Raw genomic sequence first — 46,543 nt, forward strand, 5'->3', positions numbered from 1 at the left:
TTCGATATTGACAATACCGTAGCCCCCTTCGATCAGGCCGAGGCGGACGACGACATTCTTAAATTTTTGGAAAAACTTAAAAAAGACGGGTTCAGGCTGTGTTTCCTTTCAAACAACAGCAAAAAAAGGGTTGAAAAGTTCAACGAAAAAATAGGCGCTTCAGCCGTTTATAAAGCGGGAAAGCCCGGCGTTAAAAAGCTTAAAGGCGCTGTGTTCGATATGGGCGTTACCCTTAAAGAAACAGCCCTTGTAGGGGATCAGGTATTCACCGACGTATACTGCGCGCATAACGCGGGCGTACTGGCCGTGCTCACAAAGCCGATGTGCCCGCGCGACCAGTTTGTAACGAAAGTTAAACGCGGGGCCGAACGCATGGTATTAAAAATATACGAAAGAAGGATAAAAAATGGTAAACTCAAGCGTTAACGGCAAAAGCTATGTTTACGGCATTATAGGCAACCCCATAAGCCACAGTTTTTCTCCGACGCTTCAAAACACAGTTGCCGGCATTTTGGGTATAAATTCAATTTACGTGCCGTTTAAGGTTGAAAGCGGCATGGTAAGCCAAGCCGTCAACGGGGCGTTTGCCCTCGGCATAAAAGGCATGAATGTAACCGTGCCGCACAAAAAGGAAGTTATGCAATGCTTATCCGATTTAGACGGCCTTGCCGAAAAAATAGGCGCGGTAAATACATTAAAGCTGACTGAAAACGGATATAAGGGCTATAATACAGACATACTCGGCCTTTTTAAATGTTTTGAAACAGCCGGCGTAAGCATACGCGGGAAAACGGCCGCCGTTATAGGCGCGGGAGGCGCGGCAAACGCCGCCGTTACCCTTGCGGCCGAAAAAGGGGCAAAAAAAATATATATTGCAAACCGCACTGTCGAAAATGCCGAAAAACTTAAAGACACAGTCCGGAAATATTACGGCGCCGATATTGAAGCCATACCCCTCGGCCATATTGAAAAAGCAGGAAGGCCCGACATTATAATACAGGCCACGTCAGTGGGCATGGGCGATGGAAGGCCGGTTTCGCCTGTTGAAAACGACATAATATTTGAAAACGCGGAATTTGCCGTCGATATAATATACACCCCATGGGAAACGAAATTCCTGCTCGACGCAAGAAAAAAAGGAGTTAAGTGCGTCAACGGGTTCGATATGCTTGTATATCAAGGTTTAGCATCGTTTGAAATATGGAACGAAATTTCGATCCCCGTTGAAAAAGCCTTGGAAATACGCCGCATACTCGTTTCGCATTATATAGAAAAAGGTGGACGGCCATGAATACAAACATCGTTTTAATCGGTTTTATGGGCTGCGGGAAATCGACAATAGGCAAAAAACTCTGCCGCCGCCTCGGCCTTGAATTTACGGACACCGACATATATATTGAAAAAACCGAAGGAATTCCCATAAGCCGAATATTCGCTTTAAAAGGAGAAAGCCATTTCAGGACGCTTGAGGAAAACGCATGCAGATCCCTTTGCAAAAGCGGAGGCAAAGTTATAGCCACAGGCGGCGGCATAATCAAAAACCCCAAAAATACGGAAACTTTAAAAAACGGCGGCGTTATAGTATATTTAAAAGCCCGTCCCAAGCATATTTACAGGAATTTGGCAAAAGATAATACAAGGCCGCTTTTATCCGGAGGAGGCAAATACAAAAAAATAAAAATACTGTTGGAATCAAGGCGGCAAATGTATGAAGAGGCGGCCGATATAACAGTTAACGTGTCTTTCAAAACAGTAAACGATATTGTCGGCACAATTATAAGGGAGGTTGAAAAATTTGAAAAAGGTCATTGTAATACACGGCCCCAACCTTAATTTTACAGGCATAAGGGAGCCGGATATATACGGCGGCAGAACCCTTGACGACATCAATAAAAATATACTGTCGGAAGCGGAAACTCTCGGCATATGCGCCGAAGTTTTCCAAAGCAATTATGAAGGGGCGATAATAGACAAGCTTCAGGAATGTCACATGCTGGGTTTCGACGGCGTCATAATAAATCCCGGGGCCTTTACGCATTACAGCTATGCGCTTCACGACGCAATAGCCGGCGTTAACATGCCAGCAGTGGAAGTCCATCTTTCAAATATACATAAGCGCGATGAATTCCGCCGCAAGTCAGTTACGGCCCCAGCATGCATAGGGCAGATATGCGGGTTTGGCGAATACGGTTATATAATGGCCCTTAACGCCCTTAATACGCGCTTTGAAAACGAAAAAAATTAAAAATAAGGCACTTTTTTAACAAAAACTATTGTAATAAAAGGATTTTTAATTTAAACTATTACGAGATATTTGTTTTTTGAGGAGGATTTATAAATGATTTCAGCAGGCGAATTTAGAAACGGCGTTACCATTGAATATGAAGGCGATATCTTTGTTATACTTGAATTCCAGCATGTAAAACCGGGCAAGGGAGCCGCTTTCGTGCGTACAAAAATTAAAAACCTTAAAACGGGCAGCGTTGTTGAAAGGACATTCAGGCCGACGGAAAAAATGCCAAGGGCGCACATCGACAGGCAGGACATGCAGTACCTCTACAACGACGGTTCTTTATACCATTTCATGAACACCGAAAACTACGAACAGATTGCCGTTAACGAAAGCGATATTGGCGATACCCTTAAATTCGTTAAAGAAAACGATATGGTTAAAATACTTTCATATGAAGGACAGGTTTTCGGCATTGAGCCTCCGCTTTTTGTTGAACTTGTAATAACCGAAACAGAGCCTGGATTTGCCGGAAATACGGCTCAGGGCGCAACAAAACCAGCCGTTGTTGAAACGGGCGCAACTGTTTATGTTCCGCTTTTCATCAACCAGGGCGAAAAAATCAAAATAGACACAAGGACAGGCGAATATTTGGGAAGGGCTTAATCCGCCGTAATCCGATTTGATATTTGCTTTTCATATCCGCTTTTCGGCAGACGGAAAACCGTCCGTCCAAAGGCGGATTTTTTCTGCGGCAAATAACGTCTTTCATTTTAAAATTATCGTAGCTTGCTTGCCAACTCCTGTAAATCCGCAATAATACAACGATATTCACTCTCTTTCGGGCTTTTCCATACGCATGCAATAATTGTACTCGCGGACTTATAAATTGAGCTATTTTAATCACTCCCTTTATGTCGGCAATAGTCGTCAGGTTGTATGTCAACAATATTCAGGCTCTTTCAGGCTTTTTCCAACTCCTGCGGTAATTGTACGGATAAAACCATAAATTGTATGAGTTATTTCAACTACGCTTTGCATACCGTAAATAAATTTCGGATTATACGTCAATGGTATTTCAGGCTCTTTCAGGCTTTTTCCGCATCATTGCAGTAACCGTCTGCCCTTACGCCTAATTTGTCCCGTTTTTCAGACGGCTAAATGCTCTTACCGTTAATTTTGAAGGCAAAATGCCGTTAAATCTCTTTCCTGTAAGGCGCAAAATGCATACCGTAAATTCCATACATACAAAAAACGCCGTTATTAAAAGCTTACTGCTTTTGATAACGGCGTTTCCCGCTTTTTCCAAAATTCATAACGTCTTGCTTTAACTCGGCATAATCCCATATTAAAGAGCCTGTAAGCATTAGGGCAATCCGTTGTTACTCCGTTTCCGCGCCTTCTTCCACAAGCTTAAACACATCGTCTTTACTAAGCTCTTTAAGCTTCCTGCGTTTAAACCACTTCTCATTTTCGTCAAATCCGCAAACGCTTTTATAAATGCAGTAAACACATGGAGTTGTCTGTTTATTTTTATATGGCGACGGCATTATTATGCCTTTTTTAATACCGGCGCCTATTTGTGCCGCTGTTTTTATTGTATAGCCGCAGAGCTTTTCAAACGTACGGCGGCTCGCAACCATCGACGCGGCTGTGTAGTTCCCGTCTGTTTTCCTGTATCCCACCGGTATTATGCTTGACGTTCCGTCAATATTTCTGTCCATGGCGGCGATAACCTTATCGTCGTCAAGAACAAGTCCGCTCATCGAAAGCTTTTTCAATATCTGTTCTTCTATCTGTTCTGCCGTAAGCTTTGAGTCGGCCGAGAGCATCGGATCGTCTATTTTAAAATAAAAGGCCCCTCCCGGTATTATTTCGCCGCCGAAAATTTCTTTTCCGTTTTTTAGGAATTCATCCATATAAATTAAAAGCTGTAGCTGTATGCCGTAATAAAGCTCCTGAAGGCTGAAAGACTTTTTGCCGGATTTATAATCTATTACTTTAACGTATGTAGTCCCGTCCGAACTTAATATGTCTACCCTGTCTATTTTCCCTGTTAATATAAGCTTCTTGCCGTCCTCAAGATCTATTATGACAGGCGGCAGTTTTTTGCCGTCGCCAAAGCTTACCTCATAACCGTAAGGCTCAAAATCCCCGCTTTTTATATGTTCCGCTATAGTCGATACAGCCCTGACGGATATACGCTTTAGGCGCTTTATAAGATATCTGAGGCCGTTATTTGAAAAGAGTATTTCATTGCCTATATTCGGCGCCTGCCTGTCTACGGCTGTATTAGTTAATTCCGTTATATCGTCGAACGATATGGTTTTCCACGTTTCCCCTTTTTCCTGCATAAGATATGAAAAATCCTCCAGAACGCCATGGAAAAGCAGTCCGAGATCCGGAGTATTAAGCCTGAAAACATGTCTTTCCTTTGCCTTAACAGTATATGCCATAAAATAAGCGTACGGGCATGCCGCAAACCTTTCAAGCCTTGAAACGCTGGAATATATATCCCCTCCGAAAAGCGCCGTGCAGCTTTCATGGCTTAGCGAAGGCTCGGGCCCTTTTTCGGAAAGCCCCTTTTTTATAAGTGCGGCGCGTTTTTCCCATTCCGCATTTTTTTCAAAGTAGGAAAACGCCTCCTGCCATCTCCCGCATTTAAGCTTTGTGCCGATACGCCTGAAAACTGCCGGAGGCGAAATAAATATATCCGTTTTTTCAGGATCGTAACACTCCATTGCCATGCCCGGAAACATTTTCAGCATTCCGCTTACAACAGGCGACATAGCAAGCGTTTTGCCGTCAAGGCTTCCCGTAGGGAACGAAATGAAAAGTTTTTCCGACGGTTTTGTTAAAGCCTTATATATGAGGAACTGTTCTTCAAAAGCCGTCCTTACGCCGTCAGGGGCAAGAGTTACGCCGTTTTTTTCAAGCAGGTTCCTTTCGTCGTCTTTAAGTATTCCCTCCGGCGCTCCCGCCGACGGTATAACGCCGTCGTTGGCTCCGACGACAAAAAGGGCTTTGACGTCCGGAAGCCTCGTTCTCTCAAGAGTGCCGACAGTTATATTGTCTATAGTCGGCGGTATAAGTCCCAGGCGGCTGACGGAAATTCCGCTGTCCAAAAGCGAATAATATTCCCTGAACGTAATTTCCGTATCCCCGAGCATATTTGAAACGGAATCAAATATTTCCATTATAATATCCCATATACGGCGATTTTCAGCCGCCCCCGTATATATGCCTATGCCGGTTTGGTATTCGGCAAAAAAATCAAGACGATCCGTTATTCCCATATTTTCAATGGTTTTAAAAACTGCTGACGTTATGCTTTTGGCGCTGTATGGCTTTTTCATATTTTTAAAAACCCTCAGCGGCACAAAATATGACATAAACGTATTTTTGACTGAATTAATTTTTATGTATTCGTCAATGTGTTCTTCGCCTTCAAGCCCAAAACTCCAGCTTTCCATGTCCCATTTATAACCTTTTATGCCATGGGCAAGGCAGTAATTTTCGAGAGTTTCTATGTCGCAGCGGTTTATCTGTGTAAGTCCCGTTTTAAGCAGGCCGAATACGCTTTCAAACGAAAAATTATAAATAAAAACCTCCATTATGCCCTTAACAAGAAGCACAAGCGGATGCGCTGAAATATCCCGTTTTACATCGATAAAATACGGTATTCCGTTTTCAGCCAAAACCTTTTTTATAACTCCTTCATAGCTTTCCGCCGATCCCGCCATTAACGCTATATCCCTGAAACGGTAGTTTTCATCCCGCACAAGATGCAGTATTTTTACGGCGGCGGCTTCTATTTCGTCATAAATATTAGCGGAGTAATATACGGCTATCCCTTCATGCCCCATGCCGCTTTTAAAAAACGTGCGCCCGTAATTTTTTTCAAAGTTCGCTATCCCCGCGGATTTGTACCTTACCGCCGTATCCATGAACACGGGAGCCTTTATTTCCACGCCGGCGTCGGAAGCTATACGGCACAGCTTTAAATACGTTTCTTTGGGGCCGAAAAACAGGTCCGACGGCACGAGCCTGTCTGAAGCCGCGGCCTGCCTGTCCATTGTAAGCACAACCGTCACATTCCCGGAAATTTTTAAAAGCTTTCCTATTATCTTATACTCCTGCGGAGTAAAACCGTCAAAACCGTCAATCCATATCTCGGCTCCCTCCAGAGCCCTATACCCGTCTATTGCGCCGTAAAGTATATCAAGCGTTTCCTCACTGCTGAGATACCCTTCGTTTATAAAATTTATATACTCGCCGTATATAAGAGCAAGGTCTTTTATTTTAAGGCCAAGCGCCTCGCCCCCGCCTTCGCATGCGTCAAGCAGCTTTTGCGGCGGAACGGTATATCTGAAAAATTCTGTTATAATACTTGAAAGCTGTTCGGAAAATCCCTTCTTATCGGCCGATTTTTTATAATACAGAAGCTTTTCCGCATTATCAATCATTATTTTCCTTAGCGCCACGGCCTTTGAAACATCAGTTAAAGGAATTGTTTTTCCGCATCCCGTTTTAGAAAAAACCGTATGCGCAAGGCGCGTGAAACTTAAAACTTTCGCCCGCATTATAACTTTGTTTCCCATGGCGGCAATCAGATCCTTTTCGGCTTGGAAAGAAAACTGATCCGGAACTATAAGTATACTTAGGCCGTTATAGTTTTCTTTGTGCTTTTTTGCTATGGATTTAAGGCAGTATTCGGTTTTGCCGCTTCCCGAACGCCCAGCTACAAAGTTCAGCGCCATTTAAATTCCTCCTGTCGTATATAACTGCGGCATACGCCGGTATTTTTATTTCCGTATGTCCTTTTATTCCCCGGCATGGCGTTTCCAATCCGAAAATATACCCCAAAAAACTAAAGGCAAATTAATTAAGGCATAATTGACCTCCTTCAAAAATAAAATATAACAGATTATCTTTTAGGGGGATTATTATGCCGGGCAATAAATTTATGGTTATTAAATTTAAAGAGCTTTTGAAAACATCAGTATTTGCCGTTTTGGGGGTAATAATTATACTTGCCGTTATCTATTTCGCCATTGGCAGGGCGGCGGGAAGCGAATCGGCTTATGTGCCGGGTATCTACACCACTGACATAGCCCTTGAAAACGGAAGCGTAACGGTTGCCGTTGAAGTGAGCAAATCAAAAATCAAATCCGTGGAGCTTATACATAACAGCGAAACCGTACCCGTTTTTTACCCGCATATCGACGAAACAGCCGAACTTGTAAGCGAAAGGATTGTTAAAAACCAAAGCACCGAGCAGGCTGAAGGCGACAGCGTAAGCAGTTCCGTAATACTTTCGGCGGTTGACGACTGTCTTGAAAAAGCCAAGGCCATTTAACGTATTCAGAAATTCCCCGCATAAGAACCTCCGCGGAAAGTGCAGGGAATTTCTTATACGGCGCATGAGCGCAGTCCGTATAAAAATCTTTATGCCTTAATATAAAATAAAAAAGCCTTATTCCCAAAAAGGCCGGCGCCCCGGGAACACGGCTTTTTCCTTTTTTGCACGCCGCTTAAACCATGCCGACGCCGCTGAATATTTTTAGGCTCCGCCGCGGCCCGTACCGCGCTTATGAAATAACTACGAAAGTTCAAGCGGCACGGCGTACTCCATAAAATATCCGTTTTAATCAACATCATCCATTATGACGCTTAAATTATTTCGCATATTTATGCGGACAAAATTCTCCAATACATATTGAAGTCCGTCAACGGCTTGCCCTGCTGAATTTTTTCAGCAGTTCGGCATATTCCCCGTTTATTTTTTCGTATGCGTCTATAACGGGTTTGCTGTATTTTCCGGCTTCATCGGTTATATAATCGAAATTATTAAGGGCAATTTCGACTATATCCTTATCCAATAGCCCTTTGCCGCACATTTCGCTTAGGACTTCAAAAACCTTCTCTTTCGGGAAAGCCGCCTTATAGCTTCTTACTCCGCAAAGCGCGCTTATTACGTCGCTTACAGCCGCAATCCTTTCGCACTTTGAAAGCTCCCCGGCGCAAAGGCCTTTATGATACCCGTTCCCGCCAAGCTTTTCATGGTGCCTTGAAGCAATATTAACAATTTCCTGCCCGGCGCATCCGTCAAGTATTTCCTCGGTCATTGCAACATGGGTTTTCATTATTTCCATTTCTTCATCAGTCAAACGCCCCGGCTTTTCAAGTATGTCGGCCGGTATGCCTATTTTCCCTATATCATGAAGCATAGTTCCATAGTATACGTTTTCAGCCTCATTTTCGTCCATGCCGTAAAGCTCCGCAATAAGGCGGCTTATATGCATCGCGGCAACCGTATGTATAACTGTGTGACGGCTTCTGAAATCTATGGAATAAATAAGCGTTTCCAGATATTTTATACTTTGATTGTCTAGATATCCGCTTTTTTTAAACACGTCGCCGACTTCTATGCCGGCTTTTATCCTTTCGATAACCGAGCCGGCTTTTTCGGCTTTTAAAAAGGCTTCTACCGCTTCCGGCGAAAAATTTGCGCCGCGGCGGGATTTAAAATAATTTTCAAGCTCCGTACTATTCCATCTTTCGGAATATGTAACCAGTATATCCGCCCTGTCGGCTACATGCAGAAACTGAGCGCACTTTTCAACATCGCCGCGCTTATCCCCAAAATCTTTATAATCCATATGATGGTAAAGCACAATACGCGCCAAATCGCCAGCCGGCGACAGTTCCCTTAAAAAAAGGTACCCATATATGGAATGTTCCCAGACATTATCGGTTTCAAAGCCGACCAGGCGGTCTATCTCATCCGTACGGTATGCCCCTATATCATGAAGCATTGATATAAGCAGAACGCTGTCTTTATCAAACCCCATTCCCATCGGCATTTCCCTAAGCATGGCGTCCATAATAAAGGCAACTTTAAGGCCATGATCTAAAAGCCTTTTATCCACCTTGTTGAGCGAACGCTGTATCATCAAGGCCATGCCGCCGTAACTTATATTAATCACTTTTCACCGCGTATAAAAGCCGCAAGCTTTTTATCCTCACGTTTGATATGGTTTGTAAGCCATCCGGCAAGCGTAAGATTAATCTCGCTTACCATTGCCACGGTCGCCCCCTGCTGATCGAGTTTTTTCATTATATCCAAAATCGACTTTTTAAACGCTTCATGATAGCGTTTATGATTTGGGTAGTCCGGATATTTATACTGGAGCTGAAGCCTCTCTTCATCAGCAAAGTGTTTCGACGTGTAATCGTAAACAAATTTTGCCGTTTGGGCAACCTGCGCCCTCCCCTGCCCTTTGGAGCATGCTTCAAGAAGATCGTTTATAGCTTTTATAAGCTGTTTATGCTCGCTGTCTATTAAAGCGTTTTTTGTTTCCAAGTCCGGTGTAAATACATATGCCATGTGAAATCATCCCTTCTGTTAAAAATGCTGATATTTGTTACTGATTTAATTCACAGTATACTCACCTATTCCTAATTCGTCAACCAAATTAGTTATTCCGATAACTTCTCTTTTATTATTTCATCAAGGCTATTGCAAATAAACTCCAGCACCTGAGAACATTCGCTCCTGCCGCGCATAATACATCCGCAGTTTACGGAACAAAAGCGCGACTTAAAACTGTCCATAAGCAAAAAGCGTTTCATGTTCGCTTCTTCGCCGTCATATAAAATGCCTATCACCATTATCCCGGCTATAAGGGCGCTGCAAAAACCCCCTATTCCGAAACCTCTTGTAATGGCCCCGGCGCTTTTTATAACGTCGTCAGACACAATTCCGTACACATCCCTCGCCGCCAGCAATATGCTCCTTGAGCATCCCTCTCCCGAATCGTAATATTCCAACGCTTTTTCATACATAAAAAACACCTCCGATTTATAATAATCCTCAGAGGTGTAAAGCGTGTACAAATTATAAAAAAAGTTGCCGGGAAATCCGGCTTTTGCAGAAAAACCACGCGGCGCTTTTTACAGCCTTTTCCTTAAAAACCACATTTTCTTTGGAGCGGGATTCCAACCTGTAAAATAAGCGCGCCTGTACATAGGCCCGCCTGTACTTTCCAAGCGGCCCTCTTGATGCGTTTCAAAAATCAGTTTACATTGTATCAGGCTCAGGCGTCGTTATCCTTGTAGCTACCGGACGTATTTTTTTTGCTTCCCACCTTTTTTCCTGGCTCCTGATCCAACCGTAGGCCAAAACCGTTAAAAGTACGCCCAACAGAAAGCTTCCAATTTCCTTGTCCATATTTGGCAGTAACGTTGGAAAAACCGCAAAATATCCAAGAAATATACCGCATAAAAATGCCGCAAGCGGTATGCCGTACATAATGCCCACGGCAAAGAAAAATCCGCTTTCCGAAACCTCAAGCTCCACCCAGTCGCCCACTTCGGCGCCGCAGTTGTTTTCGGCTTCCATTATCATTTCCTTTTCAGTCATCCCCGCTATGCACGCCCTGCATTTTGCGCACGCTTCCGTCCTTTTCATTTTTATAACGGCTAAATTGCCTTTAATCTCCGTAACATATCCTTTTTCCGCCATCTATATTCCCTCCAATATATTCCTTATTACTTCTCCCGCAATCAAAAGCCCCGCGGCGGGAGGGACAAATGAAACGCTTCCGGGCGTTACGCGTTTATTTGATTTTTCCCCGTATTCCGAAAGTTCTCCCGTGCTTAAAGCCGGCTTAACCGGCTTTTCCTTTGAATATACCACTTTAAGTCTTTTTACGCCGCGGGCTTTAAGTTCCCGCCGCATTACCTTTGCAAGAGGGCATACCGACGTTTTATATATATCGCTTATTTCAAGCATCTGCGGGAAAAGCTTATTGCCCGTGCCCATAGAACTTATAACCGGCACTCCCAACGCCTGTGCGTCGAGCACAATTTGGATTTTGCCGCTTACGGTATCTATGGCGTCCACTACATAATCGGCATCTCCCGTTACTATCCCCTCTTCGCCCGGAAGGTAAAATACATTATGTATTTCAACGCGGCATTCCGGATTTATTGATTTTATGCGTTTTCCCATAGCCTCGGTTTTCAGCATGCCCACAGTTTCTTCAGTGGCTATTATCTGCCTGTTCAAATTTGAAAGGCTTATGACGTCGTTATCTACAAGCACAATGTTTCCAACGCCGCCCCTTGCAAGCGCCTCGCATACATATCCCCCGACGCCGCCGATTCCGAAAACTATAACGCGGCTTTCCGCAAGCTTTTTCATGCCGTTTCCGCCGACAAGCATCTGCGTTCTTATAAATCTGTTATCCATTTTCCACCTTAAATAGTTATACTTTAAAATTTTTATGCGGCGGAGCTTAAACGGCCGAAACAGGCCGCTGTCCCGCCAAATGTCCTGCATTAATATTTTACAACATATACGTCCGCTTTTCTACCCTTTTCAGCTTTTTACTGCTTTTCCGCTATTTTCCTCTTTTCATAGCACCTGTCGACATTTATTTTAATAAGCGAGGCTACGGGCACGGCCACAACCATTCCCCATATGCCGAAAATCCCGCCGAAAACGCTTAAGGACAGTATAACAAGCACTGGGTGAAGCTGTACGCTTTTGCCAACCACTTTAGGCACGATTATCATACTGTCTACCTGTTGGAGCACAATCACGATTACGGCGGCGTATACGGCCTTTGCGGGCGTGCCGCTTAAAAGCCCCACCGCCACGGAAAGAATGAAGGCGACGATAGCCCCCACATACGGTATAAGGTTTGAAAAGCCCGATATAAGCCCGATTATAACGGCATATTTGATGCCGGCGGCCTTGAATGAAATTATTATCAAAAAAGCCATAATAAGCGCGTCCGTAACCTGCCCGGCAACATAGCCTTTAAAAACCCTGTTGACGTCCGAAAAGAAATTTCCGACCGGTTCCCGTATCTTTTCGGGCATAAAAACCATTGCCGTATCCTTCACTCTGTAAAGCATCCAATCCTTTTCCATAAGAAAATAAAACGCTATGACAAGGCCTATGACAAGGTTTACGGTTATTCCTCCTATTGAAGAAACAGACGACGCAAAGCCTATAACCATAACCTTTGCCCCGCGGGTCACGTTAACAATCAGCGTATTTATAAAATTATTTATACTGCCCAATACGCCCATTTCGCTCAAATGGTCCTGTATCGAAAAAAGAGTTTGGCTTATTTCTTCTATATAGCCGTTAAGGGCGGTGCTGAATTCCCCTATATCCGTTGCGCCAAGGCTTTTAACAGACATAGTTATTACGGCGCCAAGTATGCCGAAAACCGTTATATAGGCAAGTATCGTGCCTATTTTGCGCGTTTTAAATTCCTTGTTCGGCTGTTTTTTGCCGAAACGCTTTTGGTAAAATATAACCAAAGGGTCGAACAAAAACGCCGTTACAACCGCTATTATAAGCGGCGAAAATATATCGGCAATATACCCCAGCGCGTTTGCTACCGCGCCTGTTATCGTGCGCAGACGCAGCATAAGCATTACTGCCGCAAATACGGCTATAACCGTTATTACAACATGAAAAGATATTTTAAGATAATTCCTGTCCCAGGGAAGTTTCATTTAACACCTCTCTATTTCAAGTTCTCCAGCACTTTTTTAATATACCGCCATGTCCTTTCCACAGATTCAATCGAAAGCTTTTCGTTGGGCGTATGCACGTTTTCCATATCGGGGCCTATTGAAACCATGTCTATTCCCTCGATTTTTTGTCCCAGAAGGCCGCACTCAAGGCCGGCGTGTATAGCGTCTATTTTTGCGTCTTTGCCAAACATTTCCTTATATACGGAAACCATAACGTCCCTTAAATCGCTTTTTGGATTATATTCCCATGCCGGATATTCGCCGTGAGTTTCAAATTTTCCGCCTGTAAGCGCCGCTATTTCTTCCAGTTCCCCGCAAATAAGGGACTTCCTCGTTCCGACGGAACTCCTTACGGCGCATGTAAGCTTAAATCCGTCGTCGCAAGTGCGCACAATGCCCAGATTGTTTGAGCTTTCCACAAGGCCCGGTATATCCGTACTCATCGTCTTAACCCCATAAGGCGTAAGCATTAAAGCCGCCTCGGCTTTTTGAGCGGTAACATAAGAGAAAACATTTTTGGGCATATCGGCCTCAAGCATAAGTTCAACAGATATATTTTTTTCCGTATTCCTGTATTCGTTTATACACATTTTTTCAAAAGCTTCGCACAGGCCTTTCAAAATTCCCGTATCGGTTTCGTTTACAACCGCCGTCGCCCAACTTTCGCGCGGAATCGCGTTGTCCATATTCCCTCCTTCGATCTCCGCAAACCATATTTCCATGTTCTGCCTGAGAAATTTTACAAGCCTTCCCATAAGCTTATTGGCATTTGCCCTCTGGAGATGTATATCGGCCCCGGAATGGCCGCCCGCTAAGCCTTTTATGGATATTTTGGCCGCTTTTTGGCCGCTTTTCGGCCTTTCCCATGATACGGGTATTGTAATCGACGCCCTGAGGCCTCCCGCGCAGCATGTAAGTATATGCCCTTCCTCTTCGCTGTCAAGATTTATAAGCCGCCTTCCTTCCAAAACCGAACAGTCCAACGCCCGGGCCCCGTTCATCCCCGCCTCTTCGTCGGATGTAAACACCATTTCCAACGGCGGATGATTAAGAGTTTTATCTTTAAGAAGTGCAAGCATATAGGCAACCGCTATTCCGTTATCCGCGCCGAGAGTCGTTCCTTCCGCTTTTACATAGCCGCCTTCGGCATAGGCCATAATAGGATCTTTTAAAAAATCATGTTCGGTCCCTTTATTTTTTTCGCATACCATATCCATATGCCCTTGAAGGATAACGGCCGGGGAATCTTCATAACCTTCCGACGCCGGCTTTTTAATAACCACATTAAAGGCCTCGTCCTGATATACGTTGTAACCCATGCATTTTCCTGCATTTGCCAAAAAATTGCTGACCGCTTCTTCATTTCCGCTGCCGCGCGGTATTCGGCTTATTTCCTCAAATATTTCAAAAACCTCCGCCGGTTGTATGTTTGCAAGCATTTTCATATTGGACCTCCTTTATTTATTAATATATTATCCGCCGTATTCCCAAATATTCTAAAATGCCGCAGGGAAATACCCTGCGGCGAAACAAAATTTCCAAAACAAAAGCACAGGGCGTTTCCCGATTCTGTTCTGAAACAGTTTACAATTAATTTTTAAAACTGTGTATAGGCGCCGGAACTCTTCCGCCCCTGTTTATAAAATCGGCGCAGCTGAACTTATTAACCGGCATTATAGGCGCATATCCGAGAAGGCCGCCGAATTCTACCGTTTCGCCCACGCCTTTGCCTATAACGGGTATTATCCTTACAGCCGTCGTTTTGTTGTTTACCATGCCGATTGCGGCTTCATCGGCAATTATGCCGGAGATTGTAGTGGCAGGCGTATCCCCCGGTATGGCAATCATGTCAAGCCCTACGGAGCAGACGCATGTCATGGCTTCAAGCTTCTCAAGAGTAAGCGCCCCCAGCCTTGCCGCCTCAATCATGCCGTTGTCCTCGCTTACCGGTATAAACGCGCCGCTGAGCCCGCCTACATAACTGCTTGCCATAACGCCGCCTTTTTTTACATTGTCGTTAAGGAGCGCAAGCGCCGCCGTCGTTCCTGGTGCGCCGGCCTCCTGAAGCCCCATCTGCTGGAATATCTCGGCGATACTGTCGCCTATTGCAGGCGTAGGGGCAAGGGATAAATCTATAATTCCGAAAGGGACTTTGAGCCTTTTGGAAGCTTCCTGGGCTACAAGCTGGCCTACCCTCGTAATTTTAAAGGCCGTTTTCTTAATTGTTTCGCAAAGGGTTTCAAAATCGGCGCCTTTACATTCCTCAAGCGCTTTCTTTACAACCCCCGGGCCGCTTACGCCTACGTTGATAACGCAGTCTTTTTCGCCCACGCCGTGGAAAGCCCCGGCCATAAACGGGTTGTCTTCAACGGCGTTGCAGAAAACAACAAGCTTGGCGCATCCAAGACAGTTGTTGTCCTTTGAAAGCTCGGCGGTTTCGACAATAATTTCACCCATGCGTTTAACGGCGTCCATATCAAGGCCGTTGCGGGACGTTCCGATGTTTACGGAAGAACACACCACGTCCGTTTCCGCAAGCGCCTGCGGTATGGAATTTATAAGTATTTCGTCGCTTTTTGTGCATCCTTTATGCACAAGGGCCGAAAATCCGCCTATAAAATTCACGCCTACGTCCTTTGCCGCCCTGTCGAGGGTTTTCGCAACGGAAACATAGCTTTCCGCATTGCATCCCGCGGCCGCAATAGCAATCGGCGTTATGGAAATGCGTTTGTTTACAATAGGTATGCCGAATTCCTTTTCCAATTCTTCCCCGGTCTTTACAAGATCCTTTGCTTTTGAGGTTATTTTATCGTATATTTTTTGGTTAAATTTATCCAAATCGCTGTCGGCGCAGTCGAGAAGGCTTATGCCCATTGTTATTGTGCGCACGTCAAGCTTGGCTTCCTGTATCATTTTATTAGTTTCAATAATTTCGCGCTTAGAAATCATGTTTTATCCTCCCGAAAATACAAGCCGGTTTTAAACGGCAGCAAAACTTATGCATTTTTTACGGTTTCCTCATAGGCTGACTATGGGACGCATATATTTTAACAACCGTATTTTATATCCTGTGCATGCTGTCAAAAATATCTTCGCGCTGGAGCTTAATCTCTACGCCGATATTTTTGCCTAAATCTTCAAGCCCCTTATATACGTTCTCAAAGGAATCCGTCGAGTTATTCATGTCGACAATCATCATCATATTAAAAAACCCCTGTACTATTGTCTGGGAAATATCAAGTATATTTATTCCTTTATCCGAAAGATAGACGCATACTTTAGCGATAATTCCGACTTTATCTTTGCCTAACACAGTTATAATGCCTTTCATAGAAGAACCTCCCGCTTTGGTTAATATATACAAAGTTACCTATTTTGTATTATACATAATGTTTAATGTCTAATCAATAACAAAATGCCACAAAAAACGGGGCGCACGCCCCATTATGCGCATGCGCCCTTAATATCCGTATAATTTACAGCCCCAAAAGCCCGGCGGCGTTATTATAAAAAACGTCTTTAAGGCCTTTTTCTTCAAGCCCGCATGTCAAAACTTTCTGTATTTCGACAGAGGGGTGGTGAAAAGGGGCGTCCGTGCCGAACATTATTCTGTCCCGGCCGACGGTTTCATACGCCTCCTTTATTTTACTGCCCATAGGCATGCCGCTCATTTCAAGATATATATTTTTATACCGCCTTGCCATTTTCAGCGCCGCGTCGATATACACCCCATGGCCGTGCCCCATATGTATCATAACCGTTTTAACCGACGGATGTCGTTCCGCAAGGAGGGCTATGCTCCACGGCAGAGAATAAGGCGGATGCCCGCTGTGTATAAAAACAGGCGCGCCGTACTTTTCCGCAAGACGCATAACAGGATCGCATGCTTCGCTGTCCGCAACGTACGCGCATGAAAGCGGGTTGAGCTTTATGCCCTTAAATCCATAACCGCCCAGGTATTTTTCCCCTTCTTCAATACATTTCTCTCCCTCGTTCGGGTTAAGGTATACCAAAGGCAAAAATTTTTCTCCGTATTTTTTAACGGCCTCAAGAACATCCTCGTTCTTTGAGGGCCCGGACGCGCAGAGAACCGCTTTTTCAATCTCGAATTCCTCCATCTGCCCAACCAGCCTTTCAGCGTCTATACCGACGTTTGCCCAGCCGCCGAAATTTCCGATATGGGCGTGTGCGTCAATCTTTTTCATATAAAATCCCCCTTATTGTTTTCTCCGCGCCGTACTGCAAGCGAACTTATTGAAAAATCCGCTTGATTTAAGCGCCCCTACAAACACGGCCGTTATGATTATGCTTGCGGAAGTCTGTACAAGAAGGCCTGGAGTCATAACCATTGCCTGTGCAAAGCCGTAATAAAGTATTTTTACGGCCGTATATGCAAATATCTGGAAAATCCCGCCGCAAACGGCTCCGACAAGCCAGTTTAATTTTGCCTTCGGCATAATCTTTGATATAAACGCCCCCATTATAAGAGCAAGCATAAATTTTATAAAAAACGTGGGTACGGCCCACTGCATATACCCCCCTATTATATCCGCAAAGGAAGCCCCCACTGCCGAGGCAAAGGCTCCCTTCCTTCCGCCCAGCATCAGCACACTTATAAGTATCATGCTGTCGCCGAGATGCGAATAGCCGTTTATTGAAGGTATTTTTATAAAGTAAGTTGCTATAAAAATAAGCGCGGCCATAATTGAAATTTTTGTTATGTCGTTCACCGTAAAATTTTTCATCCTATCATTCCTTCCCGCTTTTATTTGGGAAAATAATACCACCTCAAACATCGGTATTCCACTGCTTCGGAATATTAAATTAAAATTGTATTGATACAATTTGCGCTATAAGTCTTTATTGTGGTAAAATATCCGTAAATACCCGGGGAGGTATGCATATGGAAATATACAGGTTTGACGGCAGGAGGGAAATATTTTTGGAGCTTCTTCTGTCCGCCGACGAACAGGAAAGCATGTTAAGAAAATATATGGAAAAAGGCGATATGTTCATCCTTGACGACGACGGGATAAAAGGCGAATGTATTGTAACATGTGAAGGCGACGGCGTATACGAGATAAAAAATATCGCCGTATACCCACAGTTCCAAAGACAGGGATATGCCGAAAAAATTATAAATTATATACCCACGTATTACAGGGATTGCCGCGAACTGTATGTTGGCACGGGCGACAGCCCGCTTACAATACCCTTTTATGAAAAGTGCGGATTTAAAAGGAGCCATATTGTCAAAGATTTTTTCACCCAAAACTATGACCGCCCTATTTTTGAAAACGGGGTGCAACTTAAAGACATGGTTTATTTGAAAAAAGAAATATGCTCTGCCAACAGTTAGCCACCCAAAGGGCATGCTCTGAGTACATAAAGGCAATTATTATAATTTTCACCAAACGCCATGTCCATCCTATTTTTGAAAACTGGGTGCGGCTTAGAGACATGGTTTATTTGAAAAAAGAAATACGCATTGCAGACAGTCAGCCGTTCTAAAGGCATACTCCGAATACATAAAGGCAATTTATAAAAAACAGATTTTCAGACGCCGCCGCGGAATTTTGTCCATATCAGCGCGCTTAAAAACACTTCGTCTGCGGGCATTACCGTCATGTGTTCTCCGGTTCCGTCAACAATATCTGCGAAATACCGTTACAGTTAAAAACGCGGCCGCTTAAACATACGGCCGCGTTTTTATATTCTTAATTAATTACTGGACAAACGAGCTGCTGAGTATATAAAATTCTTCCTGGCTAGGCTGAAATTTCTTTTCCATTTTCTTAAGGCCATCGTCAAAACGCTCCGCCTCTTTTTCGTCTATATCCATTGCCGGACTGCCTATATAGTTCCATTTCCTGCCGTCAAAAACATTGTCCGCAAGTTCCTTAACAAGCATTGCCGCCGGATACTTCCCTCCGTCGACGCCTACATTATATTTTTTGCAGCTCTTAAAACCGAGGCCTACATAGTTGCTTGGGCTTCCGAATATTACGACGGCGTCATATCCCATTTCCCTTGCTTTTTCAAACGAATGGGCTATAAGCGTTTTGCCGTATCCCTTTCTCTGGTATTTCGGCAGTATACATACCGGGCCGAATGTCAAAACAGTTTTTTCATTCCTGTCATCGTCGACAAGTTTTGACTTCGTATACATAATATTTCCTATAATTTCTCCGTCAAGTTAGATTACAAAATCAAGTTCCGCCAAAAAATCGTCATGTCCGCGCATAACATGGGCAAGATAATGCTCGTAGCATCCCGGAACATATAAATTATAAAAAGCTTCCCTTATAATTTCTTCTACTTTTCCGTAATCTTTCCCTTCTTCATTTCTTATTCTTATCACTTATTGTCCTTTCCGTTTTCCGTCTTTCAACGTGTTTTTATTTCCTTCAGAAAACCGTTCAAACAGTTTTCCATAACCGCCTTAATTTAGACAAAACGGCTTCGGCTTATCCTTTATCCCATATGCCGCCTAAGCCATGCATTATGGCAGTATACGCCTCAACGGCGCGCCGCCCAAAAACGCGGCATGCAAAAATTCCGCCTGCAGAAGCGTTATTATTCTTCCCCAAACTTAAATTTAACATCCGCGCCGCATAAAAAATAATATGCGGGAAAATTAAGCATAAAGCCCGTTTTTAATTATCTCTTGCGCATCCGATAATTTTATTACTGCTGCTGTATTGCAGATATAACGCTCGGTATAAGCTGTTTCTTCCTTGAAACCATGCCCTCGACAAATATACTGCCGTCGTCGTCCGCTTCGCCGAACGCCGTTTCTATAAACTCTTTCGCTTTAGCGCCTTTAAACAGAAGTATGGACGATTCGTCGATTATATTCGTAAGCATAAATATTAGCATATCCACTCCGCCGTTTTCAATAAGGCCGTCCATATATACGGAAAGGCGGCTTTTAAGGCTTGCGAGATCCCCGCTGTTCATGCTCGTTATCTGTCCTACGCCGAATGAAATCCCTGAAGCGTTAAACTCCTTATAGTCCTGATGGAATATTTCATCCTCCGTCCTTGAATCAAAATCGCTTCCTGCCGAAAACATGCTTTCGGCAAACTCCTGTATATCTATGCCGGCAATAGGAGCTAAGGCTTCAGCCGCGGCCCTGTCGGCGGGAGTGCATGTAGGCGATCTGAACATAAGCGTATCGGAAAGTATTGCGCCGCAAAGCGCGCCCGCTATTTCTTTCGGTATTTCCACATTATTTTCGCCGTACATAAGGTACACTATAGTTGCCGTACAGCCTAACGGTTGGTTCCTGAAATACACGGGGTTCATAGTTTCGAGGCTGCCGAGACGGTGATGATCTATTATCTCCTGTATTTCCGCAAACTCTATGCCGTCAACAGCCTGATTTTTCTCGTTATGATCCACAAGTATAACCTTCTTTTTGTCCATATCGAGAAAGCTTCTTTTAGAAATCTGGCCTATGTATTTCCCCTGTTCGTCTATTACAGGGAAATATCTGTGGCGGTTTTTTGCCATAACGTCCTTAACGTCGTTTGTATAATCGTCTATGTTAAAAACAAGCAGATTGTCAGAAGTCATAAAATATTTAATCGGCATGCTTTTATTTAAAAGCCTTGCAACCGTATATGTGTCGTAAGGCGACGAGATTATTACAGTGCCCTTTTCCTTTGCAAGCTTTAAAACAGATTCCTTTACCGTATTGTCAGTGCAGAGGACTATGCAGCTTACCCCAAGCTCAATTGCTACGAACTGGCTTTCAAACCTGTTGCCTATTATAACAAGATCGTGTTCGCCTATAAATTCTCCCATCATTTCAGGCGTGTTTGCCGCTATCGAGACCCTGCCGCGGCTGAAATACCCGTTAATATCGCCGCAAAGTATACGCCCGTCCAGCGTTTCAACAATATTTTTATACGAAGTGTTTGCCTTTGACACAATCCTGTTGTCATACACGTCCATATCGCTTGCGGCAATATCGCCTATAGTTATAAGGCCGTCGATCCCGCCGTCGGCATTTGTCACGGCAAGGGTCACGGCGTTTTGCTTTTTCATTATGTTATAAGCCTCTTTAAGCGAAATATCGCCGCTTACGCCGTCTACTTTTTTTATTTCAATGTCGCTTACCTGGCTTCTTACGTCGGCTATATACCGCGGTTCCGCAAGGCCGAAAGTTTTAAGCACAAAAGAGGTTTCCTTGCTTATTTCTCCGCACCTTGCCGCCGTGTATATATTTTCCGGCGAAATCTTATTTTTAAGCGCCGCGTAAGCGATAGCCGAACATATAGAGTCGGTGTCCGGGTTCTTATGCCCGATAACGGTTATTTTGTTCCTTTTTTCCATAAATATCTCCCATTCTGCAAAATTCTGGCAACTTCATATTTTAAAACCATAAGGCGGTTTTGTCTATATCAAATTTTCAGGATTTAAGCAAAGGAGTTCTTCCGCAACAAACCTTCCGTCTTTCCTTATGAGGACGTCGTCAAAGTATATCTCCCCTCCTCCGTATTCCGGAGTTTGAATAAGCACCAAATCCCAGTGTATTGCGCTTTTGTTCCCGTTTTCCGCATCTTCATAGCAGTTGCCCGGCGTAAAGTGTATGCTTCCCATTATTTTTTCGTCAAAAAGGATATTGTTCATTGCTTTTGTTATATATGGGTTTACTCCGATTGCAAACTCTCCAACATACCTTGCCCCTTCGTCGGTGTCGAATATTTTATTGAGCCTTTCGCTGTCGTTAGCCGTGGCTTCGACAATTTTCCCGTCTTTAAACGTAAGGCTTACGTTTTCAAAAGTAAAAGAATTATATTCGCTCGGCGTATTGTACGTTATCTTTCCGTTAACGGAATTTTTTACAGGAGCCGTATAAACTTCGCCGTCCGGGATATTGCACTCGCCGGCGCATTTAATAGCCGGTATATCTTTAATTGAAAACGAAATATCAGTATCCTTTCCCACAATACGCACTTTATCAGTCTTTTCCATAAGCTTCACAAGGCTGTCCATAGCTTTCGACATCCTGCCGTAATCAAGGTTGCACACTTTATAATAAAAATCCTCAAACGCTTCGAGGCTTGTGTTCGCAGACTGCGCCATTGAAGGCGTAGGGTAACGGAGCACTACCCATTTCGTATCGGGCACGCGTATATCGTTTACGGGACGCGTATAAAGGACCGAATACTTTTTAAGCTGGTTATCGTCCACATCGCTCAGCTCCCTTAAATTGTCCTCTCCCCTGACTCCGATAAAAGCGTCCATATGGCGCATTTTTTCACATTCCCACTGCGCCATAAGCTTCAGCTGCTCATCGCCCGCGCCCATAAGGAATTCCCTGTCGATTCCGGCAGTGCTCATTTCCACAAACGGGAAGGCCCCTTTTTTGTAAACTTCTTTTATAATCTGCTTAACAAGCGGGATTGGCCCCGTTCCGTTGCAGCTAATCAAAACCCGTTCCCCTTCCTGAACGCGGCATGAATATTCGACAAGGTTTTTAGCCAATACTTTATCTCTTTCGTCCATAATTCCGTATCTCCTTTTATGATGTTAATTTATTATATATTTTAGTTATTGTCAGTTTCGGGCTTTTTAATTCAGCGTTTCCAAAAGCCCGCGGCAGAAAATCCAAATCATACGCAAAATCATACTTTATGGGCAAAACCGAAGCTGTAAGAAGCTATAATATGCGTAAAATAATTTTACTACTATTTTAAAAAAAGTCAATTATATTGCGGCGCAACCGGCGTTTACATTTCCAAAACTAAAAATACGAACGCCTATGGATTTTTTGCCTTTAGTTTGGTATAATTATTATTATAATATAAAAATATAGGTGAAAAGAGGTCTTTTTTATGATTATTGCCGTAACTTACGAAAACGGGGAAATTTTCCAGCACTTCGGAAAAACAAAGGAGTTTATGCTTTACGACGTAGACGCAAACACAGTTAAATCGTCAAAGAAAATCGACACCTCCGATACGGGCCACGGCGCTTTGGCCAAAAGGCTTAAGGATAACGGCGTAAACCTGCTTATATGCGGCGGCATAGGTTCCGGCGCAATGGACGCCCTCAGCGAAAACGATATTGAAGTTATATTCGGCGCGTCGGGAGATGTTGAAACCGCAGTTAAAAAATATTTAAGCGGCGAAAATATAGGCGATCCAAACGCAAAATGCAATCATCACGGCGAAGATCATACATGCAGCCATTAACTGTGGTTTGATATTTTAAAGGTACGGGCATAATTACAGAAAAACTTTACTGCAAATCGGCAGATGAAAAGCCGCGGTTTTCATTTTTGGCGTAAACGCCTTGAAAATCCGGCTTTTTTATACATAAAACGAAAAATACGCAATAAAACATGAAAAACAATAATTTCGACAGGTATGCCGTATGTATTTTAGCCATAAAGCCGTAATTCGCTGAATTTTTTAATACAGTCTGCCGCGCAAAACAAATATTTAAATATACTGAACATATCGTTTTCGGAGGGGATACAAATGGATAAAACCATAACAAGGTCCGAGGCATGGGAACTGCTTGGGGAATATACAAAAACTCCCGCGCTTTTAAAACATGCGCTGGCCGTTGAAGCGGTTATGAAACATTTCGCAAGGTTAAACGGCGAGGATGAAGAAATTTGGGGGATCGTCGGACTCCTTCATGATCTGGATTATGAAAAATATCCAGACGAACACTGCGTTAAAGCCAAAGAAATAATGGAAGGGCGCGGAATAAGCAGTTTCTATATACGCGCCGTGTGCAGCCACGGCTACGGCATCTGCTCCGATATTAAGCCTGAAAGCGCCCTTGAAAAAACGCTTTTTACAATAGACGAACTGACCGGCCTTATAAACGCCGTATGCCTTATGCGTCCCTCAAAAAGCGTGCTTGACTTAGAGGTAAAATCGGTTAAGAAAAAATTCAAGGACAAATCCTTTGCCGCGGGCGTAGACCGCGAAGTTATACTCAAAGGCTGTGAAATGCTCGGCATACCACTTGAAAACGTAATAGCGGAAACTATCGGCGGCATGCGGGAAAACGCCGAGGCTATCGGCCTTAAAGGAAACCTTTAATAAGCATAATCCCGCCCTTAAATCATAAATACATAAATTGCCATTAAAACAGGCGTCAGGCACAATAAGCCGTAAGCCTGTTTTTTATGTGTTTTTTATTTGCGGCATACAATTTCTACGTTCCTTTTGCAGGGATACTCTTTACCGTTCCCAAAACCCTTTTCGGCATGTTTTTGCATTTTTCGCGCTTGCCGAACGTTTCAAGCCCGTCTCGCTTCAATCCGTAAACGCCCGTTTAAAACATAGGTTATTCAAAGCGGCACGGACGCCTATTTTTGATTGAATTAAATTGACGAAACCGGGCAATTATAGTAATATGAAATGAATACCCCGGTTTGCAAAAACATATATGGTTACGGTATGCGGCGGCGTTAAAAACGTTTGTATTTGAATCATACAAAACTTCTTAGTTTCTTACTTTCGTTCTTACGCCTTTCGTCATGGATATATTCGGCCACGCAAGCTAACCCTTTCTGCCGCAAGGCGCATATGCCCATGCAGACCGAAGATATAAAATGTGAAAAACTGAAATTCTTTAGGAGGCTTTTTCCATATGTCTGAAGATATTAAAAACGAAAATAACAGCGACCTCAGCGCCACGGGAAATTTCATACATACTTACATACAAAACGACCTCGGCGAAAACCTTTCAAAAATCAAAACCCGTTTTCCGCCAGAGCCCAACGGGTATCTGCATATAGGCCATGCAAAATCCATATGCCTTAATTTTGGCCTCGCTAACCTTTACGGCGGCAAATGCAACCTGCGTTTTGACGATACGAACCCGTCGAAAGAGGATACGGAATATATAGAAAGCATTAAAGAGGACGTTAAATGGCTCGGTTTCGACTGGGAGGACAGGCTTTATTTTGCATCAAGCTATTTCGATACGTTTTACGATATAGCCGTTAAGCTTATAAAAGAAGGCAAAGCGTTCGTATGCGACCTTAATGCGGAAGAAATGCGCGCCTACCGCGGAACTTTAAGCGGGCCGGGAAAAAACAGCCCTTACCGCGACAGGAGCGTTGAAGAAAACTTAGATCTGTTTGAACGCATGAAAAACGGCGAATTCCCCGACGGCAGCCGTACGTTAAGGGCCAAGATTGACATGTCGTCGCCCAATATAAATATGCGGGATCCCGTTTTGTACAGAATTGCCCACGCAAGCCACCATACCACCGGAAACAAATGGTGCATATATCCTATGTATGACTTTGCGCACCCGCTTGAGGACGCCATTGAAGGAATAACCCATTCTATCTGCACAATGGAATTTGAGGACCACCGCCCTCTTTACGATTGGGTTGTAGACAACAGCGGCCTGCCGGCAAAACCTCGCCAAATAGAATTTGCGCGCCTTGGACTTACAAACACGGTTATGAGCAAACGCAAACTCCGCGCCCTGGTGGAAGACGGCCTTGTGGACGGATGGGACGATCCGAGGATGCCGACGATATGCGGGCTTCGCCGCTTGGGCGTAACCCCTGAAGCCATAAGGGATTTCTGCGAAAAAATCGGCGTGAGCAAAGCCAACAGCAAAGTTGACCGTTCTCTTTTGGATCACTGTATCAGGGACGATTTAAAAGCGAAAGCAAAAGTCGTTATGGCCGTATTGGATCCTGTTAAAGTGATAATAGATAATTACCCGGAAGGCCAGCTTGAGTTTCTCACCATAGAAAACAACCCGGAAAACGAAGCGATGGGCACGCGTCAAGTACCTTTTTCAAAGGAGCTTTACATTGAAAGGGACGACTTCATGGAAGTTCCAGAAAAGAAATTTTTCCGCCTTGCTCCCGGCAAGGAAGTACGCCTTAAAGGCGCATATTACATTACATGCACGGATTTTACAAAAGATGAAAACGGCGTTATAACAGAGATCCATGCGACATATGATCCGGAAACCAAGAGCGGTTCGGGATTTGAAGGGCGTAAAGTTAAGGGCACCCTGCACTGGGTTAACGCCGACACGGCTGTTGAAGCCGAAGCCCGCCTTTACGATGCAATGATGCTCGATAACCCTCAGGACCCTAACGGCGATATGATTATGAACCCGGATAGCCTTAAAGTCGTTAAATGCGTTGCCGAACCTTCAGTGAAGGATGCTTCTCCCGGCGACAGGTTCCAGTTTATGAGAAACGGGTATTTTGCAGTCGATACAAAATGCACGTCGTCCGAAAAGCTTGTTTTCAACAGGATAGTCGCGCTGAAAAGTTCTTTTAAGCCTAAAAAACAATAACAGTAAAAAAGCGGCCTTAAGGCCGCTTTTATTTTATATTCCTATTCCTTTTCTCTAATCTTTGTAGTAGAATATTATAATCGGAATATATTTTTAATTATCTGAGGTGCATTATGGATTACAGGCAAAAACTTAAAGACCACAAACGCATTGTTATAAAAATAGGCACGTCAACCGTTACATACCCAAACGGGAGAATAAACCTCAAACGCATGGAACAGCTTGCATGGGTGCTTGCGGACCTTAACAACCAAGGAAAGGACGTTGTGCTTGTTTCTTCAGGCGCAATGGGCGTTGGTTCCGCCGATCTCGGCTTAACGGAACGCCCGACGGAAATCAGGCTGAAACAGGCGGCGGCTTCAGTCGGACAAGCTTCATTAATACAAATTTATAAAAACTTTTTTAACGAATATAATCAAAAAGTTGCACAGATACTTCTTACAAAAGAAGATATTAAAAACGAAGAACGCCGTACAACCGCCTCTACTACATTTGAAACGCTTTTCCGCATGCAGGTTGTGCCAATCGTAAACAACAACGACGCCGTTGCAACGGTTAATTTTGAATTTTCCGACAACGACACTCTTTCAGCCGTGGTGGCCAACCTTATAGGGGCCGATCTTCTTGTGCTTTTAACGGACATTGACGCGCTCTATGACGCAAACCCGCGTAAAAACCCCGGCGCAAAACGTATCTCCGTTGTGGAAGAAGTTACGGACAACATATTATCCATGGCGGGCGAAAAAGGCAGTATTTTCTCTGTAGGCGGCATGGAAACAAAGCTTCTGGCGGCAAAACGCTGCCGCGAAAGCCGCACAGACATGGTTATCGCCCTCGGCGAAGATCCCCGCATACTTAACAAAATCATTGAAGGCGAGGATATAGGCACATTATTTATAAACAAGGAGTTTCAAAAATGAAAGAATGCCCTTTCTGCGGAACAAAAATAAGAAACGAAAACGCCCACTGCCCGGGCTGCGGATACGGTCAGGGAATTTCCGGGCAACGCTCGCCTTTCGGCGAAAATCCATGGCGCCGGAATCAAAATGCATCTCCCTCCCCATTTTTGCCTAACGGAAACAATAATCAGGCTCCCGCCCAAAAACGTTTTAACATCGCGCTTGAAATTATACTTATAATTCTTGCGGTTTTAGTCCCGCTTGTCGGCATAATAGTTGGAATTGTGTTCTTATGCCAAAACGATAGGGAACTTAAACGCGTAGGCAAAGTTATCTCCTTGGTTGGAGGATGCGTATTTCTCTTAGGCATCGTTATGGCGGCAGTCATTATGAAATCATCACTTTTAGGCGCAACAATATTAACATACTGAACAAAGGGGACGAACATATGAAAAACGAAATGAGGCGCGAGTTCCTTGCCAAAAGGAATTCAATGCCCAAAGAAGAACAGGAAGAAAAAAGCCGCGCAATAATAAAAAAGCTTTTAAACAGCGCCGAATATAAAAACGCCCGGACAATTTTTGTTTATATAAATATGGGTTCGGAAGTGCGGACAACCGAATTTATTGAAAAAGCATGGGCCGACGGGAAAAAAGTGGCCGTTCCCATAGCAAAAAAAGACCGCCTTATGTATTTTGTCGAAATAACTTCCTTTGAAAACATGTCGCGTACAAAGCTCGGCGTAACGGAGCCCGATATACCCATGGAAAAACAGGTTTTTCCCGACAGCAAATCCATGTTCATAGTTCCCGGCAGTATGTTCGACATTAAAAAAAACCGCTGCGGATACGGCGGCGGGTACTATGATACTTACACGTCGGAGCATAACGTTAAAAATACAATAGGCGTCTGCTACGACTTCCAGCTTGCCGAAAAAATACCGACGGACAGATATGACAGAAAACTTGACAAAATAATCACGGAACTGCGTACAATAGAATAAAGGGGGAACTATATGAAAACTTTAACCCAAATGGGCATGCTTGCAAAAGAAGCGTCCTTTGAAACGGCCAAACTCCTTTCGCCCGCTAAAAACGCCGCGCTTTTAAACGCCGCCGAAGCTCTTTTGGATAATTCCGAGAAAATTATCAAAGCAAACAAAGAGGATGTTGACAACGCCGTTAAAAACGGCATGAAAGCCGCCTTTATAGACAGGCTTACCTTAAACGAAAAAAGGATCGCCGCCATGGCCGACGGTTTAAGGCAGGTTGCGTCCCTTCCCGATCCAATAGGCGAAACAATTTCAATGAAAACTCTGCCAAACGGCCTTGTTGTCGGCAAAAGACGCGTACCTATGGGCGTTATCGGCATTATATTCGAATCCAGGCCAAATGTTACGGCCGACGCTTTCGGCCTGTGCCTTAAAGCAGGAAGCGCCGTAATACTCCGCGGCGGAAAAGAGGCTTTAAAAACGAATTCGGCGATTGTCGACGTATTCCGCTCATCCCTTAAAGAAAACGGCCTGCCGGAAGATATAGTACAGATACTTGACGATCCCAGCCGCGAAAAAGCCGCCGAAATGATGCGTCTTAACGGATTTATAGACGTTCTTATACCGCGAGGAGGCGCCGGGCTTATCAGAAGCGTAGTTGAAAACAGCACGGTCCCCGTTATAGAAACGGGCACGGGCAACTGCCATGTTTTTGTTGACGAAACCGCAAATCTTGACGACGCCCTAAAAATTGTTATAAACGCAAAAACCCAGAGACCCGGCGTGTGCAACGCCTGCGAAAGCCTTCTTGTACACAAAAATATTGCGGACATATTTATCCCGACGGTTACAAAAGCTCTTTTCGAAAAAAAAGTCGAAGTCCGCGGCGACGAAAACTTTCTCAAAGTCGACGGCGTAATCCCCGCCTCGGAAGACGACTGGGGAACCGAATATGAAGATTATATTATATCCGCCCGCGTCGTAGACGGAATCGACGAGGCGATTAACCTCATACGCCGCTACTCCACCCACCACAGCGAATGTATAGTTACGGAGAATTATACAAACGCTCAAAGGTTCCTGAATGAAGTCGATTCGGCATGCGTATATGTCAACGCTTCAACAAGGTTTACAGACGGCGAGCAATTCGGTTTCGGCGCGGAAATAGGAATCTCCACCCAAAAACTGCATGCCCGCGGGCCGATGGGGCTTAACGAGCTTACTACTACAAAATATGTTATCTACGGAAACGGCCAGATTAGGGAATAGCCTTTATCCCGCTTTATGGAGTTCATATTTTCAAACAAGGCGCATTTTCCCAAATAAAAATTTGCAACAGTCTTAAAAAATTAAAAAATCCGCTTTGCATAATGCGCCGTTCTTTGAAATATGCAGTCTGAAAACCTGCGAAAATATTTTTAATCCATTTCATATTCAGCTTCGGTTTATAAGGGCACACATTCCCACAAGGAAAATTTTCCGCATTTCAGCGACGTATACGCTTACCGCGGAATCCGCGCGCCTGTGCTTATGCGCCTTGAACGGCAAAAAATTTCCGCCTTATGAGAGCGTAGTGTTTTAACTGCCGTCAGCGGCGTAATGGCAAAGCAAAAGCGCATATGCAACGCTGAACCTACGTCAGGCGGATTTAACCACAGCTCTTGCTCGGCCAATGCCCGTTAAAACCGTACGTACTTTGTAAAACCGAAGATAAAAATTATTAAAACAAAAAGGCGCATATTATATTATGCGCCTTTTTTACTCTCAATCCAGTAAAACACGACTGATTTTAAACATATATAATTAATTTATTTGAGAAAATCATACTTAACTCCAAGGCCTTTTTTTACCGCCATATTGTATAGAGAAACAGCCGTAACATTATCCTGTATCGCCATGCCGACCGTATCGAATATTGTTATTTCATCGTCGTTTTCCCTTCCCGGCTTTTTGCCGAGTATTATATCGCCTATTTCGGCATATATTTCCTCAACTTTTATTACGCCTTCATCTACTGCATGATGCGTTTCTCCGTTTTTAACGCAAAGCTTTATTGAATCGTTAACTACTTTCGCTCCCTTAAAAACGTCTGTGCATAGTTCCTGCTTGTCGGGCATGTCGGCGCCTATTGCGGCTATATGCGTTCCGGGTTTAAGCCATTCCCTTTTTACGATAGGGGCCCTCCTGCCTATTGTTGCAGTAACAACTATATCGGCTTTTCTTATGCCTTCCTCGGCGGAAGAGCACGGGTGGAATTTAATTCCGTGCAATTCAGGCGACATATCGGCTATATATGATGTTATTTCATCCTCGCTGTAGCCCCATACATAAACGTCCGTTATATTCCTAACTCTGGCCATAGCCCTCAGCTGGCGGCGTCCCTGATTGCCCGCGCCTATTATGCATATACTGCTCGAGTCTTTCCTAGAAAGGTATTTTACGGAAATAGCCCCGGCGGCGGCCGTCCTGCATCCCGTGATCCATGTGCCGTCCATGATGCATTTCAATGCGCTTGTATCCGCTTCATAAAGGAAAACCGTATTCATGCCTGTCGGAAGCCCTATTTTGGGATTATCGGGATAACCTCCCGACGACGACTTTATGGTTATGTAACCGCCGCCCAAATCAAGGCCGCCTTTAAAATCAAATCCCGTATGGGTTCCCGGCTTCACTATAGTCATAAAGTCGGGCTGCACCACAAGACCACTGCTGAAAGAACGATACCCGTTTTCTACAGACTCCAATATATCGTCAAGGTCTATAAGGCTGCCCACTTCGCTTTTATTTAATAATAAAGTTTCCATATAAAATCTCCCTCCCGCCGTATAACATGCCTCATCTCTCCTACAGACATTCCAGCCCGCACTGATAATACTGTACGGGAATACTTCCCGCTGAACGCTTAATTTATATTTCGTTTGAGAATATACTAAGGCTTTCGGACTTTATCACAGTCTGCCGTCAACATGCTCGTTATTAAGTATCTTTCCAATCGCGTCTATATCCCAATTACCGGAAGTAAGTATAAACGCGGCGTTTTCGTGCTGTTCTACCTTTACTTCGCCGCCGAGCACAGCCGCTATGCCTACGCATGACGACGGCTCCGCAATAAGTTTCGCTTCTGCCGCCACTAATTTTGCGGCTTCTTTTATGTCCTCCTCCGTAACGGAAACAAACTCGTCAACATACTTTTCGCATATAGGATAAGGATTTTCTCCCGGCGCACGGCATCCAAGCCCGTCGGCAAGGCTCGGAAAACACTCTACTTCCACCCGGCGCCCCGCTTTCCTGCTCTGCACATATCCGTCGCTTGCCTTCGCCTGCACTCCGATTATACGTACTTTGGGGTTTATTTCTTTAATTGCCGTCGCAACCCCCGCTATAAGCCCGCCGCCGCCTACCGGGACAAAAACAGTATCTACATACGGCAAATCTTCAAGTATCTCAAGGCCGATTGTCCCCTGTCCCGCCATAACCGTATAATCCTCGTAGCCGTGGGCCATTGTATATCCGTTTTTTTCCTGAAGCTCCCTTACCATTTTCCATCTTTCTTTATAAATCCTCGGCCCAAGCACAACTTCGGCTCCGAGTTCCCTTGCCTTATCTATTTTTACATGGGGAGCGTCCTCCGGAAGGACTACGACGACATGCGTGCCTGTTATATTCCCGGCAAGAGCACATGCTTGGCCATGATTTCCCGACGAACTGCAAATTATTCCCCTGTCCCTCTCTTCCTGGCTCAAAGACAGTATCTTATTCATAGCCCCTCTCATCTTAAAAGCGCCCGTAACTTGGAGCATTTCGGGTTTTAAATACACCTTACAGCCGAGAACTTTATCCATCGTCCTCCCGCGCATAAGCGGCGTGCGTATTACATAAGGCTTTATGCGCCGTGCAGCTTCGCATACGTCGTTTAAAGTAACCGTCGTTTTTTCCATATTAAACGCCTCCTGTCGTTTTCCATATTTTAATATAACCTTTCGTTATGTTCTAACGTCTTGAGTACATTATATTATCTTAAAATAAAAACAACAATTATCTTTATATATACATAAAGCCATAACATATTGTTATGGCGAAATACAATCTTGTATGTAAGTTATAAGCTCGTTTGCATAAAGCGTAAGCGTATGGCCTTCTTTAGCGACATATCCCATGGTGAGAAACGAATCTTCCCCTTCTATAGGCAGGTTTTTAATTTTATATTGCCCGCGCTTCGGATAATCAAAATTTATCCCTATATCGACTAAATCAGTCATAAGCAGAAAATTTGTCGAAAGATGCTCGCTGTTAGTGCATACGGCGGAATGAAGGACCTCCGGATTTACAGGTCCAAGGCTTACATGCTCAAGGCCGTCCTCTATAGAAAAAAATTCTTTCAGCCCTCTCACATACTTAAACCGAGGCAGATCTTCGAACTTTACAGTTCTTTCATTATAAACGGGGCTGTTCGGACCGGCATAAAGGCAGGCTTTAAGTTTTCCCAAAACAGTGAATTCAAGGCCTTTTCTCGAAATTATATTTAAAAATGCGTTTGTACTTTTTTGCGATATATAAAGTATGCCTATTTCAGATATGCCGTGTTCAACTTGGGTTATTATTTCCTCCACAGTTCCCTGTCTGTGTTCTATATTAACATCTTTATTATTCTTATAAAGGTTTACCAGAAGCCTCGATATACTGTTGCTTTGATAAGTCGATATATACAGGGTGTTTTTCTTTTTAGCCCGCGCAGTTTCCAAAATAAGTTTGGAATTTTTTACGGCGCTTAAAGCGTAATCGTATATTTCTTTGCCGTAAGGCGTAAGTCTCAGCCCCCTTCCTGTTCTTTCAAAAACCTGATTTCCCAGCTCGTCCTCAAGCATACGGATCACTTTGCTGACATTCGGCTGGGAAGTATACAGTTTTCCAGCCGCTTTCCCAAAACTTCCGTATTCAACGCACATAAGAAAAAATTCCAACTGTTTCAGTTCCATTATGCAACTCCTGTAATAATTAAGTTAATTCCTTCGATTTACAAAAATATATACGCTCTTTATGTAAAACTTTTCTTCTATATATGTCGAAAATACATGCCTTGTCCGCATACTTCCGCTTCAAATAAAAGAAATTTTTTTTACGGAGCCTAATAGCCGATATATCCGTCAGCGGCCGGAAGTTATGCAGGCACAGCAAAGACAGAATCTTTTCGACGCTCCCGTTAAGTCTTTAAAGTCTTTCTCAACCGTTCAAATCCCCGCAGGCTTTTGCCGCAATACAACAAAAATATTTTAGCACAATGCCGCCGAGATTTACAAGCGTCCGCATTATCAAAACCGCTTTCGGTTTTTAACTGCCGCTTATATATCGCCGCCTTAAAACCGGCGCCCCATGCAAATACAGCGCATTAAAGGCCTTTATTTTAAAGTATTGGATATTCTTCCTTTCGCTTAGCATCGGTTTGCAAGAGCACACACGGTTTTAACAAACGCTGTCGGCATAAGCGCAAAGCAAAGACGCTGGCACAGCGGATTCTACGATAAACGCTTTAGCACCGCTATTTCTCCCCTAATTCTCGGCAAACCTTCATAGCTCACAAGAAAAAAATTTTTGCAGTTCAGTCTCAGCAGAGCCTACGGCAAGCATAATCAACACTGAAATGCGGAAAATTTTTCTTGCAGGGCGCGTGGGCCTTTGTAAAATGAAACTAAAAAAAGAACATAAAAAAGCGCGGGAAAAATCCCGCGCAAAAGTTAATTTCAATCCAATAGAAATCGAAGGTTAAAATTAATTTTATTGTTTAAAATAACTATAAATTAATTTATGTTATTTTAATTACATTGTTGTTTTGCCTGCCATTGACCTTTCCTGGGCTTCAATCATTTTTTTAACCATATATCCGCCTACATAACCGTTTTGAGCGGATGTAAGGTCGCCGTTGTAGCCCTGTTTAAGAGGTACGCCGATTTCGTTTGCCACTTCATATTTAAATTTGTTTAAAGCTTCGCGCGCTTCCGGCACTGTAGCCCTGTTGCTTGATGATGAACTATTTGACATAATAAGTTCCTCCTTAAAATCTTGTAGTTATTTTTGTTACAAGAGTATTATTACACGGGCAAAAACTAATATTCAGGTACTTTTTACCGTTAAATCGGTAATTTTTGAAAGCTTTTTTAATATATCCGTGTATTATGTATAAAAGTAATGGGCGTATTAAGGAATATGCAAACGAAATATAAATAAAAACGCAAACGGAATTTTAAAGTCCCCGCCTTAAGCAATTTGCGGGCTAACTCATAACACAAAACATATATGCCTTGTATGCAATAAAAATTCCTTCAAAATATACGGCTGTTTTGATGATTCAACTATTTTCCGATTTTTAAATTCATCGCTTAATACAGAGCCGATAAATCTGTTCATGCCGCTGTTTGTGAAGTTTCGGCATAAACGGCTCCGGCATTTAAACTTTAAATTATATATCCGGTTTTAAGGCAAATATAAAGAGGCAATAAAAAAAGCGGCAAAGCCGCATTACAATACTTATCCGATATTTAGAATTAAATTCAGCGTTATGGCCGAAAATTAAATACGTTATAACATTTTCACAGCCAATACTCAAAAGGCATAATTTTGTGTAATTTAGCGCCGCAATATCGTTAAAAAGCGAAAATTTTCCATGTTCAAACGCCGTTTTATCTTTTCTTGTTTTTTTAACGAAATCCAAAACAACATCCTTTATGCCCGAATATATTTCCTTCTTTCGGCTCTATAAGACATAACTGTCAAACCTTTTGCAAATAATGCCCGCACATGTATTTTGTAATACTCTTATCCAAAATTAAGGTTTTACTGCCGTTTAGCGTTCGGCATACCAAAGCTTATTTTTTAATAAGCGCAAAATATATAACTATACATACGGCCGCAACTAATATAACGGCCAAAACAGCGCCGTAATTTGATTTTTCCGCACGTCCGCTTGAAGGCGGTATATATTCGTCGTCGTCATACCTGCCGCGGCTTACATGCCCTTGCTTGTCGTGCTCCGCTTTATTTGTGTTCATGGGTTTCACCGTATTTTGTCCTTTAACCATTTTATCTAATTCCATGGCAAGTTTAAGATCCTCATCTAAAACATTACCGCAGAAAGGACAGAATTTCCTGTCGTCGTCCACAGTTTTCGAACATTTTTTACATACGCGGCCCATTTATATCCCCTCTTTCTAAAGGTACAACGATAAATATATTATATAGGCTAAATTGCAGTTCAGTCAAGAGGTTTCGGATCATAGGCGTCCCATTTTAAAAACTAAACGGCGCTTTTTACTCAGTCTGCATAAAAAACATATCCCGTTCAAGCAATTTTGCCAACTATCCCAGCCATAAAAATTACGGTAAATAAACGTGCTTATATAAAAAGAGCTGATTTTAATATCTGTCAGCCAGCTGTTATAAGTATAGACAAGCATATGTTGTCCCAACAAACATAATAATGTTAAAAAGCCGGCATAACGCCGGCCTTATGTTGTTTCATGTTGCACTTTATGTTGCTCATTTATTATTTAATACTGATTAAAATAAGAAAATGTTGCCTTTATCATTAAAATTGTCGCCTTATTGTTGCTTTATATGCCCAAAACACCGTTCTAATGTTTTGAATATTTATTTTTCAATTACTGCAATAACTGAAGAACGCCCTGTGGAACTGTGTTAGCCTGTGCAAGCATTGCCTGTGCAGCCTGTACAAGGATGTTGTTCTTCGTATATGCCATCATTTCTTCCGCCATGTCTGTATCGCGGATGCGGCTTTCAGCGGCCGTCATGTTTTCTGTCTGAACTCCTAAGTTGTTGATTGTGTGGTCAAGCCTGTTCTGGATTGCTCCCAGATCGCCCCTCTGTGACGATACTGTGTTGATAGCCGTTTTAATCTTCGCTATTGCGTCCGACGCGCCTGTCTGTGTGGAAATGTCGATTCCGTCTATGCCTAATGATTTCGCGCTCATGCTGTTTACAGTTACGCGTACTTTCTGATAGCTGTCGTTTGTATCGCCTACCTGGAGCGTAAGCCCGCCGCCTTTAAATTCAATCTTAGGAGTTTTATTTCCTGTAGTATCTGCCTCAGCGGCATTTTCTGTAAATGTTACAGTCGAACCGTCAACAGCCGTATCATATGCCTCGCCGTCTGCATTTGTAACGCCAGTTACGGCAGCCGCAACTGCCGCCGCAATCGCTTTAGCATCGGCGTCTTCCGCAATTTCAATAGCCGTAGCACCGTCTATAGTCGCTCTTTCGCCTGCCTTTACAAATTCATAAACTTTCGCGTTATCGCCTTCGCCTACCGTAAGCGTTCCACCGATTACGTCCGTTCCGACCCTTCCGTCAAAGTCCATGGATATTTTGCCCTTAACGCCGTCTTTCGCATCGACTTTACCTACAGTTCCCTTTGTAGTAGTTCCTGTAATCTTGTTAAGTTCAGTATCAAGAGTTGTCGTACCGTCATCTTCAGCTTCAAAGGTTAAAGTTCCATTGTTATCGTCTGTTTTAACAGTAAACTTCTTACCTCCGATTGTGACATCGCCTAATTTTGCCTTAACCGCCTTGGCAACTTCGTCAGCCGACATATTTTTTGTTATGTCAATCTCAACAGTCTTGTCGCCGATAGTGTATTTAGCTTTAGCGCCTTCTTCTCCATCTTGAAAACCTGTTACATCTGCAAATTTAACGGTAAAGGAACCCTTCGTACCACCGTTATTTCCATCTGCCACTTTATTTGTAGTAACGCCGCCGCCCGTTGCGCCGCCGGGAGTTCCCGGGTTTGCCTGCACCGCCGCCACGCTGTCTGTCGTCGTAACTTTCGCGCCGCCGAGAGAACCGTCTAAAAGTTTAATGCCGTTGAAGTTTGCGCCTTCCGCAATCCTGTCGATTTCGTCAAGAAGGGAGTCTACTTCCTTCTGAAGGTTAGCACGGTCTACGCTGTCGTCGTATGTGCCGTTTGCAGACTGTGTCGCAAGCTCTACCATACGGTTAAGCATCGAGTGTACTTCCGTAAGGTTTCCTTCCGCCGTCTGAACGAGGGAAATACCGTCGTTCGCATTTTTCTGGGCCGTTTCGAGGCCTTTGATCTGCGCCCTCATTTTTTCTGAAATCGCAAGGCCCGCCGCGTCGTCCCCGGCCCTGTTGATCCTGTAGCCCGATGAAAGCTTCTCGAGGTTTTTGGATAACGCGTTGTTGTTCCCGCTTAACTGCCTGTAAGAGTTTAATGCCGCAATGTTGTGTTGAATTCTCATAATTAATTTACCTCCTTGAATTACAACGGGGCAATCCTTCTCCCCGCCTGAAAAATAAGTTTATATTTTAATCGGCCCCGCCCGGATCCAAGGCTTCGCCGGTTAAAAGCGTTATATTTTATGTTCTGAAATAAACCCTTTAAAAATGATCAAATTTTATTTTCTAAAATATATATCGGTTTTTAAACAAAAATAATAATACAAATACAATTATTTTTTAATCTTTATTTTTACTTCGGAACGGCCAACACCCCGACATAATATAATTTTTATATCTTTATTTGCCGAAATAAAAAAGGCCGGCGTTACGCCGGCCTTTCATTGCTTTATACTTTATTTTGTGCTGCCCGTTTATTATTTAAATCGATACGAATATATATATGTTGCCTGTTACTTTAATATAACCGCATCGATAATAAATATAAGTATTTTCCTTTATAACTTACATTTGCCGCTTTAATTCAATTTAACGCGCCCGAAATGTCTGAGCATATCCGTTATATTACTGCAATAACTGGAGAACTCCCTGCGGAACTGTGTTAGCCTGTGCAAGCATTGCCTGTGCGGCCTGTACAAGGATATTGTTCTTCGTATATGCCATCATTTCTTCCGCCATGTCTGTATCGCGGATACGGCTTTCAGCGGCAGTCATGTTTTCTGTCTGAACTCCTAAGTTATTGATTGTATGGTCAAGCCTGTTCTGGATTGCTCCCAGATCGCCCCTCTGCGACGATACTGTGTTGATAGCCGTTTTAATCTTCGCTATTGCGTCAGACGCGCCTGTCTGTGTTGAAATATCGATTCCGTCTATGCCTAATGATTTCGCGCTCATGCTTCCTACGGTTACGCGTACTTTCTGGTAGCTGTCGTTTGTATCGCCTACCTGAAGAGTAAGGCCGCCGCCTTTAAATTCCACAGCCGGAGCTTTATTCCCTTTTGTAGTAGCCACAGGTTCCGTTTCCGTAAAGCTTACCACAGAACCGTTAACTGCTGTTGTATATCCGTCTCCGTCCGCATTCTCAACGCCTGTTATCGCCGCTCCGACTTTCTGCGCGATTTCTTCCGCCGTTGCATTTTCGTCAAGTTCGATTACAGTTGCCCCGTCGATAGCGCCTTTTTCGCCTGTCTTAACAAATTCGTAAACTTTCGCCGCGTCCCCTTTGCCAACTGTGATCGATCCGCCGATAAGATCCGAACCGACCCTGCCGTCAAAGTCCATAGATACTTTGCCCTGTACGCCGTCTTTACCGTCTACCTTGCCTACTTTTCCGGCAGTAGTATTGCCTGTTATTTTACCCATTTCGCCATTAAGATTCGTTGTAGTGTCGTTGGCAGCCTCAAGGGTTAACTTACCGCTGTTGTCGTCAGCCGAAACAGTAAACTTCTGGCCGCCTACCGTAACCTCGCCTAACTTGTCTTTAACTGCCTTAGCAACTTCGTCAGCCGACATATTTTTTGTTATATCAATAGTAACCTTTTTGTCGCCGATAGTATACTCTGCCTTTGCTCCTTCTTCCCCGTCTTTAAATCCAGTTACGGCCGTAAACGTAAGGCTGAAAGAACCTTTTGTTCCGGCGCCGTTTCCGTCGGCTACTCTTGCAGCGACAACAGTACCGCCCGTTGCGCCGCCTGCAGTACCTGGATTTGTAACTACCGCCGCCACGCTGTCCGTCGTCGTAACTTTTGCGCCGCCGAGGGAACCGTCTAAAAGTTTAATGCCGTTGAAGTTTGCGCCTTCCGCAATCCTGTCGATTTCGTCGAGAAGGGAATCTACTTCCTTTTGAAGGTTCGCGCGGTCTACGCTGTCGTCGTATGTTCCGTTTGCAGACTGTGTCGCAAGCTCTACCATACGGTTAAGCATCGAGTGTACTTCCGTAAGGTTTCCTTCCGCCGTCTGAACGAGGGAAATACCGTCGTTCGCATTTTTCTGGGCCGTTTCGAGGCCTTTGATCTGCGCCCTCATTTTTTCCGAAATCGCAAGGCCCGCCGCGTCGTCCCCGGCCCTGTTGATCCTGTAGCCCGATGAAAGCTTCTCAAGGTTTTTGGATAACGCGTTGTTGTTCCCGCTTAACTGCCTGTAAGAGTTTAATGCCGCAATGTTGTGTTGAATTCTCATAATTAATTTACCTCCTTGAATTACAACGGGGCAATCCTTCTCCCCGCCTGAAAAATAAGTTTATATTTTAATCGGCCCCGCCCGGATCCAAGGCTTTGCCGGTTAAAAGCGTTATATTTTATGTTCTGAAATAAACCCTTTAAAAATGATCAAATTTTATTTTCTAAAATATATATCGGTTTTTAAACAAAAATAATAATACAAATACAATTATTTTTTAATCTTTATTTTTACTTCGGAACGGCCAACACCCCGACATAATATAATTTTTATATCTTTATTTGCCAAAATAAAAAAGGCCGGCGTTACGCCGGCCTTTCATTGCTTTATACTTTATTTTGCATTGCCCGTTTATTATTTAAATCGATACGAATATATATATGTTGCTTGTTACTTTAATATAACCGCATCGATAATAAATATAAGTATTTTCCTTTATAACTTGCATTTGCCGCTTTAATTCAATTTAGCACGCCCGAAATGTCTAAGCATATCCGTTATATTACTGCAATAACTGGAGAACTCCCTGCGGAACTGTGTTAGCCTGTGCAAGCATTGCCTGTGCGGCCTGTACAAGGATATTGTTCTTCGTATATGCCATCATTTCTTCTGCCATGTCTGTATCGCGGATACGGCTTTCAGCGGCAGTCATGTTTTCTGTCTGAACGCCTAAGTTATTGATTGTATGGTCAAGCCTGTTCTGGATTGCTCCCAGATCGCCCCTCTGCGACGATACTGTGTTGATAGCCGTTTTAATCTTCGCTATTGCGTCAGACGCGCCTGTCTGTGTTGAAATATCGATTCCGTCTATGCCTAATGATTTCGCGCTCATGCTTCCTACGGTTACGCGTACTTTCTGATAGTCGTCGTTCGTATCCCCTACCTGGAGCATAAGGCCGCCGCCTTTGAATTCCACAGCCGGAGCTTTATTCCCTTTTGTAGTAGCCACAGGATCCGTTTCCGTAAAGCTTACCACAGAACCGTCAACTGCTGTTGTATATCCGTCTCCGTCCGCATTCTCAACGCCTGTTATCGCCGCTCCGACTTTCTGCGCGATTTCTTCCGCCGTTGCATTTTCGTCAAGTTCGATTACAGTTGCCCCGTCGATAGCGCCTTTTTCGCCTGTCTTAACAAATTCGTAAACTTTCGCCGCGTCCCCTTTGCCAACTGTGATCGATCCGCCGATAAGATCCGAACCGACCCTGCCGTCAAAGTCCATAGATACTTTGCCCTGTACGCCGTCTTTGCCGTCTACCTTTCCTATTGTTCCCTGCGTAAGCGTAGGAGCGCCGACAGTAACGTTTGTACCTCCGGCAAAGTTTGTTAAACCGTTAGCCGTTGCCGTAAGAGTTAATTTACCATTATTGTCGTCGGCAGTAACCTCAAATGTAATATCTCCATTTGTACCGTCGTTAAATTTAACGCCTACCAATTTATCCTTAACGGCTTTAGCAACTTCGTCGGCCGTCATATCCTTTGTTACGTCAATTTCAACATTAACCCCACCGACTGTATATTTAGCTTTTGCGCCTTCCGCTCCTGCCGTTGGGCCTGTAATCGCCTGGAAAGTAAGTTCAAACGAAGCCTTTGAACCTACCTGGCCTTCTATTACGTTTCCAACCGCAGCAGTACCGCCTGCCAGCTTATTATCGGGAGTGCCCGCATTTGTAACTACTGCCGCCACGCTGTCCGTTGTCGTAACTTTTGCGCCGCCGAGAGAACCGTCTAAAAGTTTAATGCCGTTGAAGTTTGCGCCTTCCGCAATCCTGTCGATTTCGTCGAGAAGGGAATCTACTTCCTTTTGAAGGTTAGCACGGTCTACGCTGTCGTCATATGTGCCGTTTGCAGACTGTGTCGCAAGCTCTACCATACGGTTAAGCATCGAGTGTACTTCCGTAAGGTTTCCTTCCGCCGTCTGAACGAGGGAAATACCGTCGTTCGCATTTTTCTGAGCCGTTTCGAGGCCTTTGATCTGCGCCCTCATTTTTTCTGAAATCGCAAGACCCGCCGCGTCGTCCCCGGCCCTGTTGATCCTGTAGCCCGATGAAAGCTTCTCGAGGTTTTTGGATAACGCGTTGTTGTTCCCGCTTAACTGCCTGTAAGAGTTTAATGCCGCAATGTTGTGTTGAATTCTCATAATTAATTTACCTCCTTGAATTACAACGGGGCAATCCTTCTCCCCGCCTGAAAAATAAGTTTATATTTTAATCGGCCCCGCCCGGATCCAAGGCTTCGCCGGTTAAAAGCGTTATATTTTATGTTCCAAAACAAACCCTTCAAAAATGATCAAACTTTATTTTCTAAATTATATATCGGCCTTTAGCCAAAAATAATAATACAAATATAATTATTTTTTAATCTTTCTTTTTTACTTTGTAACGGTTTAATCCCCGACATAATATAATTTTTATATTTTTATTTTCTTTATTGTATGAAATACAACTTTTATAGCCTTAAATATGGGATCAAATAAATTAATTAAGAGGATAGGCTGAATAAGCTCAAAAAACAGATATGAAACATAGCTATTTAAACTTTAAAATAAAGATAGTTCCCTGCAAAACCGCAAACGGACTGCCTAAAAAATATTCAGGCAGTCCTCTTTATATTGGGAATTAATGCAATAATTACATTCTTTCGCAATGGAAATTATATTTCCTACAATAACCTGTTTCAAATATCCCTTAAATTAAAGCTTTTCCGCTTTTTCTTTAAGCCTTAAAACGCCGCCGTCGCCGGGAATCAGTTTTTCAAGCTGTTCGAGTATACTTAAAGCCGCCTGCTTTTGGCCTGCCGCAATAAACTTCTCGGCCTCGGCTTTAACTTTTTCACCAAGCTTGTTAAACTCATCGGCGGCTGTCTGCGGGCGGTTCATTTCGTTTTGTATATCCTCAAGATAACAGCTTACGGCCTTTCCCATTTCAGGATATATATTAACCGCTTTCCTTAATATGTTTATACATTCCTTCGTATCCCCGCCCCGTCTTGCCTCAACGGCTTTTTCGATCCACAACAGGAATCGACATTCGGAAGGAAGGTTAACCCAATCCTCCTCGGCAAAAAGGTTCGGATGATAGTAGTTCCTGAAATAATGCAGGCCGCATGCGCAATACTCTTCAAGCATCTCGGCACATTCCCTATCGGTACCGAACATCGCCCTAATAAATATATATCTTTCGAGAGTTACTTCAAAGCCTTCTTTTTTCAGAGCGTTTTTTGTATACTGTGTTCCGGCAAGACCTTCTTTAAGCCCCAAAAGTTCATTTTCCGTAAGCTCTTTAAACGAGGAAACAATCCATATATCCCAGCCTTCCCTTGTTCCCTCCTGTAAAATAACCTCCTGATTCAGGCGGTTTCGGCCTGCCAATTTTAAAAGTGCGGAATTATACATATTCTTTTTAACCGAAATAACCGCCGCCTTATCATAAAACGGCTGCACGAGGGCAGGACCGAATTCCTCCTTTTCAAGGGCGCGGCACACAAGCACTTCCAAATCATCATCATATCTGAGCGCCGCTGTTTTTGAAATGATTACATTTCTGTATTTGGCATTGTTTTTAAGGAAGCTTTTCATAAAATCTATAAAATCTTCTCTATTGAGATTTTTCGGACTATACGCAATTTCCAAAACATCACCCAAAAGCAGGAAATCCCCCGTTTTACAGCATGCTTTAACCCCTATCTCGCAAAGAACCGAAAGACGTCCGTAAACCCATGATCCGTTAATTTCCATGTATTTGTATTCCAGCCCGGCTTTTTCATCCGCTTCAAATTCCTTAATACAGTCAATAGTCTTACGGCAGTATGCACATTCCGTTTCCGCACTGTTATTTTCACATGACGCTTTAAGGAGTATAAAATTTGCGGCCGCTTTATATATAGACGGTATGTCGCCGTACTTGTCCAAAAGCCCGCCGGCTTCCTTTAACGCGCCGTCTTTTTTGCTAAGGTATGCGGAAAGCGCCATTGTATATACGATCCAGCCGTATGCATTTACGTTTTCCTTCACGGGAAGGTTATTAAGCACATATTCTCCCGCTTTCCTGCATTCTTCAAGCTCGTTGTTCGCCCTGTATTCCTGTATCAGGTGGGACATAAGGCGCACGTCTTTAGGACTTATTTCCACCGCTTTTTTAAGGAGGGTTATATTGCGCGTATAATGCGCCTTCCGCTCTTCATCCGATTTATAAGCATAACCGAAATGATGTGCAAACGATGGCAGCGTAAATTTTTCACCTTTTGTATTTATTACCTTTTCATGAACAATGCCGCTGAACTTCACGCTATTATCAATCCTGAAAAGCCCGTCGCGGAAACTTACGGAATACTCCGCCATATCGGCGCCCAAATAATTATGTATTTCATATGCGGCCATTCCGTACTTTTTATATGTCCCGGATTTGAAAAAATCCAAAATACCGCTTACATCTTCAAAATACTCGTCGTCGTCAATATACATAAACCACTCGCCTTCGGCACATTCAAGCCCCGCGTTCCTTGCGGCGGAAAAATCGCCGCACCAATCAAACTTTACAATTTTATCGGCGTATTTCTCCACAACTTCTATCGAACCGTCATATGAACCCGTATCAACCGCAATAATTTCAGACGGAATACCCTCGGCAAGCGGCCTCAGCGATTCCATTAAACGGCCTATTGTGTCTATACGGTTTGAAACAAGAAAAGATATAGTCAACAGTAATTTATTTTCAGACATTAAACGTAACCTCCTGTTAAAATCTGCTGTTTACAGCTTTTTAAAAACGTCGGAAAGCGTCATACGGCGCTTTTAAAAATATATAAACCATAGACGGCGGCATCAATAAAAACATGTGTGCCCGCGCCGCCGGAACGGCATATGGCCTTTGGCATAAAATCACGCCTTTTTGCAGTCTAATTTTGCGTCATTTACGGTGCCTGCGAAAATAAACCTTATAAATTCAAAACGCCGCCTCACGAATATTGCCCACACCCTATATCCACAAATTAAAAACCGTTCCGTTAAATAGCACCCTTGCCGCAAATATCGAAACATCCCTCTTAGCATGCTCTGCGAAAGCTTGAGCGCACACATTCTTTTAAAATTATACCACATAATTAATCAGATAAAAAGCCGGCTTTTAAGCCGGCTTGGTTTATTGCTTGCCGAATATATCAATTAATAAACTGACTATATCCGGAATAAGAACAATATTTCATTATTTACATTGTAACAGTATATCTGCGGCCTGTAATTTACATTTACCGCCCTAAAGCAGTTTTATGGATTCAAAACAGGCAGTCGCATATTTATATATGTTAATTACTGCAATAACTGGAGAACTCCCTGCGGAACTGTATTAGCCTGTGCAAGCATTGCCTGTGCGGCCTGTACAAGGATATTGTTCTTCGTATATGCCATCATTTCTTCAGCCATATCTGTATCGCGGATGCGGCTTTCAGCGGCCGTCATGTTTTCTGTCTGAACGCCTAAGTTATTGATTGTGTGGTCAAGCCTGTTCTGGATTGCTCCCAGATCGCCCCTCTGTGACGATACTGTGTTGATAGCCGTTTTAATCTTCGCTATTGCGTCCGACGCACCTGTCTGTGTGGAAATATCGATTCCGTCTATTCCCAATGATTTCGCGCTCATGCTGTTTACAGTTACGCGTACTTTCTGATAGTCGTCGTTTGTATCGCCTACCTGGAGCGTAAGCCCGCCGCCTGTAAATTCTACGTCAGCCGCCTTGCTTTGCGCGCCCTCTACATCAGACGTAACTTTAATCTGAGTTTTCTTTCCGTCTGCATTTTCGGCCAATTCTACTTGGTAGCCTGTAAGCCCTGCTCCCGTAATGGCGTCGTTTACTTTCTGCGCGATCTGTTCCGCTGTATCCGTTTCGCCGATTTCAACTGCAACAGCGTCTTTGTTTACAGGTTTTTCCCCTGCTTTTACAAATTCAAATGTAAATTCCTTTGTGCCGTCATTTATTGTCAAATTACCGCCGATTATATCCGTGCCTACGCGGCCGTCAAAATCAATCGTTGTCGACGCCGCTGTTGCCGGTTCTTTTTCTGTTGCCGGCGTTTTAACTTTTGATGCTTTTACATTTTTTGGATCTTTCATATCCAAGGTAATTCCTTTAGCTTCAAGCTTAGCTGCTAAATCATTAAAATCTTTAAATTTGTTAGCGTCAGTCCCTGTTGCATTAGCGTCAAACGTATATGTCTGTCCGTCGATATCAAGTTTGTCGCCAACCTGAAGGGTTACTGTAGAATCGATTTTTCCACCGTCTGTTCCCGCTGCCTGAGTTCCTGCGGCAACAGTTGCATTTGTGGTCGTAATGCCTGTGATTTTTACTCCTGTATTTCCCGCAGTTACATTTTCTATATCAACTTTATCAGCACCGTTAATTACCGCGCCTTTAAAGTATTTATTTAAAGTACCATCGCCTTTTATAGCTGTGTCAAGAGCTGTAACGAAATCTGAAACATTTGTACCGGCCGGAGTTATATTTTTAAGTGTAACGCTCTGTGCCTTACCAGTTTCATCAGTAAAGTTGATTGTTACATCAGTCGCCGCATTTTGAACACCCTTAATTGCGCCTGACGTATATTTACCCGCCGTAGCAGCCGCTACCTGCTGACCGCCTAATGTAGCGTTTGTAATAGCCAGATTTTCAATTACTGCGTCATCATTAAAAACTGTATCCGTGCCTTTAACGCTTGAAACTTTCGCGCCGCCGAGAGAACCGTCTAAAAGTTTAATGCCGTTGAAGTTTGCGCCTTCCGCAATCCTGTCGATTTCGTCGAGAAGGGAATCTACTTCCTTCTGAAGGTTCGCGCGGTCTACGCTGTCGTCGTATGTGCCGTTTGCAGACTGTGTCGCAAGCTCTACCATACGGTTAAGCATCGAGTGTACTTCCGTAAGGTTTCCTTCCGCCGTCTGAACGAGGGAAATACCGTCGTTCGCATTTTTCTGAGCCGTCTCGAGGCCTTTGATCTGCGCCCTCATTTTTTCTGAAATCGCAAGGCCCGCCGCGTCGTCCCCGGCCCTGTTGATCCTGTAGCCTGATGAAAGCTTCTCAAGGTTTTTGGATAACGCGTTGTTGTTCCCGCTTAACTGCCTGTAAGAGTTTAATGCCGCAATGTTGTGTTGAATTCTCATAATTAATTTACCTCCTTGAATTACAACGGGGC

At 43.7% G+C, this 46,543-nt stretch carries 37 protein-coding genes and 3 pseudogenes (1 of these 40 only partly in view); 14 read left to right on the top strand and 26 right to left on the bottom strand.

What is annotated here, in order from left to right; all coding sequences use genetic code 11:
- The 5 genes from NE664_02495 to efp all read left to right on the top strand — a co-directional run.
- Positions 1-426, top strand: partial view of a YqeG family HAD IIIA-type phosphatase gene (locus NE664_02495; GenBank protein MCQ4725533.1) — the 3' portion only. Its footprint begins 93 nt before the window's first position; the window shows 426 of its 519 coding nt (coding positions 94-519); its start codon lies beyond the left edge, outside the window; it ends in the stop codon at positions 424-426.
- The gene (gene aroE / locus NE664_02500) at positions 407-1,291 is read left to right on the top strand and encodes a shikimate dehydrogenase (protein ID MCQ4725534.1); all 885 of its coding nucleotides are present in this window, start codon (positions 407-409) and stop codon (positions 1,289-1,291) included. The genes NE664_02495 and aroE overlap by 20 nt, the downstream gene beginning before the upstream one ends.
- Positions 1,288-1,833 carry a shikimate kinase gene (locus NE664_02505; protein MCQ4725535.1) on the top strand — a complete coding sequence of 182 codons (546 nt, stop codon included), beginning with the start codon at positions 1,288-1,290 and terminating at the stop codon, positions 1,831-1,833. The genes aroE and NE664_02505 overlap by 4 nt, the downstream gene beginning before the upstream one ends.
- Positions 1,796-2,245, top strand: coding sequence for a type II 3-dehydroquinate dehydratase (aroQ, locus tag NE664_02510; protein ID MCQ4725536.1), 450 nt, complete (start codon positions 1,796-1,798; stop codon positions 2,243-2,245). The genes NE664_02505 and aroQ overlap by 38 nt, the downstream gene beginning before the upstream one ends.
- A 93-nt stretch (positions 2,246-2,338) precedes the next feature.
- Positions 2,339-2,896, top strand: a complete 558-nt coding sequence (gene efp / locus NE664_02515) for an elongation factor P (GenBank protein ID MCQ4725537.1) — start codon at positions 2,339-2,341, stop codon at positions 2,894-2,896.
- Between the two features lie 716 nt (positions 2,897-3,612).
- Here efp and addB read toward each other — a convergent pair.
- Positions 3,613-6,990 carry a helicase-exonuclease AddAB subunit AddB gene (gene addB / locus NE664_02520; protein ID MCQ4725538.1) on the bottom strand — a complete coding sequence of 1,126 codons (3,378 nt, stop codon included), beginning with the start codon at positions 6,988-6,990 and terminating at the stop codon, positions 3,613-3,615.
- 188 nt (positions 6,991-7,178) lie between these two features.
- Between addB and NE664_02525 the strand changes: the two genes are divergently transcribed.
- Positions 7,179-7,589, top strand: a complete 411-nt coding sequence (locus NE664_02525; GenBank protein ID MCQ4725539.1) for a hypothetical protein — start codon at positions 7,179-7,181, stop codon at positions 7,587-7,589.
- A gap of 370 nt (positions 7,590-7,959) precedes the next feature.
- Here the strand turns inward: NE664_02525 and NE664_02530 are convergent, their stop codons facing one another.
- The 11 genes from NE664_02530 to NE664_02580 all read right to left on the bottom strand — a co-directional run bounded on the left by NE664_02530 (position 7,960) and on the right by NE664_02580 (position 17,535).
- Positions 7,960-9,219: an HD domain-containing protein gene (locus NE664_02530; GenBank protein ID MCQ4725540.1), complete on the bottom strand. Its 1,260-nt coding sequence runs from the start codon at positions 9,217-9,219 to the stop codon at positions 7,960-7,962.
- Positions 9,216-9,620, bottom strand: coding sequence for a bacteriohemerythrin (locus NE664_02535; GenBank protein MCQ4725541.1), 405 nt, complete (start codon positions 9,618-9,620; stop codon positions 9,216-9,218). Before NE664_02535 ends, NE664_02530 begins: the two co-directional genes overlap by 4 nt.
- A gap of 92 nt (positions 9,621-9,712) precedes the next feature.
- A complete protein-coding gene (locus tag NE664_02540; GenBank protein ID MCQ4725542.1) occupies positions 9,713-10,078 on the bottom strand; it encodes a C-GCAxxG-C-C family protein in 366 nt (121 codons plus the stop codon).
- Positions 10,079-10,313: 235 nt separating this feature from the next.
- Complete coding sequence (locus tag NE664_02545) at positions 10,314-10,757, bottom strand: SoxR reducing system RseC family protein (GenBank protein ID MCQ4725543.1); 444 nt, start codon at positions 10,755-10,757, stop codon at positions 10,314-10,316.
- Positions 10,758-11,486, bottom strand: coding sequence for a tRNA threonylcarbamoyladenosine dehydratase (locus NE664_02550; GenBank protein ID MCQ4725544.1), 729 nt, complete (start codon positions 11,484-11,486; stop codon positions 10,758-10,760).
- 137 nt (positions 11,487-11,623) lie between these two features.
- Positions 11,624-12,769 carry an AI-2E family transporter gene (locus tag NE664_02555; GenBank protein ID MCQ4725545.1) on the bottom strand — a complete coding sequence of 382 codons (1,146 nt, stop codon included), beginning with the start codon at positions 12,767-12,769 and terminating at the stop codon, positions 11,624-11,626.
- Positions 12,770-12,780: 11 nt separating this feature from the next.
- Complete coding sequence (locus NE664_02560) at positions 12,781-14,235, bottom strand: aminoacyl-histidine dipeptidase (protein MCQ4725546.1); 1,455 nt, start codon at positions 14,233-14,235, stop codon at positions 12,781-12,783.
- A gap of 145 nt (positions 14,236-14,380) precedes the next feature.
- Positions 14,381-15,739: a PFL family protein gene (locus NE664_02565; GenBank protein ID MCQ4725547.1), complete on the bottom strand. Its 1,359-nt coding sequence runs from the start codon at positions 15,737-15,739 to the stop codon at positions 14,381-14,383.
- A 112-nt stretch (positions 15,740-15,851) separates the two neighbouring features.
- Entirely contained in the window at positions 15,852-16,121 is a 270-nt protein-coding gene (locus NE664_02570) for an ACT domain-containing protein (GenBank protein ID MCQ4725548.1), read from the bottom strand.
- A gap of 145 nt (positions 16,122-16,266) precedes the next feature.
- Positions 16,267-16,995, bottom strand: coding sequence for an amidohydrolase family protein (locus NE664_02575; GenBank protein MCQ4725549.1), 729 nt, complete (start codon positions 16,993-16,995; stop codon positions 16,267-16,269).
- Positions 16,996-17,007: 12 nt separating this feature from the next.
- On the bottom strand, positions 17,008-17,535 hold the full coding sequence (locus NE664_02580; protein ID MCQ4725550.1) for an ECF transporter S component: 528 nt from the start codon (positions 17,533-17,535) through the stop codon (positions 17,008-17,010).
- A gap of 158 nt (positions 17,536-17,693) precedes the next feature.
- Here NE664_02580 and NE664_02585 point away from each other — a divergent pair, with 158 nt between their 5' ends.
- Positions 17,694-18,149 (top strand): GNAT family N-acetyltransferase, encoded by a 456-nt coding sequence (locus NE664_02585; protein MCQ4725551.1) that lies wholly within the window; start codon positions 17,694-17,696, stop codon positions 18,147-18,149.
- A 366-nt stretch (positions 18,150-18,515) separates the two neighbouring features.
- Here NE664_02585 and NE664_02590 read toward each other — a convergent pair.
- The 3 genes and pseudogenes from NE664_02590 to NE664_02600 all read right to left on the bottom strand — a co-directional run bounded on the left by NE664_02590 (position 18,516) and on the right by NE664_02600 (position 22,309).
- A pseudogene (locus tag NE664_02590) lies at positions 18,516-19,151 on the bottom strand (N-acetyltransferase).
- Positions 19,152-19,477: 326 nt separating this feature from the next.
- On the bottom strand, positions 19,478-21,130 hold the full coding sequence (locus NE664_02595) for a putative manganese-dependent inorganic diphosphatase (GenBank protein MCQ4725552.1): 1,653 nt from the start codon (positions 21,128-21,130) through the stop codon (positions 19,478-19,480).
- Between the two features lie 63 nt (positions 21,131-21,193).
- Positions 21,194-22,309 carry an aminopeptidase gene (locus NE664_02600; protein MCQ4725553.1) on the bottom strand — a complete coding sequence of 372 codons (1,116 nt, stop codon included), beginning with the start codon at positions 22,307-22,309 and terminating at the stop codon, positions 21,194-21,196.
- A gap of 326 nt (positions 22,310-22,635) precedes the next feature.
- Between NE664_02600 and NE664_02605 the strand changes: the two genes are divergently transcribed.
- The 7 genes from NE664_02605 to NE664_02635 all read left to right on the top strand — a co-directional run bounded on the left by NE664_02605 (position 22,636) and on the right by NE664_02635 (position 29,254).
- On the top strand, positions 22,636-22,995 hold the full coding sequence (locus tag NE664_02605) for a NifB/NifX family molybdenum-iron cluster-binding protein (protein MCQ4725554.1): 360 nt from the start codon (positions 22,636-22,638) through the stop codon (positions 22,993-22,995).
- A gap of 288 nt (positions 22,996-23,283) precedes the next feature.
- Positions 23,284-23,859 (top strand): hydrolase, encoded by a 576-nt coding sequence (locus NE664_02610; GenBank protein MCQ4725555.1) that lies wholly within the window; start codon positions 23,284-23,286, stop codon positions 23,857-23,859.
- A gap of 553 nt (positions 23,860-24,412) precedes the next feature.
- The gene (locus NE664_02615; protein MCQ4725556.1) at positions 24,413-26,095 is read left to right on the top strand and encodes a glutamine--tRNA ligase/YqeY domain fusion protein; all 1,683 of its coding nucleotides are present in this window, start codon (positions 24,413-24,415) and stop codon (positions 26,093-26,095) included.
- A 113-nt stretch (positions 26,096-26,208) separates the two neighbouring features.
- The gene (gene proB, locus NE664_02620; protein MCQ4725557.1) at positions 26,209-27,015 is read left to right on the top strand and encodes a glutamate 5-kinase; all 807 of its coding nucleotides are present in this window, start codon (positions 26,209-26,211) and stop codon (positions 27,013-27,015) included.
- A complete protein-coding gene (locus NE664_02625) occupies positions 27,012-27,425 on the top strand; it encodes a hypothetical protein (protein MCQ4725558.1) in 414 nt (137 codons plus the stop codon). The genes proB and NE664_02625 overlap by 4 nt, the downstream gene beginning before the upstream one ends.
- A 17-nt stretch (positions 27,426-27,442) precedes the next feature.
- Positions 27,443-27,997, top strand: coding sequence for a 5-formyltetrahydrofolate cyclo-ligase (locus NE664_02630; protein MCQ4725559.1), 555 nt, complete (start codon positions 27,443-27,445; stop codon positions 27,995-27,997).
- 12 nt (positions 27,998-28,009) lie between these two features.
- Positions 28,010-29,254 carry a glutamate-5-semialdehyde dehydrogenase gene (locus NE664_02635; protein ID MCQ4725560.1) on the top strand — a complete coding sequence of 415 codons (1,245 nt, stop codon included), beginning with the start codon at positions 28,010-28,012 and terminating at the stop codon, positions 29,252-29,254.
- Between the two features lie 539 nt (positions 29,255-29,793).
- On the opposite strand, the gene NE664_02640 is transcribed toward NE664_02635, so the two are convergent.
- The 11 genes and pseudogenes from NE664_02640 to NE664_02690 form a co-directional block, all read right to left on the bottom strand.
- On the bottom strand, positions 29,794-30,789 hold the full coding sequence (locus NE664_02640) for an ornithine cyclodeaminase family protein (protein MCQ4725561.1): 996 nt from the start codon (positions 30,787-30,789) through the stop codon (positions 29,794-29,796).
- Between the two features lie 144 nt (positions 30,790-30,933).
- Positions 30,934-31,923 carry a threonine/serine dehydratase gene (locus NE664_02645; GenBank protein MCQ4725562.1) on the bottom strand — a complete coding sequence of 330 codons (990 nt, stop codon included), beginning with the start codon at positions 31,921-31,923 and terminating at the stop codon, positions 30,934-30,936.
- Between the two features lie 132 nt (positions 31,924-32,055).
- Positions 32,056-32,961 carry a LysR family transcriptional regulator gene (locus tag NE664_02650; protein ID MCQ4725563.1) on the bottom strand — a complete coding sequence of 302 codons (906 nt, stop codon included), beginning with the start codon at positions 32,959-32,961 and terminating at the stop codon, positions 32,056-32,058.
- Positions 32,962-33,799: 838 nt separating this feature from the next.
- Positions 33,800-34,021: an alpha/beta-type small acid-soluble spore protein gene (locus NE664_02655; GenBank protein MCQ4725564.1), complete on the bottom strand. Its 222-nt coding sequence runs from the start codon at positions 34,019-34,021 to the stop codon at positions 33,800-33,802.
- Between the two features lie 824 nt (positions 34,022-34,845).
- A complete protein-coding gene (locus NE664_02660; GenBank protein ID MCQ4725565.1) occupies positions 34,846-35,172 on the bottom strand; it encodes a zinc ribbon domain-containing protein in 327 nt (108 codons plus the stop codon).
- A gap of 465 nt (positions 35,173-35,637) precedes the next feature.
- Positions 35,638-37,251, bottom strand: a complete 1,614-nt coding sequence (locus NE664_02665; protein ID MCQ4725566.1) for a flagellin — start codon at positions 37,249-37,251, stop codon at positions 35,638-35,640.
- A 502-nt stretch (positions 37,252-37,753) separates the two neighbouring features.
- Positions 37,754-39,367 carry a flagellin gene (locus NE664_02670; GenBank protein ID MCQ4725567.1) on the bottom strand — a complete coding sequence of 538 codons (1,614 nt, stop codon included), beginning with the start codon at positions 39,365-39,367 and terminating at the stop codon, positions 37,754-37,756.
- Between the two features lie 502 nt (positions 39,368-39,869).
- Positions 39,870-41,504 carry a flagellin gene (locus tag NE664_02675; protein MCQ4725568.1) on the bottom strand — a complete coding sequence of 545 codons (1,635 nt, stop codon included), beginning with the start codon at positions 41,502-41,504 and terminating at the stop codon, positions 39,870-39,872.
- A 552-nt stretch (positions 41,505-42,056) separates the two neighbouring features.
- Positions 42,057-44,084, bottom strand: a complete 2,028-nt coding sequence (locus NE664_02680) for a glycosyltransferase (protein ID MCQ4725569.1) — start codon at positions 44,082-44,084, stop codon at positions 42,057-42,059.
- A gap of 585 nt (positions 44,085-44,669) precedes the next feature.
- Positions 44,670-44,933, bottom strand: a pseudogene (locus NE664_02685) (flagellin).
- Positions 44,934-46,091: 1,158 nt separating this feature from the next.
- Positions 46,092-46,511, bottom strand: a pseudogene (locus NE664_02690) (flagellin).
- Positions 46,512-46,543: the final 32 nt, after the last annotated feature.

Origin of the sequence: Anaerotignum faecicola (assembly GCA_024460105.1) — a bacterium.
GTDB lineage: Bacteria > Bacillota > Clostridia > Lachnospirales > Anaerotignaceae > JANFXS01.

Excerpts from the sequence above, each read along its gene's own strand:
- aroE (MCQ4725534.1), top strand. The coding sequence starts at position 407 with ATGGTAAACTCAAGCGTTAACGGCAAAAGCTATGTTTACGGCATTATA.
- NE664_02505 (MCQ4725535.1), top strand. The coding sequence starts at position 1,288 with ATGAATACAAACATCGTTTTAATCGGTTTTATGGGCTGCGGGAAATCG.
- efp (MCQ4725537.1), top strand. The coding sequence starts at position 2,339 with ATGATTTCAGCAGGCGAATTTAGAAACGGCGTTACCATTGAATATGAA.
- addB (MCQ4725538.1), bottom strand. The coding sequence starts at position 6,990 with ATGGCGCTGAACTTTGTAGCTGGGCGTTCGGGAAGCGGCAAAACCGAA.
- NE664_02525 (MCQ4725539.1), top strand. The coding sequence starts at position 7,179 with ATGCCGGGCAATAAATTTATGGTTATTAAATTTAAAGAGCTTTTGAAA.
- NE664_02535 (MCQ4725541.1), bottom strand. The coding sequence starts at position 9,620 with ATGGCATATGTATTTACACCGGACTTGGAAACAAAAAACGCTTTAATA.
- NE664_02540 (MCQ4725542.1), bottom strand. The coding sequence starts at position 10,078 with ATGTATGAAAAAGCGTTGGAATATTACGATTCGGGAGAGGGATGCTCA.
- NE664_02545 (MCQ4725543.1), bottom strand. The coding sequence starts at position 10,757 with ATGGCGGAAAAAGGATATGTTACGGAGATTAAAGGCAATTTAGCCGTT.
- NE664_02550 (MCQ4725544.1), bottom strand. The coding sequence starts at position 11,486 with ATGGATAACAGATTTATAAGAACGCAGATGCTTGTCGGCGGAAACGGC.
- NE664_02555 (MCQ4725545.1), bottom strand. The coding sequence starts at position 12,769 with ATGAAACTTCCCTGGGACAGGAATTATCTTAAAATATCTTTTCATGTT.
- NE664_02560 (MCQ4725546.1), bottom strand. The coding sequence starts at position 14,235 with ATGAAAATGCTTGCAAACATACAACCGGCGGAGGTTTTTGAAATATTT.
- NE664_02565 (MCQ4725547.1), bottom strand. The coding sequence starts at position 15,739 with ATGATTTCTAAGCGCGAAATTATTGAAACTAATAAAATGATACAGGAA.
- NE664_02570 (MCQ4725548.1), bottom strand. The coding sequence starts at position 16,121 with ATGAAAGGCATTATAACTGTGTTAGGCAAAGATAAAGTCGGAATTATC.
- NE664_02575 (MCQ4725549.1), bottom strand. The coding sequence starts at position 16,995 with ATGAAAAAGATTGACGCACACGCCCATATCGGAAATTTCGGCGGCTGG.
- NE664_02580 (MCQ4725550.1), bottom strand. The coding sequence starts at position 17,535 with ATGAAAAATTTTACGGTGAACGACATAACAAAAATTTCAATTATGGCC.
- NE664_02585 (MCQ4725551.1), top strand. The coding sequence starts at position 17,694 with ATGGAAATATACAGGTTTGACGGCAGGAGGGAAATATTTTTGGAGCTT.
- NE664_02595 (MCQ4725552.1), bottom strand. The coding sequence starts at position 21,130 with ATGGAAAAAAGGAACAAAATAACCGTTATCGGGCATAAGAACCCGGAC.
- NE664_02605 (MCQ4725554.1), top strand. The coding sequence starts at position 22,636 with ATGATTATTGCCGTAACTTACGAAAACGGGGAAATTTTCCAGCACTTC.
- NE664_02610 (MCQ4725555.1), top strand. The coding sequence starts at position 23,284 with ATGGATAAAACCATAACAAGGTCCGAGGCATGGGAACTGCTTGGGGAA.
- NE664_02615 (MCQ4725556.1), top strand. The coding sequence starts at position 24,413 with ATGTCTGAAGATATTAAAAACGAAAATAACAGCGACCTCAGCGCCACG.
- proB (MCQ4725557.1), top strand. The coding sequence starts at position 26,209 with ATGGATTACAGGCAAAAACTTAAAGACCACAAACGCATTGTTATAAAA.
- NE664_02625 (MCQ4725558.1), top strand. The coding sequence starts at position 27,012 with ATGAAAGAATGCCCTTTCTGCGGAACAAAAATAAGAAACGAAAACGCC.
- NE664_02630 (MCQ4725559.1), top strand. The coding sequence starts at position 27,443 with ATGAAAAACGAAATGAGGCGCGAGTTCCTTGCCAAAAGGAATTCAATG.
- NE664_02635 (MCQ4725560.1), top strand. The coding sequence starts at position 28,010 with ATGAAAACTTTAACCCAAATGGGCATGCTTGCAAAAGAAGCGTCCTTT.
- NE664_02640 (MCQ4725561.1), bottom strand. The coding sequence starts at position 30,789 with ATGGAAACTTTATTATTAAATAAAAGCGAAGTGGGCAGCCTTATAGAC.
- NE664_02645 (MCQ4725562.1), bottom strand. The coding sequence starts at position 31,923 with ATGGAAAAAACGACGGTTACTTTAAACGACGTATGCGAAGCTGCACGG.
- NE664_02650 (MCQ4725563.1), bottom strand. The coding sequence starts at position 32,961 with ATGGAACTGAAACAGTTGGAATTTTTTCTTATGTGCGTTGAATACGGA.
- NE664_02655 (MCQ4725564.1), bottom strand. The coding sequence starts at position 34,021 with ATGTCAAATAGTTCATCATCAAGCAACAGGGCTACAGTGCCGGAAGCG.
- NE664_02660 (MCQ4725565.1), bottom strand. The coding sequence starts at position 35,172 with ATGGGCCGCGTATGTAAAAAATGTTCGAAAACTGTGGACGACGACAGG.
- NE664_02665 (MCQ4725566.1), bottom strand. The coding sequence starts at position 37,251 with ATGAGAATTCAACACAACATTGCGGCATTAAACTCTTACAGGCAGTTA.
- NE664_02670 (MCQ4725567.1), bottom strand. The coding sequence starts at position 39,367 with ATGAGAATTCAACACAACATTGCGGCATTAAACTCTTACAGGCAGTTA.
- NE664_02675 (MCQ4725568.1), bottom strand. The coding sequence starts at position 41,504 with ATGAGAATTCAACACAACATTGCGGCATTAAACTCTTACAGGCAGTTA.
- NE664_02680 (MCQ4725569.1), bottom strand. The coding sequence starts at position 44,084 with ATGTCTGAAAATAAATTACTGTTGACTATATCTTTTCTTGTTTCAAAC.